The 56,589-nt window shown below is 55.8% G+C and carries 52 protein-coding genes, 1 pseudogene and 1 riboswitch (1 of these 54 running past the window's edge); of the genes and pseudogenes, 31 read left to right on the forward strand and 22 right to left on the reverse strand.

The annotated features are described in order from the left end of the window. The 4 genes from qseC to lysM all read left to right on the forward strand — a co-directional run. Nucleotides 1–189, forward strand: the 3' end of a protein-coding gene (gene qseC, locus ACMWKA_RS05665) for a quorum sensing histidine kinase QseC (protein ID WP_013098726.1). 1,149 nt of this gene lie to the left of the window's left edge; only the last 189 of its 1,338 coding nucleotides appear in the window; its start codon lies beyond the left edge, outside the window; the stop codon is at nucleotides 187–189. Nucleotides 190–294: 105 nt separating this feature from the next. Continuing rightward, on the forward strand, nucleotides 295–876 hold the full coding sequence (locus tag ACMWKA_RS05670; protein WP_013098727.1) for an NAD(P)H-dependent oxidoreductase: 582 nt from the start codon (nucleotides 295–297) through the stop codon (nucleotides 874–876). Nucleotides 877–906: 30 nt separating this feature from the next. Continuing rightward, a complete protein-coding gene (locus ACMWKA_RS05675; protein ID WP_013098728.1) occupies nucleotides 907–1,221 on the forward strand; it encodes a putative quinol monooxygenase in 315 nt (104 codons plus the stop codon). Between the two features lie 85 nt (nucleotides 1,222–1,306). Continuing rightward, entirely contained in the window at nucleotides 1,307–1,747 is a 441-nt protein-coding gene (lysM, locus tag ACMWKA_RS05680; protein WP_013098729.1) for a peptidoglycan-binding protein LysM, read from the forward strand. 30 nt (nucleotides 1,748–1,777) lie between these two features. Here the strand turns inward: lysM and ACMWKA_RS05685 are convergent, their stop codons facing one another. From ACMWKA_RS05685 to ACMWKA_RS05695, 3 genes are read right to left on the reverse strand one after another with little or no spacing between them, the layout of a single operon-like run. Continuing rightward, complete coding sequence (locus ACMWKA_RS05685) at nucleotides 1,778–2,965, reverse strand: glycoside hydrolase family 88 protein (RefSeq protein ID WP_414760044.1); 1,188 nt, start codon at nucleotides 2,963–2,965, stop codon at nucleotides 1,778–1,780. A gap of 17 nt (nucleotides 2,966–2,982) precedes the next feature. Continuing rightward, the gene (locus ACMWKA_RS05690; RefSeq protein WP_414760045.1) at nucleotides 2,983–4,248 is read right to left on the reverse strand and encodes an oligosaccharide MFS transporter; all 1,266 of its coding nucleotides are present in this window, start codon (nucleotides 4,246–4,248) and stop codon (nucleotides 2,983–2,985) included. A 32-nt stretch (nucleotides 4,249–4,280) separates the two neighbouring features. Continuing rightward, a complete protein-coding gene (locus ACMWKA_RS05695) occupies nucleotides 4,281–6,083 on the reverse strand; it encodes a DUF2264 domain-containing protein (RefSeq protein ID WP_414760046.1) in 1,803 nt (600 codons plus the stop codon). Between the two features lie 166 nt (nucleotides 6,084–6,249). Between ACMWKA_RS05695 and ACMWKA_RS05700 the strand changes: the two genes are divergently transcribed. Further along, complete coding sequence (locus ACMWKA_RS05700; RefSeq protein WP_058678713.1) at nucleotides 6,250–7,089, forward strand: helix-turn-helix transcriptional regulator; 840 nt, start codon at nucleotides 6,250–6,252, stop codon at nucleotides 7,087–7,089. A gap of 23 nt (nucleotides 7,090–7,112) precedes the next feature. On the opposite strand, the gene ACMWKA_RS05705 is transcribed toward ACMWKA_RS05700, so the two are convergent. Genes ACMWKA_RS05705 through ACMWKA_RS05725 form a run of 5 tightly spaced genes read right to left on the reverse strand, consistent with a single transcriptional unit; the run spans nucleotide 7,113 to nucleotide 11,786 of the window. After that, the gene (locus tag ACMWKA_RS05705; RefSeq protein ID WP_013098734.1) at nucleotides 7,113–8,000 is read right to left on the reverse strand and encodes a MurR/RpiR family transcriptional regulator; all 888 of its coding nucleotides are present in this window, start codon (nucleotides 7,998–8,000) and stop codon (nucleotides 7,113–7,115) included. Next, complete coding sequence (locus ACMWKA_RS05710; protein WP_129252119.1) at nucleotides 7,997–8,947, reverse strand: iron-siderophore ABC transporter substrate-binding protein; 951 nt, start codon at nucleotides 8,945–8,947, stop codon at nucleotides 7,997–7,999. The genes ACMWKA_RS05705 and ACMWKA_RS05710 overlap by 4 nt, the downstream gene beginning before the upstream one ends. A 9-nt stretch (nucleotides 8,948–8,956) precedes the next feature. Next, nucleotides 8,957–9,997 (reverse strand): FecCD family ABC transporter permease, encoded by a 1,041-nt coding sequence (locus tag ACMWKA_RS05715; protein WP_097534832.1) that lies wholly within the window; start codon nucleotides 9,995–9,997, stop codon nucleotides 8,957–8,959. Next, nucleotides 9,994–10,977, reverse strand: coding sequence for a FecCD family ABC transporter permease (locus ACMWKA_RS05720; protein ID WP_129252099.1), 984 nt, complete (start codon nucleotides 10,975–10,977; stop codon nucleotides 9,994–9,996). The genes ACMWKA_RS05715 and ACMWKA_RS05720 overlap by 4 nt, the downstream gene beginning before the upstream one ends. Next, nucleotides 10,974–11,786, reverse strand: coding sequence for an ABC transporter ATP-binding protein (locus ACMWKA_RS05725; RefSeq protein ID WP_129252097.1), 813 nt, complete (start codon nucleotides 11,784–11,786; stop codon nucleotides 10,974–10,976). The genes ACMWKA_RS05720 and ACMWKA_RS05725 overlap by 4 nt, the downstream gene beginning before the upstream one ends. Before the next feature lie 382 nt (nucleotides 11,787–12,168). On the opposite strand from ACMWKA_RS05725, the gene ACMWKA_RS05730 reads away from it, so the two are divergent. Continuing rightward, on the forward strand, nucleotides 12,169–14,310 hold the full coding sequence (locus ACMWKA_RS05730) for a TonB-dependent siderophore receptor (RefSeq protein ID WP_414760047.1): 2,142 nt from the start codon (nucleotides 12,169–12,171) through the stop codon (nucleotides 14,308–14,310). Between the two features lie 59 nt (nucleotides 14,311–14,369). Here ACMWKA_RS05730 and parE read toward each other — a convergent pair whose 3' ends face one another. Genes parE through nudF form a run of 5 tightly spaced genes read right to left on the reverse strand, consistent with a single transcriptional unit; the run spans nucleotide 14,370 to nucleotide 18,778 of the window. Next, entirely contained in the window at nucleotides 14,370–16,262 is a 1,893-nt protein-coding gene (parE, locus tag ACMWKA_RS05735; protein WP_013098740.1) for a DNA topoisomerase IV subunit B, read from the reverse strand. A 28-nt stretch (nucleotides 16,263–16,290) separates the two neighbouring features. Next, nucleotides 16,291–16,872, reverse strand: a complete 582-nt coding sequence (gene yqiA, locus ACMWKA_RS05740; RefSeq protein WP_014833291.1) for an esterase YqiA — start codon at nucleotides 16,870–16,872, stop codon at nucleotides 16,291–16,293. Beyond that, the gene (gene cpdA, locus ACMWKA_RS05745; protein WP_020689480.1) at nucleotides 16,872–17,699 is read right to left on the reverse strand and encodes a 3',5'-cyclic-AMP phosphodiesterase; all 828 of its coding nucleotides are present in this window, start codon (nucleotides 17,697–17,699) and stop codon (nucleotides 16,872–16,874) included. The genes yqiA and cpdA overlap by 1 nt, the downstream gene beginning before the upstream one ends. Nucleotides 17,700–17,726: 27 nt before the next feature. Next, on the reverse strand, nucleotides 17,727–18,149 hold the full coding sequence (locus ACMWKA_RS05750) for a DUF1249 family protein (RefSeq protein ID WP_003862516.1): 423 nt from the start codon (nucleotides 18,147–18,149) through the stop codon (nucleotides 17,727–17,729). Next, nucleotides 18,146–18,778 carry an ADP-ribose diphosphatase gene (gene nudF, locus ACMWKA_RS05755; protein ID WP_013098743.1) on the reverse strand — a complete coding sequence of 211 codons (633 nt, stop codon included), beginning with the start codon at nucleotides 18,776–18,778 and terminating at the stop codon, nucleotides 18,146–18,148. The genes ACMWKA_RS05750 and nudF overlap by 4 nt, the downstream gene beginning before the upstream one ends. A gap of 203 nt (nucleotides 18,779–18,981) precedes the next feature. Here nudF and tolC point away from each other — a divergent pair, with 203 nt between their 5' ends. The 3 genes from tolC to ACMWKA_RS05770 all read left to right on the forward strand — a co-directional run bounded on the left by tolC (nucleotide 18,982) and on the right by ACMWKA_RS05770 (nucleotide 22,467). Next, a complete protein-coding gene (gene tolC, locus ACMWKA_RS05760) occupies nucleotides 18,982–20,448 on the forward strand; it encodes an outer membrane channel protein TolC (RefSeq protein ID WP_048971854.1) in 1,467 nt (488 codons plus the stop codon). Between the two features lie 190 nt (nucleotides 20,449–20,638). Further along, nucleotides 20,639–21,304 (forward strand): DUF1190 family protein, encoded by a 666-nt coding sequence (locus ACMWKA_RS05765; protein WP_013098745.1) that lies wholly within the window; start codon nucleotides 20,639–20,641, stop codon nucleotides 21,302–21,304. A 2-nt stretch (nucleotides 21,305–21,306) separates the two neighbouring features. Continuing rightward, nucleotides 21,307–22,467: a glutathionylspermidine synthase family protein gene (locus ACMWKA_RS05770; protein WP_218656142.1), complete on the forward strand. Its 1,161-nt coding sequence runs from the start codon at nucleotides 21,307–21,309 to the stop codon at nucleotides 22,465–22,467. 79 nt (nucleotides 22,468–22,546) lie between these two features. Here ACMWKA_RS05770 and ygiD read toward each other — a convergent pair whose 3' ends face one another. Continuing rightward, complete coding sequence (ygiD, locus tag ACMWKA_RS05775; protein ID WP_348569402.1) at nucleotides 22,547–23,335, reverse strand: 4,5-DOPA dioxygenase extradiol; 789 nt, start codon at nucleotides 23,333–23,335, stop codon at nucleotides 22,547–22,549. A gap of 196 nt (nucleotides 23,336–23,531) precedes the next feature. Here ygiD and zupT point away from each other — a divergent pair, with 196 nt between their 5' ends. The 9 genes and pseudogenes from zupT to ACMWKA_RS05820 all read left to right on the forward strand — a co-directional run bounded on the left by zupT (nucleotide 23,532) and on the right by ACMWKA_RS05820 (nucleotide 34,807). Then, complete coding sequence (zupT, locus tag ACMWKA_RS05780; RefSeq protein WP_013098748.1) at nucleotides 23,532–24,305, forward strand: zinc transporter ZupT; 774 nt, start codon at nucleotides 23,532–23,534, stop codon at nucleotides 24,303–24,305. Nucleotides 24,306–24,729: 424 nt separating this feature from the next. Next, nucleotides 24,730–25,305: a fimbrial-like protein gene (locus tag ACMWKA_RS05785; protein WP_045293703.1), complete on the forward strand. Its 576-nt coding sequence runs from the start codon at nucleotides 24,730–24,732 to the stop codon at nucleotides 25,303–25,305. A 78-nt stretch (nucleotides 25,306–25,383) separates the two neighbouring features. Continuing rightward, nucleotides 25,384–27,906, forward strand: coding sequence for a fimbria/pilus outer membrane usher protein (locus ACMWKA_RS05790; RefSeq protein WP_414760048.1), 2,523 nt, complete (start codon nucleotides 25,384–25,386; stop codon nucleotides 27,904–27,906). Nucleotides 27,907–27,921: 15 nt separating this feature from the next. Next, nucleotides 27,922–28,656, forward strand: a complete 735-nt coding sequence (locus ACMWKA_RS05795) for a molecular chaperone (RefSeq protein ID WP_020689471.1) — start codon at nucleotides 27,922–27,924, stop codon at nucleotides 28,654–28,656. 2 nt (nucleotides 28,657–28,658) lie between these two features. After that, nucleotides 28,659–29,720 (forward strand): fimbrial protein, encoded by a 1,062-nt coding sequence (locus ACMWKA_RS05800; protein WP_080314648.1) that lies wholly within the window; start codon nucleotides 28,659–28,661, stop codon nucleotides 29,718–29,720. Nucleotides 29,721–29,934: 214 nt separating this feature from the next. After that, nucleotides 29,935–30,492: a fimbrial protein gene (locus ACMWKA_RS05805; protein ID WP_038983453.1), complete on the forward strand. Its 558-nt coding sequence runs from the start codon at nucleotides 29,935–29,937 to the stop codon at nucleotides 30,490–30,492. Nucleotides 30,493–30,568: 76 nt separating this feature from the next. Further along, on the forward strand, nucleotides 30,569–33,004 hold the full coding sequence (locus ACMWKA_RS05810) for a fimbria/pilus outer membrane usher protein (protein WP_414760096.1): 2,436 nt from the start codon (nucleotides 30,569–30,571) through the stop codon (nucleotides 33,002–33,004). 9 nt (nucleotides 33,005–33,013) lie between these two features. After that, the gene (locus ACMWKA_RS05815) at nucleotides 33,014–33,769 is read left to right on the forward strand and encodes a molecular chaperone (protein ID WP_414760049.1); all 756 of its coding nucleotides are present in this window, start codon (nucleotides 33,014–33,016) and stop codon (nucleotides 33,767–33,769) included. After that, a pseudogene (locus ACMWKA_RS05820) lies at nucleotides 33,753–34,807 on the forward strand (fimbrial protein). The gene ACMWKA_RS05815 and the pseudogene ACMWKA_RS05820 overlap by 17 nt, the downstream one beginning before the upstream one ends. Nucleotides 34,808–34,852: 45 nt before the next feature. Here the strand turns inward: ACMWKA_RS05820 and ribB are convergent. Then, on the reverse strand, nucleotides 34,853–35,506 hold the full coding sequence (ribB, locus tag ACMWKA_RS05825) for a 3,4-dihydroxy-2-butanone-4-phosphate synthase (RefSeq protein WP_008502964.1): 654 nt from the start codon (nucleotides 35,504–35,506) through the stop codon (nucleotides 34,853–34,855). Nucleotides 35,507–35,612: 106 nt separating this feature from the next. Next, nucleotides 35,613–35,763: riboswitch (FMN riboswitch) on the reverse strand. Nucleotides 35,764–35,884: 121 nt separating this feature from the next. On the opposite strand from ribB, the gene ubiK reads away from it, so the two are divergent. Continuing rightward, nucleotides 35,885–36,181 (forward strand): ubiquinone biosynthesis accessory factor UbiK, encoded by a 297-nt coding sequence (ubiK, locus tag ACMWKA_RS05830; RefSeq protein WP_013098757.1) that lies wholly within the window; start codon nucleotides 35,885–35,887, stop codon nucleotides 36,179–36,181. Between the two features lie 74 nt (nucleotides 36,182–36,255). On the opposite strand, the gene hldE is transcribed toward ubiK, so the two are convergent. The 3 genes from hldE to ACMWKA_RS05845 are packed head-to-tail and all read right to left on the reverse strand — an operon-like array spanning nucleotide 36,256 to nucleotide 41,905. Further along, a complete protein-coding gene (gene hldE / locus ACMWKA_RS05835; protein WP_013098758.1) occupies nucleotides 36,256–37,686 on the reverse strand; it encodes a bifunctional D-glycero-beta-D-manno-heptose-7-phosphate kinase/D-glycero-beta-D-manno-heptose 1-phosphate adenylyltransferase HldE in 1,431 nt (476 codons plus the stop codon). Nucleotides 37,687–37,726: 40 nt separating this feature from the next. Further along, complete coding sequence (glnE, locus tag ACMWKA_RS05840) at nucleotides 37,727–40,585, reverse strand: bifunctional [glutamate--ammonia ligase]-adenylyl-L-tyrosine phosphorylase/[glutamate--ammonia-ligase] adenylyltransferase (RefSeq protein WP_414760097.1); 2,859 nt, start codon at nucleotides 40,583–40,585, stop codon at nucleotides 37,727–37,729. Nucleotides 40,586–40,603: 18 nt separating this feature from the next. Then, nucleotides 40,604–41,905 carry an inorganic triphosphatase gene (locus ACMWKA_RS05845; RefSeq protein ID WP_414760050.1) on the reverse strand — a complete coding sequence of 434 codons (1,302 nt, stop codon included), beginning with the start codon at nucleotides 41,903–41,905 and terminating at the stop codon, nucleotides 40,604–40,606. A gap of 238 nt (nucleotides 41,906–42,143) precedes the next feature. On the opposite strand from ACMWKA_RS05845, the gene ACMWKA_RS05850 reads away from it, so the two are divergent. Then, nucleotides 42,144–42,764: a TIGR04211 family SH3 domain-containing protein gene (locus tag ACMWKA_RS05850; protein ID WP_013098761.1), complete on the forward strand. Its 621-nt coding sequence runs from the start codon at nucleotides 42,144–42,146 to the stop codon at nucleotides 42,762–42,764. A 61-nt stretch (nucleotides 42,765–42,825) separates the two neighbouring features. Further along, on the forward strand, nucleotides 42,826–44,067 hold the full coding sequence (locus ACMWKA_RS05855; protein ID WP_129328063.1) for a multifunctional CCA addition/repair protein: 1,242 nt from the start codon (nucleotides 42,826–42,828) through the stop codon (nucleotides 44,065–44,067). Nucleotides 44,068–44,077: 10 nt separating this feature from the next. Here the strand turns inward: ACMWKA_RS05855 and bacA are convergent, their stop codons facing one another. Together bacA and folB are read right to left on the reverse strand one after the other, a co-directional pair. Further along, entirely contained in the window at nucleotides 44,078–44,899 is an 822-nt protein-coding gene (gene bacA / locus ACMWKA_RS05860) for an undecaprenyl-diphosphate phosphatase (RefSeq protein WP_014833310.1), read from the reverse strand. A 105-nt stretch (nucleotides 44,900–45,004) separates the two neighbouring features. Further along, the gene (gene folB, locus ACMWKA_RS05865) at nucleotides 45,005–45,373 is read right to left on the reverse strand and encodes a bifunctional dihydroneopterin aldolase/7,8-dihydroneopterin epimerase (RefSeq protein ID WP_013098764.1); all 369 of its coding nucleotides are present in this window, start codon (nucleotides 45,371–45,373) and stop codon (nucleotides 45,005–45,007) included. A 107-nt stretch (nucleotides 45,374–45,480) separates the two neighbouring features. On the opposite strand from folB, the gene plsY reads away from it, so the two are divergent. The 9 genes from plsY to ureG all read left to right on the forward strand — a co-directional run bounded on the left by plsY (nucleotide 45,481) and on the right by ureG (nucleotide 52,271). Continuing rightward, nucleotides 45,481–46,095: a glycerol-3-phosphate 1-O-acyltransferase PlsY gene (gene plsY, locus ACMWKA_RS05870; protein ID WP_013098765.1), complete on the forward strand. Its 615-nt coding sequence runs from the start codon at nucleotides 45,481–45,483 to the stop codon at nucleotides 46,093–46,095. Between the two features lie 690 nt (nucleotides 46,096–46,785). Continuing rightward, nucleotides 46,786–47,613: an urease accessory protein UreD gene (locus ACMWKA_RS05875; protein WP_062934241.1), complete on the forward strand. Its 828-nt coding sequence runs from the start codon at nucleotides 46,786–46,788 to the stop codon at nucleotides 47,611–47,613. A gap of 10 nt (nucleotides 47,614–47,623) precedes the next feature. Beyond that, a complete protein-coding gene (locus ACMWKA_RS05880; RefSeq protein ID WP_003862556.1) occupies nucleotides 47,624–47,926 on the forward strand; it encodes an urease subunit gamma in 303 nt (100 codons plus the stop codon). A 10-nt stretch (nucleotides 47,927–47,936) separates the two neighbouring features. Further along, a complete protein-coding gene (locus ACMWKA_RS05885) occupies nucleotides 47,937–48,251 on the forward strand; it encodes an urease subunit beta (protein ID WP_040021813.1) in 315 nt (104 codons plus the stop codon). Then, on the forward strand, nucleotides 48,244–49,947 hold the full coding sequence (ureC, locus tag ACMWKA_RS05890) for an urease subunit alpha (protein WP_058651369.1): 1,704 nt from the start codon (nucleotides 48,244–48,246) through the stop codon (nucleotides 49,945–49,947). Before ACMWKA_RS05885 ends, ureC begins: the two co-directional genes overlap by 8 nt. Nucleotides 49,948–49,956: 9 nt before the next feature. Continuing rightward, the gene (gene ureE / locus ACMWKA_RS05895) at nucleotides 49,957–50,421 is read left to right on the forward strand and encodes an urease accessory protein UreE (protein ID WP_020689459.1); all 465 of its coding nucleotides are present in this window, start codon (nucleotides 49,957–49,959) and stop codon (nucleotides 50,419–50,421) included. Between the two features lie 9 nt (nucleotides 50,422–50,430). Further along, entirely contained in the window at nucleotides 50,431–50,970 is a 540-nt protein-coding gene (locus tag ACMWKA_RS05900) for a HupE/UreJ family protein (RefSeq protein ID WP_020689458.1), read from the forward strand. Next, on the forward strand, nucleotides 50,970–51,644 hold the full coding sequence (locus ACMWKA_RS05905) for an urease accessory protein UreF (RefSeq protein WP_414760051.1): 675 nt from the start codon (nucleotides 50,970–50,972) through the stop codon (nucleotides 51,642–51,644). The genes ACMWKA_RS05900 and ACMWKA_RS05905 overlap by 1 nt, the downstream gene beginning before the upstream one ends. A 9-nt stretch (nucleotides 51,645–51,653) precedes the next feature. After that, nucleotides 51,654–52,271, forward strand: coding sequence for an urease accessory protein UreG (gene ureG / locus ACMWKA_RS05910; RefSeq protein ID WP_013098772.1), 618 nt, complete (start codon nucleotides 51,654–51,656; stop codon nucleotides 52,269–52,271). Nucleotides 52,272–52,304: 33 nt separating this feature from the next. Here ureG and ACMWKA_RS05915 read toward each other — a convergent pair whose 3' ends face one another. After that, on the reverse strand, nucleotides 52,305–54,299 hold the full coding sequence (locus ACMWKA_RS05915) for a S8 family peptidase (protein ID WP_414760052.1): 1,995 nt from the start codon (nucleotides 54,297–54,299) through the stop codon (nucleotides 52,305–52,307). Between the two features lie 348 nt (nucleotides 54,300–54,647). Here ACMWKA_RS05915 and ACMWKA_RS05920 point away from each other — a divergent pair, with 348 nt between their 5' ends. Continuing rightward, on the forward strand, nucleotides 54,648–55,328 hold the full coding sequence (locus ACMWKA_RS05920; RefSeq protein ID WP_029883055.1) for a LuxR C-terminal-related transcriptional regulator: 681 nt from the start codon (nucleotides 54,648–54,650) through the stop codon (nucleotides 55,326–55,328). A gap of 31 nt (nucleotides 55,329–55,359) precedes the next feature. On the opposite strand, the gene tsaD is transcribed toward ACMWKA_RS05920, so the two are convergent. Continuing rightward, a complete protein-coding gene (tsaD, locus tag ACMWKA_RS05925; protein ID WP_040021821.1) occupies nucleotides 55,360–56,373 on the reverse strand; it encodes a tRNA (adenosine(37)-N6)-threonylcarbamoyltransferase complex transferase subunit TsaD in 1,014 nt (337 codons plus the stop codon). Nucleotides 56,374–56,589: the final 216 nt, after the last annotated feature.

Below are 56,589 nucleotides of genomic sequence, written 5' to 3' on the forward strand. Positions count from 1 at the left end.
AACGGACCAGGGATCGCCCCCGAGGCGTTGGCCCGTATTGGCGAGCGTTTTTATCGTCCACCCGGCCAGGATGCCACGGGCAGCGGGCTGGGATTATCGATTGTAAAACGCATTGCTGCCCTGCACGGTATGCATGTTTCACTGGATAATGCTGCGGAAGGCGGCGTTGACGTAAAGGTGTGCTGGTAAGGGATTATTGCATTTAACGCAAAAGACTTTGCACATTTTGCTCATTTTACCGTATCGCCCTCGCGCGTAGAATACTCGCCATACTCTCATCGACGAGGACAAATAATGAGCAACATTCTGATTATCAACGGTGCGAAAGAATTCGCCCACTCTAAAGGCCAGTTGAATGACACCCTGACCGAGGTCGCGGACGGCTTCCTGCGCGACGCCGGGCATGATGTTAAGGTTGTGCGCGCAGACAGCCATTACGACGTGAAAGCCGAAGTGCAGAACTTCCTGTGGGCTGACGTGGTTATCTGGCAGATGCCGGGCTGGTGGATGGGCGCACCGTGGACCGTGAAAAAATACATGGATGACGTGTTCACTGAGGGCCACGGTTCACTGTATGCCAGCGACGGCCGTACCCGTTCAGACGCGTCTAAAAAATATGGCTCAGGCGGCCTGATTCAGGGTAAGAAATATATGCTCTCCCTGACCTGGAACGCCCCGCTGGACGCGTTCACCGATAAAGATCAGTTCTTTGAAGGCGTAGGGGTAGACGGCGCATACCTGCCGTTCCACAAGGCTAACCAGTTCCTCGGCATGGACCCGCTGCCGACCTTTATCGTCAACGACGTGATTAAAATGCCTGACGTCCCGCGCTATATCGCAGAATATCGCAAGCATCTGGCTGAAATTTTTGCTTAACTGGTAACCTGGAATTAGAAGGAGTTAATTATGCTTACCGTTATTGCTGAAATCCGTACGCGTCCTGGCCAACATCACCGCCAGGCGGTGCTGGATCAGTTCGCGAAAATTATCCCAACCGTACTGCAAGAAGAAGGCTGCCACGGCTATGCGCCGATGGTTGACGCCGCAACCAACGCCAGCTTCCAGGCCACCGCGCCGGACTCCATCATCATGGTTGAGCAGTGGGAAACCGTGGCGCATCTCGAAGCGCACCTGCAGACAGCACACATGAAAGCGTGGAGCGATGCGGTAAAAGGTGACGTGCTGGAAACCCACATCCGTATTCTGGAGCAAGGGGTGTAAAACCTGCCTTCCCTCTCCTTTCGGAGAGGGAAATATCTCTGACCTGCTATGCTTATTCTGACTTCATGATTAACAGGAGGATGGAATGGGACTTTTTAACTTCGTAAAAGAAGCAGGCGAAAAGCTGTGGGACAACCTGACCGATCATAAAGGCCAGAGCGACAAAATCACCGAGCACCTCAAGAAACTCAACATTCCCGGCGCGGATAAAGTGCAGGTCAACGTTACCGACGGTAAAGCCAGCGTAACGGGCGACGGGCTGACCCAAGAGCAGAAAGAAAAAATCCAGGTCGCCGTCGGCAATATTGCGGGCGTCAGCGAGGTGGAAAACAACATCACCGCCACTGATGCCAAAGATGAAGCCACCTACTATACGGTGAAATCAGGCGACACCCTCAGCGCCATCTCCAAAACCGTTTACGGGGATGCCAACCAGTACAACAAGATTTTTGAAGCGAACCGCCCGATGCTCTCCAGCCCGGACAAGATTTATCCCGGCCAGACGCTGCGTATTCCTAAGGCGTAACCCACACGTCGGGGGCGCGCCCCCGACCTTTTACCAGTACGGCTTCCAGCTCTGGGTGAACCGCACCAGCGCCTCAACGTAGAAGTAATCGCCCCAGCTCGCACACTCATCCACGCCTTTGTTGCTCGCCAGGTGATAGACAGCGTGCTTAAGCAGCCCGTTCCCCTTCTCGTCTTTGCCCATCAGATAGTGCTTTGTCAGTGACGACATAATCCCTTTAGCCCAGTCCAGATAACGTTCACGATCCGGATCCGTGACCGGCAACTGTTTTACCAGCTCCAGCAGCCCGCAGACGGCAATGGCCGCCGAGGAGGAATCCCGCAGCGCATCTGTCCCCAGCAGCGCCAGATCCCAGTGGCAGACATAATCCTCCGGCAGACGATTAAGAAAGTAGTTTGCCAGGCGTTTTGACAGCGCAATCATCGTCTTATCGCCGGTATAGAGATAGCTCAGCATAAAACCGTAGATCCCCCACGCCTGCCCGCGGGACCAGCAGGAGTCGTCCGCGTATCCTTGCTGCGTGTTGCCGTAACGAGGCGCGCCGGTAACCACATCCATGTAGTAGGTGTGGAACGTCGAGGCATCTTCACGAATCAGGTACCTGGCGGCTTGCATCACGTGGGCTTTTGCGGCGTCAGCAAAGCGCGCGTCGCCGGTTTGTTCCGTCGCCCAGTAGAGCAGCGGCAGATTCATGTTGCAGTCGATAATCATCCGCCCGGCCTGCTCCGGGTCTGACAGATCGCCCCAGGCCTGAATAATCTTCGCCTTCGGGTGAAAGCGCTCCAGCAGGGCTTCAGCCGCCAGCAGGGCGAACCCGCGCGCCTCGCGGTTGCCGGTCAGTCGCCAGGCCGCCACGCAGGAGAGCGTATACAGGAACCCCAAATCATGAGTGTTGGTATCATTACGCCCGGCGATGCGCAGGCCAAACGAGCGCACGTGTTTTTCAGCCATCTCGCGGAACGTTGTCTCACCGCTCATCTCCCACGCCAGCCATAGCTGTCCGGTCCAGAAACTGGTGGTCCACTCCACATTCTCCGTCAGCGGATAAACCCCGTTCTGGCAGGTTTCTGCCGGGAATCGGTCACCGAACGCCACCAAATGACGGCTAATCAGCTCAAGCACGTGGCTGCGGGCAGAGCTGAGTTCATCACGTAATGTCCGCGATTCAACGTGGACAGGAATAGCCTGCAGGTGTTCCTCTTTGATACGACTTAACATGTTTCGGGTCCTTTAAATTATCGGGATGAGGGTTCTGCTGCGTTCAGCGAGCGGGTACCGCGCCATTTGCTCTGGCAGGCGGATAACGTAAAGGCAGAGATAAACGTAAAGGTCAGCGCCGTGGCTCCCATAATGATATAGGTGTGCTCAAAGCCGATGCGGTCATACAGATAGCCGGCAGGCGAAGAGACAACCACGTTGCCCACGTAGAGCATGGCCTGATAGCCCAGCAGATACATGGTGGCGTTAACGCGTTTATCGAAATGCTCAGCAATATATTTAAAGACCGATACCAGCAGCAGACATATTTCCAGGCCATACAGCGGTTTCAGTACGGAAATTAACAGATGGGAATCGCACAGGCCGGAAATAATCAGTCGCGCACCGACCACCAGCCCGACAATTAACAGCCCACGCTTGGCACCAATACTATTCACCAACAGCGGGATCACCATATACATCACAAATTCCATACCCGACTGTACGGTTCCCAGATAACCGAACACCGCGTTACCCTGGTGAATATCATCAAAGAACGTGACGAAATAGCGTGAGAACTGCTGCTCGGCAATAAACATCATCCACGCCACGCCCGCCACATACAGGCAGAACGCCCAGAACTTGCGGTTACGCAGCAGGGCATAGACATCCGCAGGGGCGATTTTCTCTTTGGTCAGCACCTCGCTGGCGTGAGCGGAGTTAGTGTTCACTTTCAGTCTCACAAGGACGATCAGCATGATGATGGATGCGACGCTGCCCAAAATAAAGTTATACGCCGGAGAGAGATTAAACAGCAGACCGGAGAACGAGGACGCCACGGCCCAGCCAAGCGATCCCCACATGCGAATTTGCCCGAACTCCATACCGTTTAAACGGCTAAAGCGGTCAGAATAGGATTCACACGCCGCCACGCCCGCGTACCAGGCAAAGCTTAAATAGAGCGCGCCAATGATGATCCCCACCAGAGTATTGGACATCAGCAGCGGCTGATAAACATAAATAAAGAACGGCGCCATCAGTGCGGACATGGCAACCACAAAATAGAGCAGGTATTTACTCATGCCGATCTTATCGAGAATATAGCCGTAGATCGGTTTAAGGATGACTGAGAAGATACCGTTGACCGCAAAGACAGTGCCAATTACCGAGCCGCTGAGATTGGCCTTTTGGCCGAGCCAGATGGCTAATAGCCCAATACTGGCGGACCAGGTAAAGAAATAGAGAAATATAAAGCTGCTGATTTTGTAATATTCGGTTCTGTTCGTTGTAGATGCACTTTTCATATCATCCTCGCCGACGTGTAGGGTCAGATTTTTTATAATGTGAACGACAGCTTACGTTCGCCTCCGGGTTCGCGGATCGCGACCTGGTCAGGGGTCATCTTCAGTTCAGGTGCCAATGCCGCGGGGGGGTTCTCGCTGGCCACGACGGCGCAACAGAGCCAGCTCTCTCCCTGAGGGAGATCGGTTTTTAACAGCGGAATGGATGCGCATTCCGGGAACATAATGCTGCTGTTCGGCGGCGTGACGATGCTGTCTGGCTCCCGGGCAATGGCCGGGGAAAGATCGACAATCACGCTGCTGCCGTTGCTGGCCGTCAGGTAACAGCCACGCTCATGAATGTGGCGTTCGGTTTTCATCACCGCAAAACCGCCCTCCACTGCCTGAAGGGTGCGAGCGCTGTTAATGCGGTGCAGACGCACGTGCCACTCGCCAAAGGGAATTTGCCAGGTTTCGACATGGACATCATGCCAGGGTGACCAGCGTGAATAGAGGTAGTTCTCATCCACCCGCACCTCCGCGCATTCACGACGCCCGCGGAAGTAGTTATCCCCCTCCGCCAGCAGTAACATCGAGTCGCAGGCGGCATGTTTCAGGCCAAAGCGCCCCCGCTCGAGGGTGAAGCCAAAGCGGCTTGAGTACGCAAATTTGGTGTATTTGGCTTCGGTGTTGACGTAGTTATTCAGCTCAAGCTGACCGGCAGTGAGCATCGTGACGTGCTGTGAGTTATCCGCATGCATCAGGATGTGCTGCGCTGGGTGGATCACACGTTTTTCCGCCAGCGAGGGGAGCGGCTGCTCTTCTGCCTGCCAGAACGGGTGTGACTCCGGCAAGGCCAGCATCAGGTACGTTTTCAGCGCCCAGTACGGCGAGCCGGGGGCGTTATAATCCTCGCACATCACCAGGTTGGGATAAGTAAAACCGAGGGTCAAAATACCGTCGCGATCGGTCATCGGCTGCCGCTGCCACCAGCGAAGATGGCGCAGCACAATGCCCTTCACGATGCCCGGCGAGAAGACATTCAGCCCGGAAAAGGCCACGGCGCTCCAGAAAGCGACCATCGCGAAGCGATAGGTAAGGCTCCGGCCAAACGGTACCGACGCGCCGTCGGCGGCAGACCAGTGAATAAAATCTTCGGCAAACTGACGGGCACGCTCACGTAACACCTCCGCCCTTTTTTCATCACCGCTGAGGGTGGCATAAATCAGGCCGTAGAAGTGGAACGCCATTGAGATGTAGTAATCCTTCGGGCGGCCCGGACCGTCAGAATACCAGCCGTCACCCAGATAATACGCCTCCATCATCGCAAACCGACGGTCGATGGCGCGCGGATCATGCGGCAGCCCGGCACATTTGAAGCCAAGCTGCACCATAATCGCGAAGTAGTTCCAGTTGCTGTCCGGCATCTGCGCATCGGTGATCTGGTTGAGCCACGCGTGCAGGTTCATTACCTCACGTTCGCTGAAGCGGCGGGTGAGCTTATCCCCCAGCAGCGCCAGCCCCAGGCCGTAAGCCGCCATCTCCACCAGACGCTGGTCGTACGGGCCGGTTTCCCCCCAATAGCCCGGGCTCTGCGGATCGGTGCCGAGCTTAATGGCGGTAAGGTACTTCTCACTAAACGGCTCGTCCCCGCCGCCCGCCATCAGCGGAAACAACCCCCACAGCGCGCGGGATAGCCCTTCCATCTGCGCAATCTCCGTGGGGTAGTGCGCACAGGTTTCTCCCAGCGAGAACCGGGAACAATCCTGCGGAAAGGACTTATCCAGCGCGCCCAGCAGGTCATGTAACGACGCCACCACCTCCTGGCGCGAAGACAATGGATTTGATTTTTTAGACATACGCTCGCCCTCGTCATCAACTGCGACGAAGGATAGTGAATCCGCAAGGGGGATAAATGTTAGCCACGTCACAGCCGTGAAGGCTAAATAAACCTCCAGTTGAGAAAATTTAAAAAGGTGGTTTATAACGAGAATATAACGGCAGAAAATTGAGTTTTATTGCACTATGCGCGACACGCCCACCTCCGACCGGCTGGAACTGATCACCTTAAATGACACCGTCGTGTCATTCAGCCGTCTGTTTGCCAATACCGTGCGTTATCATCACTGGCATCAGTGTCTGGAGATTCTGTATGTAGAAGAAGGATTTGGCGTCGCCATTGTCGATAACCGTCACTACACCATGCGCCCCGGGCGGCTGTTTTTCTTTCCGCCGTTTACCCTGCATAAAGTGAGGGTGGATGAGCAGGCAGAAGCGATTTACCGACGTACCATTATTCATCTCGACCCTCACGCGGTGCTTACAGCCCTGCGCGATTTTCCCCACACGCAGCAGCGGCTGCAGAAACTTTCTGCCCGCGGCGCCGGAGCGTGGGTTGCCGATCTGGCGCACTGCCATCACCATGTCGATCATCTGCTCGGCTGTTACCCGTCGCCTTTAACCCGCGAGGGAATAGCCGCGCTGTTGATTGGTTTATTCGCCATGCTCCCGGACGATAATGCCCGTGCGCCGGGCAGTAGCCTTGGGCTCGCCAGCCAGGTGATGTTCTGGCTGGACGAACATTACCAGGAGAAATTTCGCCTGGATGCACTGGCAGAAACGCTGGGGAAATCCCGCAGCTACGTATCGCGAAAATTCCATGCGGAAACAGGCGAGAAGATCCACAACTATCTGAATACGCTAAGGCTGCGCAAGGCCTGCGAGCGCCTGCTGCACAGCGAGGCGAGCGTACGCGAGATTGCCACCCAGGTGGGATTTTCCGACGTGACGTGGTTTATCAGCGCGTTTAAGAAGGGAATTGGCGAGACGCCGTTGCAGTACCGGAAGAACCATGCTGACCGATGAACGGCGTGAGCGCCCGGCATGCTTTAACCGCTCTTCTTCCCCGGCTTTAACCCACGATGAAACTCGTTGATGCGCTTCATGGATTTGATGGTGCGCTGCGGCTCGGTGGAGGCGACGGACAAAATAATCATCTCCAGGCACAGCAGCACCGTACCGTGCAGCGGGATTTTGCCCTTTTCTCCGCCGCGCGGCACATGGATCACCACGCTGGCCTCTTTGCTGAAACGTGAGTCCAGAGCGTTGGTCAGCAAAATCGTCGGGATCCCCAGACGTTTGGCTTCCCGCAACGTGGTTTGTCCTTCCCGGTGTGCAGATTTTTGCGCCATCATCACCAGCACATCGCCGCGCTGGAGCGCAATCAACTGTTCGGCAAGGCCTATCCCGGTGCGGTTGAGCGGCATGGCGGGGAGCCCCATCCGGCTGAATAATCTGGCGGTGTACTCGGCCAGAATACCGGAGGCACCAATGCCGAAGATCGCCACCTGCCTGGCCTGTGCCAGCAGCGACACCGCCTGCGCCATCGCATAGCGGTTGTGCGGTTGCGACAAGACCTCACAGGTGTGCTGATGCCCTTCCAGCACAAAATCGATGCTCGCGTTAACGTCGCTGGTGAGCGTGTTGACCGTTGAGGAGATCTTTTCGCTGGATGTCACCACCGGACCAAACCACTGCTCCAGCGTCTGCTTCAGATCGCGCAGCCCGGCAAAACCCAGCGCCTGGATCGCGCGGACCACGGTGGCGTCCGAGGTTTTTAGCAGCGTGGCGATTTCCATTGCCGTCTGCTCCATCACCGCTTCCCGGTTCTCGTTGATGTAGCGCGCCACCTGCAGCAGACGCGGCGTCAGATGATGTGCACGTGCGCGAAAGCGCTCCCCGTAAACATCCACACGCCCTTTCTCTTTACGGATCACGGTGATACCTCCGGCAATGGCCGCCCGGCAATCTGCGACTGTACCTGCGCGGCCATCAGCCCTAAAGAGGCGAAGGAGTTCGAAATGGCCTCTTCGCGTGAAATCAGCACGTAGTGGCCGGTCCGACAGGCGTTCAGGAACTGGCACCAGCCCGGCATCACCGCCTCCATCGCCGCCAGCTCGTCCTGCGGTTTACCCCCGGTGTCGCCGCGCCAGGTGGCAAAGACAAAATCGGCGTCCAGCTCCGGCAGACGTTCGGCGCTGACGTCAATCCGTCCCCCTTCCGGGATACTCTCAATCAGCGGCGGGAAGGTAAATCCGGCGTCACGCAGCACGCGGCCTAAAGAGTGGTAGCTGTGCATGGCATTGATTTTTCCCTGGTTAGCCTGAATCACCGACACGGTGATTTTGCGCGTATCGATGGTCGCCTTCAGCGCCTTGATTTGTTCCTGATAGCGGCGCTCCAGGATTTTCAGCCGCGCCTGCGTACCGGTGAGCTGCGCCAGCTTGCGGTAGATCTCCGGTGCACCGCCGTCGAGATGGTCGATACTCACCGTCGGGGCAATCTTCTCCAGCTGTTCCACCGGCGTGTTGCGGGTCGGCTCGGTGATGATCAGATCGGGTTTGGCGGCGGCAATGGCTTCAATGTCGATATCCGCCGTGCCGATGAATTTGATGTCGGAATTATCGAAATCCACCCCCGTCAGCATGCCGCTGGCGCGCAGAAAATGGCTGCCGTCCGGGCGCGTGCGGCCGTGGCTGGCGACGGGCGGTACGCCAAGCTCAATCAGTGGAATGGTGATATCCAGGTCGTGCAGCGAGACGATCCGCTTCGGGTGAAGCGGCACCTCCACCTTACGCCCGAGATCGTCAGTGAACGTCTGCGTCGGCTCTGCCGCACCCACCGCAAACCCTATCAGCAACAGCATCGAAACAAATACGCGCATCATAGTCCTCTAAAATCTGTCCCGACGCTGCCAGAGCAGCAGCAGGAAAAACGGTCCGCCAATCAGTGAAATCACAATCCCCGCCGGTAACTGCAACGGCAGGAATGCCAGCCGCCCGACGGTATCCGCCAGCAGCACCAGCAGCGCCCCCAGCACGGCACTGCCCATCAACAACGCGGTTTGCCCACCGCGCATCACCAGACGCGCCATATGCGGCGCAATCAGCCCCACAAAACCAATACTCCCCACGCAGGAGACACAGGCCGCCGTTAACACCACCGGCGCGAGAACGCGCAGTAGCGCTAATCGTGCGGTGCGAACCCCGAGCCCCGTTGCGGCGTGGTTACCCAGCAATGCCACGTCAGCCGCGCGGGCAGTAAAGAGCAGCAGCGCAAACGCCGGGGCCGCCCAGGCTGCGGCGATACCGACCAGCGTCCAGTTTGCCGCGTGCAGGCTCCCCGCCAGCCACAGCATCGCCGTCTGCACATCGCGCACGTCGGCGGTGGTCATAAAGATCCCCATTGCCGCAGAGAAAGCCCATGACACGCCAATCCCAATCAGAATAAAACGCGGACGCGAGATATCGCGGGCCAGCGCCACCACCAGCAGCGCGGTAATGAGACCACCGGCCATACCGACCAGCGGACGCCAGGCCAGCCCCAGCGCAGGGAACTGAAAAATCAGCAGCAGCACTGCCGCGCTGCAGCCCTCTTTCACGCCGATAAGCCCCGGATCGGCCAGGCCATTGCGGGTGATGGACTGCATCGCCGCCCCCGCCATGCCTAGCATCGCGCCGCTTAAAATGGCCATCAGCAACCGTGGCAGGCGGATATCCATCACGATATAACGCGCATCCGCCTCCAGGGGTTGCCCGGAGAACAGCGCGCGCCCGATGGCGGAAGTGGGAATGGGAAGCGAACCGTGCGTCAGGCCAAACCCCAGCAGGAGAATGCCCATTAGAGCGATAAGCGTAACGCGCGCCACTGCCGCCGGGCGTACCTGCCCGGAAAACGGCCCGACACGCCATGCACGCAATCCGGCCCGGCTCATTTGAACATCCTTGATGCCATCAGGATAAAGAGAGGAGCACCCACCAGCGCGGTCATGATCCCGGTCGCCAGCTCATACGGCGTAAACAGCGTACGGGCCGCGATATCCGCCAGCAGTAACACCAGTGCCCCGCACAGGGCAGAAAGCGGCACCATCACGCGTAAGTCCACCGACACCAGACGGCGGATAAGCTGCGGCACGACCAGGCCAATAAAACCAATCGGCCCAGCAATGGAGACGGCTGCGCCGCAAAGCAGCGCAATCGCCAGCAGAGCCAAAAGGCGAGTTTTGAGCAGCGACACGCCCAGCCCCTGCGCCATCCGGTCGCCCAGGGCCAGCATATTGAGCGATGGCGACAGCCAGAGCGCCAGAGCGACCCCCACAGCGGCAACCCAGGATGCGCTGCGAACGATCTCCGCGTTAAGCCCGGCAAGATCTCCCGCCAGCCAGGTGCGCATGGCAAGCAGCGTCTGTTCATCCAGAATCAGCACCGTGGCGGTAATCGACGACGCAAACGCCGACATCGCCACGCCGCATAAGGTAATTTTCATTGGCGTGAGGCCGGTTCGCCCTGAAGAGGAGAACGTCAGCACCAGCATAAACAGCGCGGCGGCACCGACAGCGGCAATCAGCGGGCGACCAAACGGCAAGATAAACCCAAGCGCGCTGGTCAGCACCACGGCCAGCGCCGCCCCCGCGTTAAGCCCCAGAATATGCGGCTCGCCCAGCGGGTTACGGATCACCGACTGTAACAACACGCCCGCCACGCCCAGCGCCGCCCCGGTGACCATGGCGGCAGCCAGCCGTATCAGGCGTAATCTGACAATCACGTTGTGATCGAAATTGCGCGGGTCGAAATGAAGCAAGGCCTGCACCACCGTCTGGGGAGCAATGACACGCGCACCGATACCCAGATGGGCAATCGCGCCCATCACCAGCAGCAAGGCAAACAGCAGGAAAGCCAGTGACGTTCGCATCATGATTTTTCCGCCGCCTGGCGGAATGGCATAAAGAACGGCTTACCGGTCAGGGGATTAACCGACATATGGACATCGACATTAAACACCGCTTTGATGAGTTCCGGCGTGCAGACGTCGCCTTCATGCAATACTCCCTCGACTTTGCCCTGGCGTAAAAAGACCAGGGAATCGCCATAGTTGACGGCGAAGTTGAGATCGTGGAGCACCACCACCACCGTACGGCCATGCTGGCGGGTCAGGGTATGCAGCAGCTCGAGGATCTCCACCTGATAGCGAAGATCGAGAAAGGTTGTCGGTTCATCCAGCAGGATATAGGGCGTTTGCTGCGCCAGGGCCATTGCGATCCAGCAGCGCTGGCGCTGGCCGCCGGAGAGGCTTTCGACGGGCTGATGTGCAAACTCTGCCGTACCGGTCAGGTGCAGAGCCTCTTCAACGGCCTGCTCGTCTTCATCGCTCCACTGGCGCATAAAATTTTGCCAGGGAAAACGGCCGCGTGATACCAGCTCAAACACGGTCAGCCCTTCCGGCAGCAGCGGAGATTGCGGCAGGATCCCCAGCTGGCGGGCTACCGCTCTGGTTGGTTGCTCGTGAATGGCTTTGCCATCAAGCAGCGCGGCCCCGCCAAGCGGTTGCAGCAGACGCGCGATAGTGCTCAGCAGCGTGGATTTTCCACAGCCGTTCGCCCCTACCAGCACGGTCATTTTCTGCCGGGGGATCGCAAGGGAGATATCATCGACGATGATTTTTTTCTGATAGCCCGCGGAGAGGTTCTCAAGAACCAGCCCCGGTTTATGGGTGTTGTGCGCCACGTGAATGCCAACTTAATAAAAAATCGAACAAATAAAAATAAAACTCATTCTCTTTTGAGAGTTTGCCGCTGCGCCATGTAGTAGTCAAGGGGATAAACACCCTGATAAAGCCAGGGTTAAATAACAGGTACTTCAGCGGCGGTGTTATTTTTTATTTAAGATTTTTCAATGAATTATATGGAATCTACTTATATCAGGACGGGAGGTTTCAGGCTGTAGCCGATTTTTGCTTTTTTCCATTTACTACTACATTGCCGCATGATTGAATGATTCTCAATTACATGTTCGATGCCACACGGCTAACGAGCAGACAATTAAGGGCAATGACTCATACATTCTTCCGCGCCCTTCATGCGCGGGATCTTTTGGGAAAACAGATGTAATGGCTACGTTCACACCTTCTCTCTCTGGGGTAAAAGGGCGCGCGCTCTTTTCACTGCTGTTTATGGCACCGCTGGTGCAGGCGGCCGACACCGCAACGGCTAACGACGGCGAAACGCTGACCGTCACCGCCGATCCCCATGCCGTGGCCGAGGCCACAAACGGCTATCAGCCGCTTAACACCTCCACCGCCACGCTAACCAACATGCCGATGCTGGATATTCCGCAGGTGGTGAATACCGTCAGTGATAAAGTGCTGGAAGATCAGCACGCTACTTCGCTTGATGACGCCCTTTATAACGTCAGCAACGTGGTGCAGACCAACACCCTGGGCGGTACGCAGGATGCGTTTGTGCGCCGGGGATTTGGTACGAACCGCGACGGGTCAATAATGACCAACGGCCTGCGCACCGTGCTGCCGCGCAGCTTTAATGCCGCGACCGAGCGCGTGGAGGTGCTGAAAGGGCCGGCCTCAACGCTGTATGGCATTCTCGATCCTGGCGGCCTGATCAACGTGGTTACCACACGCCCGGAAACCCGCTTCGGCGGCTCAATTTCCGCTACCTCCTCAAGCTTTGGCGGCGGCACCGGGCAGATTGATGTCACCGGCCCGATTGACGGCACGCGGCTGGCGTATCGCCTGACGGGCGAGTATCAGGATGAAGATTACTGGCGTAATTTTGGCAACGAGCGCAGCACCTTTATCGCCCCGTCGTTGACCTGGTTTGGTGATGATGCCACCGTGACCGTGCTCTATTCACATCGCGACTATAAGACGCCGTTCGATCGAGGAACCATTTTCGATCTCAGCACCAAACAACCGGTAAACGTAGATCGTAAAACCCGCTTTGACGAGCCGTTTAACGTTACCGACGGGCAGTCCGATCTGGCGCAGCTTAACGCCGAATACCGTCTTAACAGCCAGTGGACCGCGAAGTTTGACTACAGCTTTAGCCAGGATAAATACAGCGATAACCAGGCGCGCGTGATGGCCTATGACGCCAAAACGGGTAACCTGACCCGCCGCGTGGATGCAACCCAGGGCTCGACTCAGCGTATGCACAGTACGCGTGCGGATCTGCAGGGGAACGTGGATATCGCGGGCTTTTATAATGAGATCCTGACCGGTGTGTCGTATGAGAATTATGATCTGCTGCGTACGGACATGATGCGCTGTAAGAACGTTAAAGATTTCAATATCTACCATCCGACCTACGGCAATCTCAGCAAATGCACCACCGTCTCCGCCGCTGATAGCGACCAGACGCTCAAACAGGAAAGCTACTCCGCCTACGCGCAGGACGCCCTGTATCTCACCGATAAGTGGATTGCCGTTGCCGGGCTGCGTTACCAGTATTACACCCAGTATGCGGGCAAGGGCCGCCCGTTCAATGTGAATACCGACAGCCGCGATGAACAGTGGACACCGAAGCTGGGGCTGGTCTACAAGCTCACGCCATCCGTCTCGCTGTTTGCTAACTATTCCCAGACGTTTATGCCGCAATCATCCATTACGAGCTACATTGGTGACCTGCCGCCGGAAACGTCTAATGCTTACGAAGTGGGGGCTAAATTTGACCTGTTCGATGGCATTACCGCCAACATTGCGCTGTTTGATATTCACAAGCGCAACGTGCTGTACAACGAAAGCGTGGGGGGTGAAACCATCGCCAAAACCGCTGGCCGCGTACGCTCGCAGGGTGTGGAGGTGGATCTTGCCGGATCGCTGACTGAAAATACCAATATTATCGCCAGCTACGGCTACACCGATGCCAAAGTGCTGGAGGATCCAGACTACGCGGGTAAGCCCCTGCCGAACGTGCCGCGTCATACCGGTTCCCTGTTCCTGACTTACGACATTCATAACGCGATCGGCGGGAATACCCTGACGCTTGGCGGCGGTGGGCACGGCGTGAGCCGTCGTTCAGCGACCAACGGTGCGGATTATTATTTGCCGGGATACTTTGTTGCCGATGCCTTTATGGCCTACAAAATGAAGCTGCAGTATCCGGTGACGCTGCAGGTGAACGTGAAGAACCTGTTTGATAAAACCTACTACACCTCGTCCATTGCGACCAACAACCTGGGCAACCAGATTGGCGACCCGCGCGAAGTGCAGTTTACGGTGAAGATGGCGTTTTGATGTAAAAAAGCCCGGTGGCGCTAGCGCTTACCGGGCCTACGATTGCTATGGCTGAGGCATCAGGCCTCAATATCCGCCATATCGCCTTTCTCCTGCAGCCAGTTGCGTCGGTCTTCCGAACGTTTTTTGGCCAGCAGCATATCCATCATGGCGTTGGTTTGCTGTTCGTCTTCATCGCTGATGGTCAACTGAACCAGACGACGAGTGTTAGGATCCAGCGTGGTTTCGCGCAGTTGCATTGGGTTCATCTCGCCCAGCCCTTTAAAGCGCTGAACGTTTGGTTTGCCCTTCTTGCGCTTGAGCTGCTCCAGCACGCCCGCTTTCTCTTCTTCCGTCAGCGCGTAGTACACCTCTTTGCCGAGATCGATACGGTAGAGCGGCGGCAGCGCGACGTAGACGTGGCCGTTTTTCACCAGCGTGCGGAAGTGCTTCACGAAGAGTGCGCACAACAGCGTGGCGATGTGCAGACCATCGGAGTCCGCATCCGCGAGGATACAGATTTTGCCGTAGCGCAGCTGGCTAAGATCTTCGCTGTCCGGATCGATACCGATCGCAACAGAGATATCATGCACTTCCTGCGAGGCCAGCACTTCATCGGACGAGACTTCCCAGGTATTCAGGATTTTACCTTTAAGCGGCATGATCGCCTGGTATTCACGGTCGCGCGCCTGCTTGGCCGATCCGCCTGCCGAGTCCCCTTCCACCAGGAACAGCTCGGTACGGTTAAGATCCTGCGCGGTACAGTCCGCCAGCTTGCCCGGCAACGCAGGACCGCTGGTGAGCTTTTTACGCACCACTTTCTTCGCCGCACGCAGACGACGCTGCGCGCTGGAGATCGCCATTTCCGCCAGCATCTCTGCAGCCTGAACGTTCTGGTTCAGCCACAGGGTGAAGGCATCTTTGACCACGCCGGAAACAAAGGCCGCGCACTGACGCGAGGAGAGACGCTCTTTGGTTTGCCCGGCAAACTGCGGATCCTGCATCTTCACGGAAAGCACGTAGGCGCAGCGATCCCAGATATCTTCCGCCGACAGCTTCACGCCGCGCGGCAGAATGTTGCGGTATTCGCAGAATTCACGCATCGCATCCAGCAGACCCTGACGCAGCCCGTTAACGTGCGTACCGCCGAGCATGGTTGGGATCAGGTTGACGTAACTTTCGGTCAACAGCTCACCGCCTTCCGGCAGCCACAGCAGCGCCCAGTCCACCGCTTCGGTGTCACCGGTGAAATTACCGACGAACGGTTTTTCCGGCAGCGTCGGCAGGCCGTTTACCGCTTCGCACAGGTAGTCGTTCAGGCCGTCGGCATAGCACCAGCTCTGCTCGGTATTGTTGACGTTATCTTTAAACGTGATTTCCACGCCAGGGCACAGCACCGCTTTGGCTTTCAGCAGGTGCGTCAGGCGAGAAACGGAGAAACGTGGGCTGTCGAAGAAGCTTTCGTCAGGCCAGAAGTGGACGCTGGTGCCGGTGTTGCGTTTACCGCACGTGCCGACAACCTGCAGATCCTGCACTTTCTCGCCGTTTTCAAACGCGATGTTATACACCTGGCCGTCGCGGCGAACGTTCACTTCCACGCGCTTAGACAGGGCGTTAACCACGGAAATCCCCACACCGTGCAAACCACCGGAGAACTGGTAGTTCTTGTTGGAGAACTTACCGCCCGCATGCAGTCGGCAGAGGATCAGCTCAACGGCCGGTACGCCCTCTTCCGGGTGGATATCCACCGGCATGCCGCGACCGTCGTCGATAACTTCCAGCGACTGATCGGCATGCAGGATAACGTCGACGCGTTTGGCATGGCCTGCCAGCGCTTCGTCGACACTGTTATCAATAACTTCCTGGCCCAGATGGTTTGGGCGCGTCGTATCGGTGTACATCCCCGGGCGGCGGCGAACCGGCTCAAGCCCGGTGAGTACCTCAATGGCATCAGCGTTATAGGTTTGCGTCATGATTTAAACTAGCAATTCGCATTGATTGTCAGAGGCTGTGCAGTCCAAGAAAATCGACAATCTGGGTGAAATGATCTTCAAAGCCCGTGAAAGCATGGTTTCCGCCCTCTTCTATAGTCTGGCGGCAGGAGGCGTAATACGCCACTGCCTGGCGGTAATCCAGCACTTCATCACCCGTTTGTTGCAGCAGCCAGATCAGGTCCGGTGCTTCAAGCGGGTCGACCTGCATAACTTTGAGATCGTAAATATGGCGTGACTCTAGCACATATTGTTGGCCGGTGTAGGGGTTCTCGTTTTCGCCAAGAAAGTCCCGAAGCAGTTCAAACGGTCGAACCGCCGGGTTAACCACAACGGCGGGCAGCATAAAGCATTGCGAGAGCCATGTGGCGTAATACCCTCCCAGCGAGGAACCCACCACGCCGAAAGATTCGCCGCCGTGTTCCAGAACAATGGATTCCAGCATCTCCGCCGCCTCTGCCGGATAAGGCGGCAGCTGCGGGATAATCATCTCAACGTGCGGATGATGCTCGCTCAGCCACTGGCGTAACTGTGTCGCTTTGGCAGATCGCGGCGAGCTGTTGAACCCATGCAGGTAGAGGAGCGTAGACATCAATAGCCTTCTGAAGCGGTATCGGGGCGGAATTGCGCGCCTGCCAGACGGCAGACTTCCGTGGTCAGTGAACCATCCGCATGCAGTTCCAGCCAGCGCCAGCCCGGCGCGATGGTATCCAGGGTAAAGTTCGCGCAGTGCGGCTTAAACTGAACGCAGGTCGACGGCGTCGCCAGCAGACGGCGGCCATTCCAGTCGAGATCCTGTTCCTGATGAATGTGTCCGCACAGCAGATTCTTCACGCGCGGGAATTTCACCAGCACGCTATCCAGGGCGGCAGAATTGCGCAGGCTGTGTTGATCGAGCCAGCTACAGCCCGCCGGAAGCGGATGATGATGAAGCAAAAGCAGCGTATGTCGCGCCGGTTCGGCGGCCAGTTTGGTCTCCAGCCAGTCGAGCTGAAACTCGCTTAACTCACCGTGCGGGACGCCAAACACCTGGCTGTCGAGCAGCAGGATCTGCCACTGCTCACCGGCAAACACACACTTCGCCGGAGAGATCCCCGCCTCCTGAAGAGAGCTGTACATCGCAGGCTGAAAGTCGTGGTTGCCCGGAAGCCAGACGCACGGCACGCTAAAGCTCGCGATGCCTTCAGCAAAATGCTGGTAGGCCGCGGAGGATTGATCCTGCGCCAAATCGCCCGTTGCAACGATCAGATCGCAGGCACGATTTTCAGCGTGAATAGCGCTAAGTACAGCCTGATAACTCTCCCAGGTGTTCACCCCCAGCAGCGTTTCATGCTTTTCGGCAAAAAGGTGAGTATCGGTGATTTGTAATATCCTGACTGGTGCCCCACCAGCAACAGTCAGGTTCAACAGGCTTTCCAAATGGTGTCCTTAGGTAGGTTTATGACGCTAACAAACCGGAATCGCCATTGCTCCATGTGCTAAACAATATCTTAGCCAGTCGGCTAAAAACTGGTTAATTTGATGCTTTTCGTCGCGTTGATGCAACTTTTTATTCGGGTAATCATACCGCGCTTTAAAACGAAAGATCTGCTGACTTGAACACACTTCAGCGACCATCGCGTCGTGGTAGAGCCGCACCGTCATTGACGGCAGGCTCCAGTAGCTAATGCTGGGTGCCGTTTGTTCGATTTCCACCAGCGTAGTGTAGCGCGTTGATTCTGTTATCGTTAATCGATACTGCGCGTTGCTCACCTGATAGCTTACCGTTTCGCCGGGTGCGTCGTTTCTCGGCAGCAGGCGGCGCAATTGTGCGAAATTGGTTTCGCACAGGCGCATCATTTCTGGGAAGTCAGGTGTATAACGCTTCATTTTTTCCACTCGTTTCGTAATGTCTGATAATGCAGTTGCAGCCATTGCAGGGCGATGACAGACGCTGCGTTGTCGATTTTCCCCTCTTCTACCCACTGGTAAGCCTGCTCCCGACTCACCACATGAACCCGAATATCTTCGTTTTCATCTGCCAGACCGTGGATCCCATCCGCGGTCGTGGCGTCCACTTCGCCCACCATGATGGACAAGCGCTCGCTGGTGCCTCCCGGACTGGCCAGATAGCTGAGCACCGGTTTTGTGCGGCCAACGATCAGCCCCGCCTCTTCCAGCGCCTCGCGGCGGGCAACGTCTTCAACCGACTCGCCCTCTTCGATCATGCCGGCGACCATCTCCAGCAACCACGGGCTTTCACTGACGTCATACGCCGCAATGCGAATCTGCTCAACCAGTACGACTTCATCACGCACTGGGTCAAAGGGTAGCAAGACTGCTGCATGCCCGCGCTCAAAAATTTCGCGCCTGATTTCGCCGCTCATCTCACCGTTAAACAGGCGATGCCTGAAACGGTAAAGTTCCATTGAAAAAAAACCGCTATAAAGCGTTTCTCGTGCAATAATTTCTACATCGTTTTTGGCGAATGTCACGGGCAACTTATCTGGTTTTTGCATGAGTCGAGTCCTGGTAGCAATGGTGATGAAATTATGAATTTCAAGGCTGTTTGGCTGCCGTTTGTAAGGCTATATGGTAGATTGGTGCAAATTAACGCCACATGGCACATTACGCCAACCTTTTGGTGTGGATGATTCTGTTAGAATCGGCAATTATTTTTAATTAGATCAGCGCTAATACTGCTTCACAACAAGGAATGCAAATGAAGAAATTGCTCCCCATCCTTATCGGCCTGAGCCTGACGGGCTTCAGTGCAATGAGCCAGGCGGAAAACCTGTTACAGGTCTACCAGCAGGCACGTCTGGGCAACCCTGATTTACGTAAATCAGCGGCCGATCGTGATGCTGCGTTTGAAAAGATTAACGAAGCGCGTAGCCCACTGCTGCCGCAGTTAGGTTTAGGTGCAGATTATACCTACAGCAACGGTTTCCGCGACGCTAACGGCGTTAACTCCAATGCTACCAGCGCCTCACTGCAATTAACACAGACGCTGTTTGATATGTCCAAATGGCGCGCACTGACCCTGCAGGAAAAGAGCGCGGGTATCCAGGATGTGACCTATCAGACTGACCAGCAAACGCTGATCCTGAACACGGCGACTGCGTACTTCAACGTGCTGAGCGCGATTGACTCGCTCTCCTATACTGAAGCGCAGAAACAGGCAATTTACCGTCAGTTAGATCAAACCACCCAGCGTTTCAACGTGGGCCTGGTCGCCATCACTGACGTGCAGAACGCCCGTTCACAGTACGACAGCGTACTGGCCAACGAAGTGACCGCGCGTAACAACCTCGACAACGCGCTGGAATCTCTGCGTCAGGTCACCGGTAATTACTATCCAGAACTGGCTTCCCTGAACGTAGATAACTTCAAGACCGATAAGCCGCAGGCGGTGAATGCCCTGCTGAAAGAAGCGGAAAACCGCAACCTGACCTTACTGCAGGCGCGTCTGAGCCAGGACCTGGCCCGCGAGCAGATTCGACAGGCGCAGGATGGCCACCTGCCAACCCTGAGCCTGAGCGCCTCCACCGGCGTGTCTGATACCAGCTACAGCGGTTCTAAAACCAACACCGCCCAGTATGACGACAGCAACCAGGGCCAGAACAAAGTCGGCCTGAGCTTCTCACTGCCGCTGTATCAGGGCGGTTTGGTGAATTCTCAGGTGAAACAGGCGCAGTACAACTTCGTTGGCGCAAGCGAGCAGCTGGAAAGCGCCCACCGCAACGTGGTGCAGACCGTGCGCTCTTCGTTCAACAACGTGAACGCTTCTATCAGCAGCATCAACGCGTATAAACAAGCCGTTGTGTCTGCCCAAAGCTCCCTGGATGCAATGGAAGCCGGTTACTCCGTCGGTACCCGTACCATTGTTGACGTGCTGGACGCGACCACCACGCTGTATAACGCGAAACAGCAGCTCTCCAGCGCACGTTACCAGTACCTGATTAACCAGCTGAACATCAAGCAGGCGCTGGGTACGCTGAACGAGCAGGACCTGCTGGCGCTGAACAATGCGCTGGGTAAACCGGTCTCAACCTCGCCGGACAGCGTGGCACCGGAGAATCCGGAGCAGGTTGCTGCGGTTGATAACTTCAACGCTAACAGCAGCGCGCCTGCTGCACAGCCAGCCGCTGCGCGTACCAACACCGGCAGCAATCCGTTCCGTAACTAAGAGTGTCATCAGGCCCACTGCGGCCTGATGCCCTCACCCCAGCCCTCTCCCACAGGGAGAGGGAGCATCTGAATCACATCCGAACGTAAGCCAACGTAAAGATCCCCCTGATTCCGACCCTCTTCGCTTCATTTTCAACCACTCATCCTCTATCCTGAGCGTTATAACCACTGGGTCCTGGAAGACAAATATGAAACGGACAAAATCCATAAATCACGCTTCGTTCCGCAAAAGCTGGAACGCGCGTCACCTCACCCCTGTTGCGCTGGCGGTTACCGCTGTATTTATGCTGGCAGGCTGTGAGAAAAGCGATGAAACGGTCTCTCTGTATCAAAATGCGGAAGACTGCTCAGCCGCAACCGGTAACGCGGCAGAATGTAAGACCGCCTATAACAACGCCCTGAAAGAAGCGGAACGTACCGCACCGAAATATGCCACACGCGAAGACTGCGTGGCAGAGTTCGGTGAAGGCCAGTGTCAGCAGACACCGGCTCAGGCGGGAACGGCGCCAGAAAATCAGGCGCAGGCTCAGTCCAGCGGCAGCTTCTGGATGCCACTGATGGCCGGCTATATGATGGGCCGCCTGATGGGCGGCGGGGCGGGTTACCAGCAGCAGCCGCTGTTTAGCTCGAAAAACCCGGCCAGCCCGGCCTACGGCCAATACACCGATGCCAGCGGCAAAGGCTATGGCGCAGCAACGCCTGGCCGCACCGTGACCGTACCGAAAACGGCGATGGCTCCGAAACCGGCTACCACCAGCACCATCACCCGCGGCGGGTTCGGTGAATCTGTGGCGAAACAGACCAGCATGCAGCGCAGCGCGACGGGCACGTCAACTCGCTCAATGGGCGGCTGATCATGGAACGAGTCAGTATCACCGAGCGCCCGGACTGGCGCGAAAAAGCGACCGAATACGGTTTTAACTTCCACACCATGTATGGCGAGCCGTACTGGTGTGAAGACGCTTATTACAAACTGACACTCGCCCAGGTGGAAAAACTGGAGGCGGTGACGGCAGAGCTCCATCAGATGTGCCTGAAGGTTGTCGAGAAAGTGATCGACAGCGACGAGCTGATGGCTAAATTCCGCATTCCGAAGCACACCTGGGGCTTTGTGCGCCAGTCGTGGAAAACCAGCCAGCCCTCGCTCTATTCTCGCCTTGATCTGGCGTGGGATGGCGTGGGTGAACCTAAGCTTCTGGAAAATAACGCCGATACACCAACCTCTCTGTATGAAGCGGCCTTCTTCCAGTGGATCTGGCTGGAAGACCAGATGAACGCCGGAAACTTGCCGGAAGAGAGCGACCAGTTCAACAGCCTGCAGGAAAAGTTGATTGAGCGTTTCGCCGAGCTGCGTGAACAGCACGGCTTTAACCTGCTGCATCTCGCCTGCTGCCGTGACACGGAAGAAGATCGTGGAACGGTTCAGTATCTGCAGGATTGTGCTGCCGAAGCGGAAGTCGCCACCGAGTTTCTCTATATAGAGGATATCGGTCTGGGCGAGAAAGGTCAGTTTACTGACCTGCAGGATCAGGTGATCAGTAACCTGTTCAAGCTCTACCCTTGGGAATATATGCTGCGTGAGATGTTCTCCACCAAGCTGGAAGACGCTGGCGTGCGCTGGCTGGAACCGGCATGGAAGAGCATCATCTCCAACAAAGCCCTGCTGCCGATGCTGTGGGAAATGTTCCCGAACCACCCGAACCTGCTGCCGGCATACTTTGCGGAAGATGATTACCCGCAAATGGAAAAATATGTCGTGAAGCCAATTTTCTCCCGCGAGGGGGCAAACGTCTCCATTATCGAAAACGGTAAAACGCTGGAAGCGGTTGAAGGGCCTTACGGCGAAGAAGGAATGATCGTCCAGGCGTTTTATCAGCTGCCGAAATTTGACGACAGCTATACGCTGATTGGCAGCTGGCTCATCAACGATCAGCCTGCCGGGATTGGCATCCGCGAAGATCGCGCGCTGATCACGCAGGATCTGTCACGGTTCTATCCGCATATTTTTGTTGAGTAGAGTGCGGCCTGATGCCCTCTCCCACGGGAGAGGGTATAAACACTAAAAACGGCAACCGCAGGTTGCCGCTTTGCTTTTATTACCCCACCTGCACCGACAGCATACTCAAACTCCCCATCTCAATACCGTCGACCGGGATCGTCACCGGTTCCTGACCATCCCACGCGCCAAGAACGTACAGCAGCGGCAGGAAGTGTTCCGGCGTTGGGTTAGAGAGCGAACCGCCTTCGTGATCCAGATAGTTCACCAGCGGATGCTGCTCAACCGGGCCCTGCCAGGTCAGATTGTCTTTAACGTAATCGTTAAAGGACGTTGCCCATGGGTAAGGTGTATTTTCACCGTGCCAGCGCGCCGTGCGCAGGTTGTGTACCACGTTACCGCTTGCCACCAGCATAATGCCTTCATCACGAAGCGTAGCCAGCTTGCGGCCCATCTCCATGTGCCAGGCTGCCGGTTTAGTGCTGTCGATACTCAACTGCACCATCGAGATGTCGGCGTCCGGGTACATTTTTATCAGCACGCCCCATGAGCCGTGGTCAAAGCCCCAGGCCTCTTTATCCAGCGCGACCGGGACAGGTGCCAGCAAATCCACCAGCTTCTGTGCCAGCTCGGGCGAGCCGGGGGCCGGATAATGCGTGTCGTACAACGCCTGCGGGAAACCGCCAAAATCATGGATTGTTTTTGGCGCCTCCATGGCAGTTACGCCAGTGCCACGAGTGAACCAGTGTGCAGACACCACCACAATCGCCTTCGGACGCGGCAACGTCTCACCCAGGTGACGCCATGTGCGGGTGTAGACATTGTCTTCCAGAACGTTCATTGGGCTACCGTGGCCTAAAAACAGTGCTGGCATACGTGAAGAAGTCATGGTGATATCCTTACAGAAGGTGTCAATTTGATGGTGCTACATTACGCTTAACACGATGAAGATGAACGCAGATAAGCGTGAAGATCATCATCAGGAAATTTGAATGTAAGGAATATGTAAAACAGAGGTTCCCCTCTCGCTTTGGCCAACGTGAATTATTAGTATTAATGAGAATCATTATCACAAGGAGCATTGCATGTCCGTCCCCTTGATCCTGACCATCCTGGCGGGTGCCGCCACCTTTATCGGTGCGATCCTCGGTGTGCTTGGTCAAAAGCCGTCTAACCGCGTGCTGGCCTTTTCACTGGGATTTGCTGCCGGCATTATGCTGCTCATCTCTCTGATGGAGATGCTGCCTGCCGCACTGGGCACAGAAGGTATGTCTCCGGTACTGGGTTACGGCATGTTTGTTTTTGGTCTGCTGGGTTATTTTGCCCTCGATCGCATGTTGCCCCATGCACATCCGCAGGATTTAATGCAAAAAAGCGTCGCACCGGTGCCGCAAAAGATTAAACGTACTGCTATCCTCCTGACGCTCGGCATCAGCCTGCACAACTTCCCGGAGGGTGTCGCGACCTATGTCACCGCCAGCAGCAATCTGGAGATGGGTCTGGGTATCGCCCTGGCGGTGGCCTTACACAATATTCCTGAAGGGCTGGCCGTTGCCGGGCCGGTTTATGCCGCCACGGGATCAAAACGCACCGCCGTGTTCTGGGCCGGGATATCGGGAATGGCAGAAATTCTCGGGGGCGTACTGGCGTGGCTGATACTGGGAAGCCTGGTTTCACCGGTGGTGATGGCCGCCATTATGGCCGCAGTTGCGGGGATTATGGTGGCGCTGTCGGTTGATGAACTGATGCCGCTGGCGAAAGAGATCGATCCTAACAACAATCCGAGTTATGGGGTGTTGTGCGGAATGTCTGTAATGGGATTAAGCCTGGTGTTGTTACAAACGGCGGGTATTGGTTGAACGGTTGCGCTTCCTTATTTGAGGGAGCGCAATTTCTTTTCATGTCAGTGAATACCAACTATCAGTATTAATGATATAAAGTCCGGCACCATACTTTCTAATCGCCATAGAATTCACTTAATAAATATTATTTATAACTATTCCCCGTAAAATAATTACCGCTTCGTGTATTTAAAAAATCTCAAAAGATTGATGTCAATCACTATTTAAACCGAGCATTCTGGCTGTAGAGCAACAGCATTTTTCCCATTTATAACTTCAAATGATTTATTAATAGCCTCTAAATTCCCCATTTAGAAATACTCACGAGATGAACCATATTGCGACTGGTATATTTCGACCGCTTTAATGAAATAAAAGTGTTGCAATATTAATTCATTAAAATTATTGCGCCATCCACTCTTAGATAAAGGATTATATCTTCATGTTTAACAAGACTATTCTGGCAGTTGCGACAACTGCATTGCTTTCTGGTCTGTCATTTACTGCTATGGCAGCAGATAACCAGGGCTCGGGGAAGATCACGTTCACCGGTGAAGTTATCAGTGCGCCTTGCTCTATCACCCCGGGAGATGAAAATCAGACGATTGAATTAGGAGAAGTCGCGGATAGCGTGCTGAACAGCGGTAAAAACTCGCTGCCGGTTGACGTGAATATCCACCTGCAGGATTGCATTCTCTCTTCTACCACCGGACAAACCACCACTACGATCGACAAAGTGAAGGTCACCTTTGCCTCCGCAAGTACCGATTCGACCGACACCAGCCTGATGAAAAACACGCTTGATGGCAACATCGGCGGTGCAACAGGTGTGGGCGTTCGCTTGCTGGATAGCGGCAGCAATAAAGTCACGCTGGGTACGCCGATTGAAGTGTCCTTCCCTACCACAAATGCCTATCAGGAACTGAACTTTAAAGCCCGAATGGAACCAGTATCTGGCAGCCAGGCTACCCCGGGTAACGTTCAGGCCCAGGCGAACTATATCCTTGAATATAAGTAATTTGATTGCCGTCTGAAAACGTAGCCGATGAAGGACTCATCGGCTTTTATGCCTTCTTTTTAAAAGCGAAACGGATTTATGCTAAAACACTCAGCGCATCAACTCTCCCGCCTCTCTGCTTTTATAAAGTATTCGCTGAGTGTCACACTTTACTCAGCTTTATTCGTGTTGCCTGTCTCCGCGGTTGAATTCAACACAGATATGATTGACGTTGAAGACCGAAGTAATATTGATATTTCCCAGTTTGAGAAAAAAGGCCACATCGCGCCGGGTAGCTATCTCGTCCGCATTCAGGTCAATAAAAACACGTTGCCTCAATCCGCAACAATGGAGTGGATCGCAACGGAAAACGAAAGCGGTTCGCAAATTTGTGTGAATGCCGGGCAGTTATCCGCTTTCGGGCTGAGCACCGATTTTATTTCGCGGCTCCATTATTCTCAGGGCGGACGTTGCCTTGATCTTTCGGCTGTTCCTGAGCTGGGCTTTTCCCTTAATAAAGGGACAATGGTGCTTTCCGTCACCGTTCCCCAGGCATGGATGAAATATCAGGCGAAGAACTGGACACCGCCGGAATATTGGGATGAAGGCATTGCGGGTGTTTTACTTGATTATAATCTCTATGGCAGCCAGTACGATCCGCATGGGGGCGACGACAGCCAGAATTTCAGCGCCTACGGCACGCTCGGGTTTAACCTCGGCGCGTGGCGTCTGCGTTCAGATTATCAGTATAACCAAAACTTTCGTCACGGTGAGTCTACAGGCAGCGACAGCAGTCTGGCACGGACATATCTCTACCGCCCTATCCCTTCGCTGTCATCAAAAGTGACGCTGGGGCAATATGATTTAAGCTCAGATATTTTTGATACCTTCCACTTTACCGGTGCATCACTGGAAAGTGATGAAAGTATGCTGCCGCCTGATTTACAGGGTTATGCACCACAAATTAACGGCATCGCGCAGACCAATGCCAAAGTGACCGTCTCCCAGTCTGGCCGCGTTCTTTATCAAACAACCGTCGCGCCGGGCCCGTTCACCATTTCAGACCTGGGTGAAACCTACCAGGGACAGCTGGATGTGGTGGTCGAAGAGGAAGATGGGCGCAAAACCACCTTCCAGGTGGGTTCATCCTCAATCCCCTTCCTGACCCGAAAAGGCCAGGTGCGCTATAAAACATCCATCGGTAAGCCCACCGCTACGGGCCATAACGACATCAATAACCCGCTTTTCTGGACAGGTGAACTCTCGTGGGGCTGGCTGAGTAATGTGTCACTGTATGGCGGCACCCTGCTGACGGCGGATGATTATCAGGCCATGACCACCGGTATCGGCTTCAACCTGGATTCGTTCGGCTCGATCTCTTTTGATGTTACGGGCGCCGAGGCCACGCTCCATCAGGGAAAAAATGAGACACAGCGTGGGTACAGCTATCGCGCCAACCACGCAAAACGTTTTGAGGCGACCGGCAGCCAGATCACCTTCGCAGGTTATCGATTCTCGGATAAAGAATATGTCTCAATGAGTGAATATCTCGCCTCCCGGGACGGAGATACCTCAACGACAAACGAAAAAGAGAGTTACGTTATCTCCTTCAACCAGTACCTTGATTCGCTGGCATTAAATACCTATCTCAACGTCACCCGTAACACCTACTGGGACAACAGCAGCAACACAAACTACTCCTTTTCGCTGAGCCGCAATTTTGATATCGGCAACTTAAGAGGTTTATCCGCATCGCTGGCGCTAAGCCGCGTGCGCTGGGACGACAGCGACGAAAACCAGGTCTATTTCGCCTTCACCCTCCCGCTGGAGCAAAGTCGTAGCATTATGTACAGCTACCAGCGTTCAGGCGGCGACAGCGCGTCTCATATGGCTTCTTACTATGACGCCTCCGATCGCAACAATACGTGGAATCTCTCGGCCTCTACGACGGAAGACGATTTGCACGAAGGCGAACCGTCATTGCGCGGCGGATACCAGCACTATTCTCCTTACGGACGCCTGAATCTTTCAGGAAGCGTTCAGCCCAACCAATACCGTTCGATCAGCGCGGGCTGGAACGGCTCGATCACCGCCACGCGACATGGCGTAGCCCTGCATGATTACAGCCCGGCCAATAACGCCCGCATGATGATCGATGCCGATGGCGTTGACGGAATTGAGGTCAACAGTTCGCGCACGCGCACTAACGCATTCGGTATTGCTGTCGTCCCCTCACTCAGCAACTACACCACCTCCACGGTGCGCGTTAACAGCAACACGCTGCCTGATGGCGTGGATATAGCAACCTCCGTTATTCGCACCACGCTGACGGAAGGTGCCATTGGTTACAGCAAGCTGAACGCCACCACGGGCTACCAGATTGTCGGCATTATTCGACAGGAAAACGGTCAGTTCCCTCCTTTGGGCGTCAGTATCGTCGACAGCGCTACGGGTAAAGAGGTCGGTCTGGTTGCCGAAGAAGGGTTCGTTTATCTCAGCGGGATTCAGGAAAACAGTACATTACGTCTCACCTGGTCTGACAAAGCGTGTGAAATCACGCCGCCGAACCAAAGTAACCTTAGCGGTGATGCTATATTTTTACCTTGTAAAACAGTGCATTAATTCAGGATGAATAAAATGAACATCACGATGATTTCAAAAGGACTTATCTGTTTCCTTGGCACGTGCAGCTTTGCCTGGGCCACCGTATCGCCCGACAGAACACGCATCATTTTCAACGCCTCAGCAAAAAGCGTGTCGGTCAGACTGATAAACCAGAGTAAAACCGATCCTTATCTGGCTCAGTCGTGGATTGAGGATAAAGAGGGTAAAAAAACGCGCGAGTTTATCTCTCCTGTTCCGCCACTGCTGCGTATCGAGCCGGAGGAACAGGCGCAGGTTCGCCTGATGGCGCAGCAAAACCTCAGCCGACTTCCAGCCGATCGAGAGTCGCTGTTTTATTACAACATGCGGGAAATCCCACCCAAAGCCGAGCAGAAGAACGTGATGCAAATTGCCATGCAAAGCCGCCTTAAACTGTTCTGGCGACCAAAAGCCATTGAGCTTAAGGAGGGCCAGTTTGTTCCGCTGGATAAAGTGGTTATATCCCGCGCTTCGGGTACGCTGCAGTTTAAAAACAGCAGCCCCTATTACATCACCGTGGGCTATATCGGACTGAACGGTAAAACCTTATTGCCGGGCGCAGAGAGCGTAATGATTGAGCCGTTTGGTCAGGCCAGCCAGTCACTGGCTAAGCTGCCCGCTGAATTTCAAGTCGGGTATATCAGCGATTATGGCGGTCTGGAAATGTTTAAGGTGAGTTGTAACGCGGTGCAACCTGCCTGCCAGAGCAAACCGGTGAATAAGGGATAATGATGAAAAAAATACATCTCGCGGTGATTGCCCTTTTATGTTTGTTCTCATCCTCCGCATGGGCGATGGACTGTTACAAAGATTCAAAAGGCGGCAAAAGTCTGGTCACAACAACGCTCCCGACGTTCACGGTACCAGCCAACGCTCCAGCCGGACAAAAAATTTGGGAAAGCGGCGATTTGCTGGTGACGGTATATTGCGATAACGCCACCCGCGACAGTACAAAACCTGTCTCGCAGGATCCCTGGAGTGAAAACGTTTATGCCTATATCCTGGACAGTTTCCATAACACCGATAGCCTGATGACCAACAATCCCTATCTGGCGTTTGGCGTAACCTATAACGGTATTGACTATGACATCCCCGATATCAAAATTGATACGGGAGCCTGCCTTGATAAGCAGGATGACAAATGGAAACAGTATCAAGAAGCAGCCTGCAATGGCGTCACAATTCAGAAAAACGTCACGTTTACCGTGCGTTTTCGTCTCTACGTGAAGCTAAAAGCGATACCAAAAGAGCAGTTTGACTATACCTTTCCCTCCGTCACCGTGCTGACGTTTGACGGTTCAGGCGGAATCAACACGCTTTCGAAAGCAAAAAACCTGCATTACGACATTACCGGGCTTTCAAATATTCACTTCCTGGACTGCGGTGTGGATATCCGGATCTACCCTGAAAATCAGATTGTGAATTTTGGCCAGTTTACGGAGAGCGCAGTCAACGCCAACGCCGTCACCTCACCGTTTAGCATTTCGACAATCCGGGATGCCACTGCTGGCTGTTCAGAACAATTTGACGTGACGACCAGCTTTTACACCACCGATACGCTCTACGATAATACGCATCTGGACATGGGAAATGGTTTACTCATGCGTCTCATTGATAAAACCAATGGCGACGTGACGTACAACCAGTATCTTCCTTTTGCAACCTATCACCCTGATGATACGGAGACGACGCTGACGCATGACTATACGGCGGAGCTAACCCGTAAACCTGGTGAAGCCGTTATTCCTGGACCATTCAGTAAAGACATTATTGTCAAAATCAATTATCAATAATTGATCAAAAAGCAGACCAGCATCTCCTGTTGGTCAGCTTATTTAGCCCCTCGCCCTCTTTTTTCTATGTAAGCCATTCACTTCAATAATTAATAAACGCACACTTAAAGAGTCTTTAATTATTTTTTAATCACGCATTGTTACAATTAGCTTTAGAATACAACCGCCTCAAACATCAGTATCTCTTAAATATTATTCATAACAAGGATATTTCATGCGAAATATTTCAAAAACACTTTTGGCGGTTGCTTTAGGCTCTTTTATCTCTGGCAATGCACTGGCAAGCGATCAGGGCTCCGGTAAAATCACCTTTAAGGGCGTTATTATTGACGCACCATGCAATATTGCACCAGACAGTATTGATAAAGAGATTGAACTTGGCCAGTTCACCACGGCGGTGATGAATGTGAATAAAAAATCCACGGCGGTACCGGTTGATATCAACCTGGAAAACTGCCAGCTTGACGCTGCAGATGAAACCGCAACACCCGTCACCAAAGTGGACGTAACCTTCAGCAGCACCGCTACCGACGCAACCGATACCAGCCTGATGAGCAACACCTATGCGGGCGGCGCGCAGAACGTGGGCGTTCGTTTACTGGATAATGCAGAGACCCCTATCACGCTTGGTACGGCTCAAACTGTCGATCTTTCTGCGGGTTCAGCGACCCAGACGCTGCACTTCAAAGCGCAGATGGAAGTGGTCGATGGTAAAACAGCAACGGCAGGCCAGGTCGAATCTACCGCGAATTACGTCCTGTTGTATAAATAAGCCCATACCGTTAATTATATTTCGGCTGGCAATATATTTGCCAGCCATTGCCGTAATTTTATTTGAGAGCTGAATGATGAAATACAGTGCATTTTCGATCATCATTGCTGGCTTTCTTACGCCTCTTCCACTGGCCGCCGTTGAATTTAATATTAACGCTATCGATAAAGATCAGCGCGGCAATGTTGATTTATCCCAGTTCAAAGATAAGAACCACGTTGCGCCGGGTCATTATTTCGTTAACGTTGCAATTAATAATACGTCACTCACTAACGGCTGGCAGTTAGCCTGGTATAAAAAAGACGATACAACGGAAGTCTGCATTCCGTCCGATCTGGCGGACACTTTTGGTCTGGACGATAAATACCGCAGCATGCTGACGGTTAACGCGGGCTGTGTCGACTTTTCCCCGCTACCGCAGGTTCGTTTCGAGTTGATTCAGGCGACGCAAACGCTGGAAGTCACCCTACCTCAGGCCTGGCTACAGTACCGTTCCACCAACTGGATGCCGCCCGCGACCTGGGACAACGGTGTCTCAGGCGTGCTGCTGGATTACAATCTGTTTGCCAGCCGCTATCAGCCAGATGAGGGATCAAGCAGCGATAACGTCAATACCTACGGGACCGCTGGCGCCAACCTGGGCGCCTGGCGACTGCGGGGAGATTATCAGTACGCCCTTAACCGTACGGATGGGAGGTCGCAGAGCGACGGCCGCCTTTCTCGCGCCTACCTTTTTCGTCCTCTGCCTGCACTTGGCTCAAAGTTCACGCTGGGTGAGTCAGATTTTCAGTCGGATATTTTCGACGGATTTTCCTACACCGGAGCCTCACTTATCAGCGACGAGCGTATGCTTCCCTGGTCTCTGCGCGGCTACGCGCCACAAATTTCTGGTATTGCGCAGACGAATGCCACCGTGACCGTCAGCCAGGCAGACAGAATTATCTATCAAACCAAAGTCCCACCGGGCCCTTTCGTCATCCAGGATATCAACCAGTCCGTACAGGGAACGTTGGACGTCACCGTCGCCGAAGAAGACGGTCATACCAGCACCTTTCAGGTTTCTGCTGCCTCTGTGCCTTTCCTGACGCGACAAGGCCAGGTTCGCTATAAGCTGGCGGGCGGTAAACCCCGTCAGGACAGCTCGCATCAGGTCGAAAACGAGGCCTTTTTAAGCAGCGAATTCTCCTGGGGCGTACTCTCCCGGACCTCCCTGTACGGTGGGATCCTGAACAGCGGTAATGATTACCGCGCGCTGGCGGCTGGTATCGGGCAGAACATGGATATGCTGGGCGCGCTGTCATTTGATGTCACCCAGGCCAGCAGCCATCACGAGGGGGAAGCAAAGCAGACGGGATACAGTTACCGCATCAACTACAGCAAGCGTTTCGACACCACCGGGAGTCAGCTCACGCTTGCCAGCTACCGCTACTCCGACAGCCGCTTTCTCAGCTATGCCCGCTTTCTTGAAAAAGACCAGGATAACGCGGAAACGGAAAAACAGACGCTAAGCATCACTGCCAGCCAGTACATCCCCGCCCTGTCGCTAAACCTTTACCTTGGTCTGCTGCGCCAGACCTGGTGGGACAGAGCCCCCTCTACCACCGGCACGCTCACGGCAGGATACAACTTCGACCTTGGCCGCTGGAAAAATCTTGGCGTGACGGCCTCATGGAGCAAAACACATTATCAGGATCAAGGCGATGACACGCAGGTTTACTTCTCTTTAAGCCTCCCCCTCGATCCGGATCATCGCCTCAATTACGATCTGAGAAACAGCGACACGACGCGTCAAACGCTCTCCTGGTATGACTCTTCAGACAGTAACAATACCTGGGGGATATCCGCTGGTACCGAGAGCGAAAAAACTGACGCCGGGGCGCAAGTCAGCGCCAATTATCAGCACTATGCCGGGACGGGAGATCTGAACCTGTCCGGAAGCTACAAGGCCCATGACTACCGTTCCGTCAGCGCGAGCTGGAACGGCTCGTTTACCGCAACCGCCCACGGGGCGTCGCTTCATCGCCGGAGCTACGGCAACGAACCGCGCGTGATGGTCAGCACGGAAGGAATCGGCAATATACCGCTGAATATGTCCCGCGATGCCACCAACATGTTTGGTATTGGCGTCCTGCCCGCCTTTTCGAGCTATATGCCCGCCAGCGTACAGGTCAATCTGAATAACCTGCCAGAGGGTGTCGATGTCGATAACCACGTCATTCGCTCCACCTGGACCGAGGGTGCAATCGGTTATCGGCTGATTGCCTCCCGTCAGGGTCAGGATGTTGCCGGGATCGTGCGTACCGCCAGCGGCACGCCGCCTCTCGGCGCCCAGGTGCGCGAGCAGGATTCAGGCAAAGAGGTGGGCATTATCGCCCAGGACGGACATATCTGGCTGGGGGCGGTAAAAGCTGAACAGCACTTTATCGTCACCTGGGGAGACGATCAGCAGTGTCATTTCTCCCTGCCAGCCTCTCTCGACAACACCACGCAGCTGATGCTGCCCTGCCAGTAACTTATCACTATGAAATCATACGTTTATTTAGCAGCACTCCTGTTTTGTGGCTCCGGCGTCTCGCAGGCGGCAATTAACCTGGACAGGACGCGCATCGTCTTTGCCGAAAGCGATAAAGCCAGCAGCCTGACCATTGAAAACCAGAGCAAATCGCTTCCCTACCTTGCCCTCGCCTGGGTGGAGGATCGGGACGGGCGCAAAGAGGACACCCATTTTATGGTCCTGCCGCCTATTCAGCGCATTGAACCCGGCGCCTCGTCACAGGTGCGGATCGTGAAACAGGGCGCGACGCAACAGCTGCCGGAGGATCGGGAAACGCTGTTTTATTTCAATCTGCGTGAAGTGCCGCCCAAAAGCGGGAGCCTGAAAGAGGAGCGCAGCGTCATGCAGGTGGCTATGCAGAGCCGCATAAAGTTGTTCTGGCGGCCGGAAAGCATTCGTAAAAAAGCAGGTGAAGAGACGGAGATGCAGCTGTCGGTGACGCTGTCGGGCAAAACCATGCGCCTGAAAAACCCAACGCCCTATTTCATTACGCTGGCATGGCTGAGCAATAACGGAAAAACCATGATGCCAGGCTTCGACAGTCTGATGATTAGCCCGTTTGCGACCAGTACGCTGACGCTAAGTGAAACAGAAGGAACGGGCTACAGCATAGGTTATATTGATGATTATGGTGCGCTACGCAAGGTCAATTTAACCTGTACCGGGTCAACACCATGCACGCTAACGCCGCGCAAGGTAGGGCAAAATGCGACATCGCGCTAAGCTTTTCCTTTTAATGCTGGTGATGTGCCCCCTTAAGCAGGCGCTGGCGCTGAACTGCTACCTTGGCACACAAAATGGCCCGGTGGAGCAAACCAAAACGGTGTCAGAATTCTCAATCCCCAGCACAGCCAGGGTTGGGCAAAAGATTTGGGAATCCAGCGATATCAAAATCCCCGTGTATTGCGACAGAAATACCGCGTCAAATCATGAGAACGAAGACGTCTTCGCCTGGGTGAACCCTTATCCGTCGGTGTCGGATCCTTACTACGAGCTCGGTGTAACCTACGAGGGTGCAGATTACGATGCCATCGGGCAAACCTACGGCGTGGATACCCGTCAGTGTCTGGACAACAACAGCCTGAGCAAATACACGGCCGAACAGTTAAAAGCAATGGGCTGGGAGAAATACATCTGTTCGGGGAATGCGTGGGATGTACATACCTCACGAACCTTTGCGGCACGCTTCAGGCTGTATGTTAAGCTCAAAGCGATACCGCCTCAGGGCTACGTCAGCACGCTTGGTGATTACATCGTCGTGCAGTTTGACGGCAAAGGCGGCGTAAATGCGCTTCCTGATGCCAAAAACCTCAAATACCACATTAACGGGCTGGAAAACATCAGGGTACTGGACTGCGGAGCGACGTTCAGTATTTACCCTGAAAATCAGGAGATCGACTTTGGCACCTTCAGCGCACGTGACATCGTCAATCAGGGCACGCGTACGCGAACGTTCTCGGTTAAAACCAGTAAAGTACAGGATGCGCAGTGTTCAGACGGATTTAAGATCGACTCGTCGTTCTATACCGATAGCGAGCTGACGGCCAGTGATACGGCGTTGCTGATTGGTAATGGCCTGAAGCTGCGCATTCTTAACGGCAGCCCTACACCTTCAATCAGTATGACGAGTACGCTGATTTTACCGGTTCGGTGCTGCATTTCGAGACCACGTACACCGCTGAGCTTTCACGTGCAGAGGGAAAGGGTATCGATTCTGGCCCTTTTGAAACGGTCGTGCTGTTTAAAATTAACTACCACTAGAGACAAAAAAGCCGGGTTTCCCCGGCTTTTTCATTCGTGCACCGTTCAGCTGGCTTTGCGCTCGTGCGCCTGACGGTACTCGATCAGATCTTCAATTGTCACGACCGGCATGTTGTGCAGGCGTGCAAAGGTAATGCACTCTGGTGCGCGCGCCATGGTGCCGTCATCGTTGGTCAGTTCACACAGTACGCCCGCAGGTTTGAAGCCTGCCAGCGTCACCAGATCGATGGTCGCTTCAGTGTGGCCACCACGGGTCAGCACACCGCCCGCCTGCGCACGCAGCGGGAAGACGTGGCCAGGACGGTGCAGGTCGGATGGCTTGGCGTCATCGGCAATTGCTGCACGGACAGTAGTCAGACGGTCAGCCGCGGAGACACCGGTAGTCACACCATGCGCGGCTTCGATGGTCACGGTAAAGCCGGTACCAAAGGCGCTGGTGTTGTTTTCGACCATCATCGGCAGCTCGAGCTGCTTACGGCGGTCTTCGGTAATACACAGGCATACGATGCCGCTGCCGTGACGGATGGTCAGTGCCATCTGCTCAACGGTCATGTTTTCGGCGGCGAAAATCATGTCGCCTTCGTTTTCACGGTTTTCATCGTCAAGCACCATCACGCCGCGGCCTTCGCGCAGGGCATCCAGTGCATGTTCAACACGTTGAGTTGAAGTGCCAAAAGAGGAAAGTAGCGTCTGATTCATGGTAAAAAAACCTCATTAACATTATGGTTACCAGAATCAGGGCAGTCTTAGGAGCGCCGTATAAGCGGCAAAAAGATAACGTGAGCGGGCCCATGCCCGACTGGATCGTTACTCTCTCCCATCCGGACTTTAACCGTCGGCCCCGGAATTACACCGGATCTGCTGACCTTTGAGAGTTCACCCAAAGCGCTCGCGGGCTTTCAGCATGACGCTGATTTACCGCCGGTGGGGAATTTCGCCCCGCCCTGAGAATAAGCGAGATAACTATAACGCTATTGATTAACCTGGGCAATGCATAAGCTTCAAACAAATCTGCTTTATCCTGGAGCATGACGCGCTACAATGTTCATCAACACCGTCTTATCAAGGGAAGCCACTATGATTGACCCGAAGAAAATTGAGCAAATTGCGCGTCAGGTTCATGAGTCCATGCCAAAAGGTATTCGTGAATTTGGTGATGACGTTGAGAAGAAAATCCGCCAGACGCTGCAGGCGCAGTTGGTTCGCCTTGATTTAGTGAGCCGCGAAGAGTTTGACGTGCAGACACAGGTTCTGCTGCGCACCCGTGAAAAGCTGGCGCTGCTGGAACAGCGTCTTACCGAGCTGGAAAACCGCAATACCCCGGAAGAAGTGAAGCCGGCACCAGCGATACCGCCGGTGGATGACCAGGCCTAAGTGCGGCCTGATGCCCTCACCCCAGCCCTCTCCCACGGGGAGAGGGTGAAATAACGGGCCAACTGGCCCGTTTTTTACTGACTGTCTTTCTGGATCTTTTTGATGATGTTGGTGGTTGAACACCCGTCCTCAAAGTTGAGCACCATCACTTCGCCGCCGTTGGCCCAGACCTCTTCGCTGCCCGCGATTTGCTCCGGTTTGTAATCGCCGCCTTTTACCAGCAGGTCAGGCAGAATGCCTGCAATCAGGCGCTGAGGCGTGTCTTCTTCAAACGGCACAACCCAGTCCACCGCTTCCAGCGCGCCGAGCACAATCATACGCTGCTCCAGTGGGTTCACCGGACGCGTTTCGCCCTTCAGACGTTTGGTCGAGGCATCGCTGTTCACCGCCACAATCAGACGATCGCCCAGCTTGCGTGCATTCGCCAGATAAGAGACATGGCCCGCGTGCAGAATGTCGAATACGCCGTTGGTCATCACCACTTTCTCACCGCGTTTACGCGCGGCGGCAACGGCCACTTTCAGCTCTTCTTCCGTCATGACGCCAAAACCGGTATCGGCGCGGCCGCGCACAGCGTTTTCCAGTTCGATTGGCGAAACGGTAGAGGTCCCGAGTTTACCGACAACCACGCCCGCCGCGGCGTTCGCAAAGTAGCACGCTTCTTCGAGGGAGTTACCCGCCGCCAGCGTTGCCGCCAGCACGCCAATCACCGTATCACCGGCACCGGTCACGTCATAGACTTCCTGCGCCTGGGTTGGCATATGCAGCGGCGCCTTGCCCGGCTGCAGCAGCGTCATTCCCTGCTCGGAGCGGGTCACCAGCAGTGCAGACAGCTCGAAGTCAGCGATGATCTTCATGCCGCGCTCGACGATCTCCGCTTCCGACTTACACTTGCCCGCCACCGCTTCAAACTCAGAAAGATTAGGCGTCAGCAGCGTTGCGCCGCGATAGCGCTCAAAGTCAGTGCCTTTCGGATCGATCAGTACCGGCACATTGGCTTTACGCGCCAGCTGGATCATCTGCTGTACGCTTGCCAGTGCCCCTTTGGCATAATCAGACAGTACCAGCGCGCCGATATTGCCCAGCGCCTGATTAATGCGCTCGTGCAGCGGCTCAGGATCCACACCCTCAAACCCTTCTTCAAAGTCGAGGCGGATCAGCTGCTGGTTACGCGACAACACGCGCAGCTTGGTAATGGTCGGGTGCGTCGGAACAGAAACGAAATCGCACTTCACGTTCACGTCCGCCAGCGACTTGCTCAGCGCGCGCGCCGCATCGTCGATACCGGTGAGGCCCACCAGACGCGAATGCGCGCCCAGAGAAGCAATGTTCATCGCCACGTTTGCCGCGCCGCCAGGACGCTCTTCAATGGTATCGACCTTAACGACCGGTACCGGTGCTTCCGGGGAGATACGGCTGGTCGGCCCATACCAGTAGCGATCCAGCATCACATCGCCGACAACCATAACTCCAGCACGTTCAAACTCTGGCAGTGTTACTTTCATTCCTGACTCCAGAAAGATTCACAATTTGCGCGCGATGATATCACACTTGTTTTGTTACGCACGGTTCCACCAGCCACTTCTGCCAGCTCGCTTTCACCTGGTCGCGTTCACGGGTAAAGCAGTCGAGCGCCACGTGGCCCGGCTGTTCCTGCAAGGCGAGGTGGTGCAACTCATCGCGCAGCGTGGTGTAGGCGCGGGTTAAGGCCTGCGCCTCCTGCTCATCCATGATGTCGTTTTGCGCTAGCAGCTCCAGAATGCGCACATTATCCGACCAGCGGGTCAGCTTCGGCTTGTCATGCGCGTGCAGGAGCACCAGATACTGGGTGATAAACTCAATGTCGGTAATGCCACCCTCATCGGCTTTAATATCAAACCGATCGCGGTGTTTATTGCCCAGATGCGCGCGCATTTTTTCACGCATTTCGCGCACTTCGGTCTGCAACTTACTGCCTTCACGCGGGGTGGTCATCACCGCTTTACGAATGGCATCAAACTGCGTTTTTAACTGCGGATCGCCATACACCACGCGGGCGCGCACCAGCGCCTGATGCTCCCACGTCCAGGCTTCGTTTTTCTGATAATCGGCGAAGGATTCCGTTGAGGTCACCAGCATACCAGCCGCGCCGGACGGGCGCAGACGGGCATCCACTTCGTACAGAATGCCCGATGACGTGCGGGTGCTGAACAGGTGCATAATGCGCTGGGCCAGACGCAGATAGAACTGGCGCCCGTCAATTTCACGCTCGGCGTCGGTCATCACGTCTGCCGGGCAGTCGTGCAGGAAGATTAAATCCAGATCGGAGCTGTATCCCAGCTCCCACCCGCCGAGCTTACCGTAGCCCACCACGGCAAAACCGCGGCCTTCTCGTTCAGCAAGATGTTTTGGCTGGCCGTAACGCGCCACCATCTGGATCCACGCCTGATGCACCACCGCATCGATGATCGCTTCCGCCAGCCAGGTTAAGTGATCGCTCACTTTCATCACCGGCAGCGTTTCGGCAATATCTGCCGCCGCGACGCGCAGCATCTGGGCCTGTTTGAACTGGCGCAGCGCCTCCAGCTGCTGTTCTTCATCTTCCTCCGGCACGCGCAGCAGATACTGGCGCAGCTCATCGCGGTAGGCATCGGTCGCCGTCGGCTGATAGAGGGTATTGGGATCGAGCAGTTCATCCAGCAGCAGCGGGTAACGCGCCAGCTTGTTGGCCACCATCGGTGACGCCGCGCAGAGCGTGATCAGGTGCTTCAGCGCCCCCGGGAATTCGCTCAGCAGTTCAAGATAGGTGGTACGCGTAATAATGCCGCTCAGCAGCGGCATCATGCGGGAAAGCGGCACCGGGGCGTCGGCACGGGAACAGACATCGCTCAGCAGGTGCGGCATCAGGTGATCCAGCACCTGGCGACCGCGCGGACCAATGGCACGCTTGTTGAGTTCGAGGCGGAAATCGGCAATCAGCGCCACCACCCGATGGCGATCGTCGTCGCTCAGGTGCGCCAGCACGGGCGTGGTGTCATCTTCCTGCAGGGCATCCTGCCACAGTTCACGCCAGTGTTCAGAGAGCGTATCGTCCTGCGATTCGCTTTCATCATCGCCAATCAGCTCGTTAAAGATACGGCGCACGCCTGCCATATGCGCCTCCAGCCGTTCGGTCAATGCGGCCCAGTCGTCCACGCGCATGCCCCACGCCAGACGCGCCCGGTTCAGGTCATCCCCCGGCAGGGTCTGGGTTTGCTCGTCATTGATGCTTTGCAGCAGGTTTTCCAGACGACGCAGGAACAGGTATGCCTCACGCAGGGTTTGCGCGTCCCCCTCTGGCAGAAGATGGAGTTGCTCAATCGCCGACAGCGTCGGAAGCAACGAGCGGGATTGCAGCGACGGCTCGCGACCACCGCGGATAAGCTGGAAGACCTGGACAATAAACTCGATTTCACGAATGCCACCCGCGCCGAGCTTAATGTTATCTTTCAGCCCACGACGGCGTACCTCACGGGCGATCATCCCTTTCATGTTACGCAGGGACTGGATCACGCTGAAGTCGATGTAGCGACGGAACACAAACGGGCGCAGCATGGCGCGTAGCTCGTTGGCGTAAGCGTCGTCGCTGTCACCCATGATCCGCGCTTTGACCATCGCGTAACGCTCCCAGTCGCGCCCCTGCTCCTGGTAGTAATCTTCCAGCGCCGCAAAGCTCAGCACCAGCGGGCCGCTGTCGCCAAACGGACGCAGACGCATATCCACGCGATAGACAAAACCGTCCTGCGTCGGCTGATCCAGCGCCTTGATCAGACGCTGGCCAAGACGGGTGAAGAACTGGGCATTGTCCAGTTCACGACGGCCTCCGCGCGTGGAGCCGTTCTCCGGCCAGGCAAAAATCAGGTCGATATCGGAGGAGAAGTTCAGCTCGCAGCCACCCAGCTTGCCCATCCCCAGAATCAACAGCGGCTGAGGAACCCCTTCCTCGCTGCACGGCGTGCCCCACTCTTTACAGCAGGCGGCGTAAAGCCAGTCTCGCGCAGCGACAATCAGCGTCTGCGCCAGCTCGCTCAACTGCTGGAGCGTGCTCTCTTCGCTGACCAGCTCAAGCGCCTGCGCCCAGGCAATGCGAACCATCACCCGGCGGCGAAACTGGCGCAAAACGCGCATCAGCGTGGCTTCATCCGCCACCTCAGCCAGCGCGCTTTGCAGCCAGCCGGCATAATGCCGCCACTCGTCATCCTGCGGCGGGGCGTTTTCAAGCTCCACCAGCCAGTCCGGGTTAGCAGTAATACTTTCCTGCACAAAATCACTGAACGTGAGCACGCACTTTGCCTGCTCGCTTAACGATGACGCCGGTAATGACTCAGGCAGACGTTCGCAAACGGTCTGCCACTGCTGCTGTAACTGCGAAGAAAGCGGCATTATAGGGGTTCCTTGCCAGAGTTAACGTTTTCCGCTGTGCAGCCAGAATGGCTCCTGCGAAATGGCCTCGTTGCGGAAATGCTCAATCTCAATATGCTGACGGGTTTCGATGGCATGTTTCAGCCCCTGCCAGTTTTCCAGCCATGCCTGCGTTTTGACGTCATCATAGGCACCCGACAGCAGTAGCATGCAGTCGATGTTGCGCGTCAGACGGATCAGCTGGTCGCCGTACTGGTCACCCAGCGGATAAGCAAAGGTGGTTTTCAGCTCTGCGGCATGGCGGGAGAGGTGGATATCCGCGAAACGTTTAAAGTTTTCTGCGATTTTTGTCTGGGCTTTCGCGTCCAGGAAAGTGCGCCAGCCGCGCGTCACCAGAAACTCGGTCAGCGCCAGTTTGGCGGCCGCGGTTTGCGGGCTGTAGATCGCCGTTTGCGCAGACACATCAGAGAGCATCAGCGTTTCAGTTTGCGTCAGCAGATCGCGTAAGTGAGCACTTGCTTTGCGAGGCACGATGCCACCAAACAGCATCAGAGTATGACGAACCAGACCGATGGCGGCCAGGACGTGCGCTTTTGCGTTTTTCACATTACGCACCCAGAGCTCTTCGTGGTACTGCCACTGCGAAAGCGCCAGCTCCAGAGCCGCCTCCATGCCCTGCTCAACGCTGGCTTTTGGGGCTACGCACAACACAGGGGTCTCTTTCAGCGCCCGTGGCGCATTCCCGGCGGCCAGATGATAGCCGCGGGCGGCTTTGCTGAGGCTGCCCTGACGCAAGCCTGACTGACTCACTAGCTTACGCGCCAGCTTCAGCACATCGTTCGTCTCGCCTTCCAGCAGTTCAAGCTCCAGTTCGCAAATTGGCTCCTGGTATTCCCCCGCTTTCACCTCGCCCAAATCAAGGGCGATTTCAATGCGGCTTTTGCCTTCCGTTACCAGCCATTTCTCGCGCCAGAAATCGGTGCTGAACAGCGGCTGCACCTCTGCTGCCAGGGTGGATGGCAGTTCGCCGTTTGGCCACACTTCTGCCGGAAAACGTTCCAGCTCAAGTTCTGGCTGATTGATGTCGATATTGTATTCGGGGCGCTGATGCAAACCGCCCACAACGCGACCGGCGATTTTCATCGTCATCTCGTAGCGCCCGTTCGCGCCGCGGATGCGCAAGCCCATATCATGACGACGCAGCCAGTTGTCCGGCGTTTCGTAATAGATATTGAGCAGCTGTACGGGTTCATGGTGTTCGCCGGACAGCGTTTGCAGATGCTGGCGGAGCGCGTCAACGCTGTCTTTTTCGACGATAAACTTTAATTCGATCTCTTGTGCCATAGCCTTGTACTTTTGCGTGCGTCACAGACGCGTCGATGAAGGCGAACTTCCTCGCCATTTGTTTGTCAGTACATAGTATTTTGCGCCAAATTGCCACGCAATGAGCAATTTGACGGGCGTAAAAAGTTTGCAGCGGCGGCGATCGGGACACAGATGATTCTGATTGATGACGAATCCTTTGCGTAGAGACACTGATGCCACTACTATCGTTCCACTATTTATGAAAATAACGACTGATATGCTTAAATTACGCCTGATTGGACTTACTTTACTCGCTTTTAGCGCCGCGACTGCGGTCCACGCTGAAGAAAAGCGTTACGTTTCTGACGAACTGAACACCTGGGTACGTAGCGGCCCCGGAGATAATTATCGCCTCGTGGGTACGGTAAATGCCGGCGAGGAAGTCACCCTGTTACAGACCAACACCGAGACCAATTATGGTCAGGTTCGCGACAGTTCCGGCCGTACCTCCTGGATCCCCCTGAAAGAGCTGAGCACCGTGCCAAGCCTGCGCACCCGCGTGCCGGATCTGGAAAACCAGGTGAAAACCCTCACCGACAAGCTGAACAACATTGACGGTACCTGGAACCAGCGCACCGCTGAAATGCAGCAGAAAGTCGCGCAGAGCGACAGCGTGATTAACGGTCTGAAAGAAGAGAACCAGAAACTGAAAAATGAGCTGATTGTGGCGCAGAAGAAGGTGAATGCCGCTAATCTGCAGCTCGATGACAAACAGCGCACCATCATCATGCAGTGGTTTATGTATGGCGGCGGCGTGCTGGGCGTCGGCCTGGTGCTGGGTCTTGTTCTGCCACACCTGATCCCAAGCCGTAAACGTAAAGACCGCTGGATGAACTAATTCGTCTTCTCTGCCAGACTTACGTATTATCTTGCCAAAAGAGAAAACGGGAGTGTAGGGCGTGAAGAGTTATCTGGTCGGTGGTGCGGTACGTGATGCGTTGTTAGGTCTGCCGGTCAAAGATAAAGACTGGGTGGTGGTAGGCGCCACCCCCGAAGAGATGCTTAACGCGGGCTACCAGCAGGTAGGCCGCGATTTTCCCGTGTTTCTCCATCCGCAAAGCCGGGAAGAGTACGCCCTGGCGCGTACGGAGCGTAAATCCGGTTCCGGCTATACTGGCTTCACTTGCTATGCCGCGCCCGACGTCACGCTGGAGCAGGATCTCCTGCGTCGCGATCTCACCATCAACGCGCTGGCGCAGGACGAGAACGGCCAGATCGTTGATGCTTATGGCGGCCAGGACGATCTGCGCAACCGTCTTTTACGTCACATCTCCCCGGCGTTTTCGGAAGATCCGCTCCGGGTGCTGCGCGTGGCGCGCTTTGCCGCACGTTACGCCCATCTCAGTTTCCGTATTGCCGATGAGACGATGGCGCTGATGACCGCCATGACCAAGGCGGGTGAGCTTGAACACCTGACGCCAGAACGCGTCTGGAAAGAGACGGAGAACGCCCTCACCACCCGCAATCCACAGGTCTTTTTCCAGGTGCTGCGCGACTGCGGCGCCCTGAAGGTGCTGTTCCCGGAGATAGACACGTTGTTTGGTGTACCCGCCCCGGCGAAATGGCACCCGGAAATCGACACTGGCGTGCACACCCTGATGACGCTCAGTATGGCGGCCATGCTCAGCCCGGAGGTGGACGTGCGCTTCTCAACGCTGTGCCACGATCTAGGCAAAGGCTTAACGCCAAAAGAGTTCTGGCCTCGTCACCACGGGCACGGCCCGGCTGGGGTGAAGCTGGTCGAGGGGTTGTGCCAGCGCCTGCGGGTGCCGAACGAGATCCGCGATCTGGCGAAACTGGTGGCCGAATTCCACGACCTTATCCACACCTTCCCGATCCTGAAACCGGCCACCATCGTTAAGCTGTTCGATAACATCGATGCCTGGCGTAAACCCCAGCGTGTCGAGCAGATCGCGCTCACCAGCGAGGCTGACGTGCGCGGGCGCACCGGGTTCGAAGCGTGCGACTATCCGCAGGGGCGCTTGCTGCGCGCCGCGTGGGAGGTGGCCAAAGCCGTGCCAACCAAAGAGGTCGTCGAAGCAGGATTTAAAGGCCCGGAAATTCGCGAAGAGCTGACGAAACGGCGGATTCAGGCGGTATCAGAGTGGAAGGAAAAGCATTGCCCTCAGCCAAAAGACTGAGGGCAGCAGGTCAGAAGAAGACCACGTAAACCGCAGCCGCGACGATAAAGCGGTAGATCGCGAACGGGATAAACGAGATACGCTTAATCAGTTGCAGGAAGGTTTTAATGGCAATCAGCGCCACGATAAAGGCGGTGATAAAGCCCACGGCGAACATCGGAATATCGCCCGTGGTGAGAAAACCAATGCTTTTGTAGAGGTCCAGCGCGGTGGCGCCCATCATCATCGGCACCGCCAGCAGGAACGAGAACTCAGATGCCGCGTAACGGCTTACCCCCATCAGCATCCCGCCGGAAATCGTTGCTCCTGAACGGGAGAAGCCCGGCCACAGCGCCAGACACTGGAAGCAGCCAATGATAAAGGCCTGGCGATACGTCATATCGTCCAGACCTTCTGCGCGCGGCGTTTTTGGCTTCAGCACTTCCGCCGCAATCAGCAAGAAACCACCGACCACCAGCGCGTACATCACGTTAATCGGGTTAAACAGCGATTTGATGGTGTCGTGGAAAACCAGCCCCAGCACCACCGCCGGGATCATCCCGAGCAGGATATGAATCAGCGTCAGGCGGCCCTTGCTCTCTCCTTCACGCTGTGGCAAACGCCCGAAGTGGATGCCGATCAGCCCAAACAGACGACGCCAGAACATCACGACCACAGCCAGAATGGAACCCAACTGAATGACCACCTCGAACGTCTTTGCGGTATCGCCTTCAAAGCCCAGCAGGTGGCCAACAATAATCATATGGCCCGTACTGGAAACCGGCAAAAACTCCGTCAATCCTTCGACCACACCCAGAATTGCCGCCACCAGCAGCGAGTGCATATCGCTCATCTATAAACCCCTAAAAAAATATAAAAAAACGGTCGCCCCAACAGCTACCGTGAAAGATACAGCTTTAAGACCGATATAACCTAAAATGGTTTAGCTATTATGACGTTAAATCTTTCCTTTCAGATTTGTGCCACGCTCGATGATGACTCCCACATTGGCGGCACGCGCCACCGCGCCCGGCTTACTCAGCTTAATGCGCACCCACGGCGAGTTGAATTTGGTCAGCAGTAACTCTGCCACCTCTTCCGCCACGCGCTCCACCAGCGCAAAACGCTGCCCTTCAACGTGGGCGATGACCGTTTCACTGATGTCGGCATAGCTCAGACAGTCATTCACGTCATCACTTTTTGCCGACTTGCGGTTATCCCAGCCCATTTCGATATCGAACACCAGCTTCTGCTCGATGGTCTGTTCCCAGTCGTAAACACCAATAGTGGTGATTACCGAAAGTTGCTCTATAAATACAATATCCATCACGACCTGCCTGCTTTTTGGCTAAACCGGATACCACTTCCGGTGAATTATGCGTATTATCCACAGATGCTGAGAATACAGATACATTTTCAAAACGGAACAGCGTTATGAGTGCAATCGCGCCTGGAATGATTCTCCTCGCCTACCTTTGCGGCTCAATCTCCAGCGCCATTCTGGTCTGCCGCATTGCCGGGTTACCTGACCCGCGCGAAAGTGGCTCCGGGAATCCGGGAGCGACCAATGTACTACGAATTGGCGGCAAGGGAGCAGCCGTAGCGGTTTTGATTTTTGACGTTCTGAAAGGGATGTTACCCGTCTGGGGCGCGTATGCGCTGGGCGTGACCCCGTTCTGGCTGGGGCTTATTGCCATCGCCGCCTGTGTCGGCCACATCTGGCCCGTATTCTTCGGTTTTAAAGGTGGCAAAGGCGTCGCGACGGCCTTTGGTGCCATCGCGCCCATCGGCTGGGATCTCACCGGCGTGATGGCAGGCACCTGGCTGCTGACTATTCTTCTGAGCGGCTATTCGTCGCTGGGCGCCATCGTCAGCGCGCTGATCGCCCCGTTCTATGTCTGGTGGTTTAAACCCCAGTTCACCTTCCCGGTGTCGATGCTCTCCTGCCTTATCCTGCTGCGTCATCACGATAATATTCAGCGTCTGTGGCGACGTCAGGAGACGAAAATCTGGGCGCGGTTAAAGCGGAAGAAGAGAGAGACGCGGTAGGGTTTTATTTACTTTTAGTGGAATTGTTCCGTTCACTTTATGACCAACAGAATATGACGTTCCGGCACCCGTGAACGTGATAAGGGGGCCACCGCGGCCCCCTTATCAATCCCCGCGGCCCCGCGACGAAATCGGTGCTTCGCACTGCGCTCACCTCACGACCCGCTGCCTGCGGTCGGCTCAACTCGACATCCTGTCTCGATTCGCCTCTGGCCGCCATCCCTGGCGTCCAGCCCTTGTCATCCGGTCTCCGGTTCGCCGATTTCAGCGGGGACTCAACACCCGTGCCACATTCAAACTGCTGAGAAGGTTGAGGAAACGCCTGATCCGGCTGAAAATCGCTGAGGCGTTGACCGAAGGCCGGGGCGAGGCGCATGGATGCGCCAAGAGGGCGTGACCTACATGGATGTAGGATCACGCCCGACCCGATAGCCGGAAGGAATAAGCCGAAGGCACCGCGCAGCGGCGATTTTCTTTGCCGGGAGCCGGGATTGTTAAGGGGGCGGCGGGAGCCCCCTTAACACGTTCACCGCAGCGGGATACCCATAAAGCAGAAAAGCTATAGTGAACGGAACCCTTCCACCGCAGCCCCAAAATACAGGCCTCCATCCATAAGCGACTCATATGACAGCCTTCATTTCCGCCAGGGCATACTGAAACGTATCTCCCGGGCGCGCGAATGGAAGCACCATGTTAGCAACTCAGGTCACTGATAGTTCGTACAAAGGCTGGCAGGCCTCGCTTGACCTGCGGTTTTGCCACACGCCTGAGAAAACCCTCCTCCATGCCGCGCACCACGTCGGGCCGCTCACGGTACAGCGTCCGTTCTACCCCGAAGGGGAGACATGCCACCTTTATCTGCTGCACCCGCCGGGCGGTGTGGTGGGTGGTGACAGGCTGGATATTACCGTAAGTCTGGACGCCAATAGCCACGCGCTTATCACCATGCCCGGCGCCAGTAAGTTCTATCGCAGCAGCGGCCCACAGGCCCGCCTTAACCAGCACTTTTATCTCGATGAGGCGTCCACGCTGGAGTGGCTGCCGCAGGACACCATTATCTTTCCCGGCGCCAATGCCGCGCTGCGCTCCGTCTTCCACCTGAAGGCCTCCAGCACGCTGCTGGCGTGGGAGCTGTACTGTCTGGGTCGCCCGGTGATCGGCGAGACCTTCAGCCACGGCACGCTGGAGAGCCGCCTTGAGGTCTGGGTGGATGACGAACCACGTCTGATTGAGCGTCAGCATCTCAGCGACGGCGATCTTACCCCTGTTGCCGGGCTGCCGTGGCTCGGCACGCTGCTGTTCTATCCGGCCGGAGAAACGCACCTCGACACGGCGCGTGAGCTGCTCGCACCACTGAATACCTTTGCCGGGGCGACGCTCACTGACGATCTGCTGTCGGTGCGTTTTCTCTCCCATGACAACCTGATTTGCCAGCGGGTGATGCGCGATATCTGGCAGTCGCTTCGCCCGCTTCTCACCACCAAAACCGCCTGTTCGCCGCGTATCTGGCAGACATAAGAGAAACGTTATGGAACTGACCCCCAGAGAAAAAGACAAGCTGTTGCTGTTCACCGCCGCGCTGGTTGCCGAACGCCGCCTTGCGCGCGGGGTAAAGCTCAATTACCCGGAATCGGTCGCGCTGATCAGCGCCTTCATTATGGAAGGCGCGCGCGATGGCGAAACCGTCGCCTCGCTGATGGAAGCGGGCCGTCACGTCCTGACGCGTGACCAGGTGATGGAAGGCGTACCGGAGATGATCCCGGATATTCAGGTGGAAGCCACCTTCCCGGACGGGTCAAAACTCGTCACCGTGCATAACCCGATCGTGTAAGGAGCGCGTGATGATCCCAGGCGAATACCAGATCCAGTCCGGCAATATTGCCCTCAACGTCGGGCGAGAAACCCGGCATATCATCGTCGAAAACCACGGCGACCGACCTATCCAGGTAGGGTCGCACTATCACTTTTACGAGGTGAATCCGGCGCTGAAATTTGACCGGGAAGCCACCCGGGGCTTTCGACTGAATATCCCGGCAGGCACCGCGGTGCGGTTCGAACCCGGCCAGAAGCGCGAAGTGACGCTGGTGAAGGTCACCGGGGCGCAGCGCATTTTCGGTTTCCGGGGTGACGTGATGGGAGAAGTGAAAAATGGCTGAGATTTCGCGCCAGGCTTATGCCGATATGTTCGGCCCCACCACCGGCGATAAAGTGCGTTTAGCCGACAGCGAGCTGTGGATCGAAGTCGAAAACGATCTCACCGTCTACGGCGAAGAGGTCAAATTCGGCGGCGGGAAAGTGATCCGCGACGGTATGGGCCAGGGGCAGATGACCGCGGATGACTGCGTGGATCTGGTGCTGACTAACGCGTTGATTGTCGATCACTGGGGGATCGTGAAAGCGGATATCGGCGTGAAGAACGGGCGGATCTTTGCCGTTGGCAAAGCCGGTAACCCGGACATTCAGCCCGGGGTGACGATCCCGATCGGTGCCGCCACGGAAGCGATCGCCGCCGAAGGGAAGATCGTTACCGCTGGCGGGATCGACACTCATATCCACTGGATCTGCCCGCAGCAGGCCGAAGAGGCGCTGGTTTCCGGCGTCACGACGATGATCGGCGGCGGTACAGGTCCCGCGGCAGGGACCAACGCCACCACCTGCACGCCGGGGCCGTGGTATATCGCCCGCATGCTGCAGGCTGCCGATACCCTGCCAGTGAATATTGGCCTGCTGGGTAAAGGCAACGGTTCTAACCCGGATGCCCTGCGCGAGCAGATAGCCGCCGGGGCCATCGGGCTGAAGATCCACGAAGACTGGGGCGCAACGCCTGCAGCCATCAACTGCTCGCTGGAGGTGGCGGAAGAGATGGATATTCAGGTGGCGCTGCACAGCGACACGCTGAACGAATCCGGTTTCGTCGAAGACACGCTGGCGGCCATCGGCGGGCGCACCATCCATACCTTCCACACGGAAGGGGCCGGTGGCGGCCACGCGCCGGATATTATTACCGCCTGTGCGCACCCGAATATTCTGCCCTCCTCCACCAACCCGACCCTGCCCTATACGGTCAATACCATCGATGAACATCTCGATATGCTGATGGTCTGCCACCACCTCGACCCGGATATCGCCGAGGATGTGGCTTTTGCCGAATCGCGTATTCGCCGGGAAACCATCGCTGCGGAAGATGTGCTGCACGATATCGGCGCATTCTCGCTGACCTCCTCTGATTCCCAGGCGATGGGCCGCGTGGGCGAAGTGATTCTCCGCACCTGGCAGGTGGCGCACCGCATGAAGGTGCAGCGCGGCGCACTGCCGGAAGAGACTGGCGATAACGACAACTTTCGCGTGAAGCGCTACATCGCCAAATACACCATTAACCCGGCGCTGACGCACGGTATCGCCCATGAAGTGGGCTCCATCGAAGCGGGCAAGCTGGCGGATTTAGTGGTCTGGTCCCCGGCGTTCTTTGGCGTGAAACCCGCCACCATCGTCAAGGGTGGGATGATCGCCTGCGCCCCGATGGGCGATATCAACGCCTCGATTCCCACGCCGCAACCGGTCCATTATCGTCCGATGTTTGGCGCACTGGGTGCCGCACGTCACGCCACCCGGCTGACGTTTGTCTCGCAGGCTGCGGCCGCGCAGGGGATAGCGCAACAGCTCAACCTGCAGAGCGCCACGGCGGTGGTCAAAGGCTGCCGCACGGTGAAAAAGGCCGACATGATCCACAACGGCCTGCAGCCAAATATCACCGTCGATTCGCAAACCTATGAAGTGCGCGTCGACGGTGAACTGATAACCAGCGAACCGGCTGACGTACTGCCGATGGCGCAACGCTATTTCCTGTTTTGAGGAGTGATGATGATCTATTTAACCCAACGCCTGGACCATGCGCATCCGATTACCGCCAGCGTCACGCTGCCGATTGACGTGCGGGTGAAAAGCCGTGCCCGCGTGGCGCTGAATGACGGGCGCGAAGCCGGGCTCATGCTGCCGCGCGGTTTACTGTTGCGCGGCGGCGACCTGCTCTGTAACGAAGACGGCAGCGAAGTCATCGAAGTGATTGCCGCCCCGGAGTCCGTCTCCGTGGTGCGCTGCGACGATCCGTTCCTCCTCGCCCGCGCCTGCTATCACCTGGGCAACCGCCACGTGCCGCTGCAAATCATGCCCGGCGAGTTGCGCTATCACCACGATCACGTCCTCGACGACATGCTGCGCCAGTTTGGGCTGGCGGTCACCTTCGCCAGCCTGCCGTTTGAACCTGAAGCGGGGGCCTACACCAGCGAGGCCCACAGCCATAGCCACTCTCACGCTCATTCACATTAAGGATTAATCATGCGTAAGTACTTACCCCTGTTACTGCTGGCCTTTTCCCTGCCTGCACTGGCACATCCGGGACACGGTGCCGACAGCTTCCATGCTGGTTTTTTCCACCCGCTGACCGGACTTGATCACCTGCTGATGCTCGCCGGTGCGGGCGTCCTCTCCGCGCTGAGCGGCCGCAAGCTGCTGCTGCCTTTTGCCACCCTCGGGATGATGCTTGTCGGTGCCATTGCGGGCAGCCTGCTCGGCGGCTTTAGCGGCATGGAGATGCTGATTATCGCCTCGCTGGGCGTCTGCGGCGTGATGATGTTTAAAACCGAAAATCGTCTGTTGCTGGCGGTGCCTGCCCTGGCGATGTTCCACGGCTGGGCGCATGGGGTGGAGATGTCCGGCCACAGCTTCTGGCTCTTCACCAGCGGCTTTATGCTGGCCAGCGCCACGGTGCTGTGCGCCAGCTTCGCCGCCGGGTTACTGCTGCGCCGTCACGACGGACTGCGTAAAACCTTTGGCGGTGGGCTTATCGTCTCTGCCCTGCTGGCGCTGATGAGCTGATGGAACTCGCCCGCCAGCGGCTGCGTCTGATGCAGCTCTCCAGTAGCAGCCTGCCGGTCGGGTCGTTTACCTGGTCGCAGGGGCTGGAGTGGGCCGTCGAGACAGGCTGGGTTACCGACGCAGAGGCGTTCAAAAACTGGCAAACCCTGCAGATGGAGCAGAGCTTTTTCTGCGTTGACCTGCCGCTTTTTGCCCGGCTCTACCGGGCCTGTGAAGAGGGCGATCTGGCGGCAGCAAAACGCTGGACGTCATACCTGCTCGCCTGCCGGGAAACCCGTGAACTGCGGGAAGAAGAACGCAATCGCGGCGCCGCCTTTACGCGGCTCATCAAAAGCTGGGAGCCGGACTGCCCGCCCCTCTGGCAGCCGCTGTTTATGCAAAGCCAGCTCAGCGGCATGGCGTGGCTCGGCGTGCGTTGGCGTATTAGCGCGCACGAGCTGGCCCTGAGTCTGGGCTACAGCTGGATTGAGAGCGCGGTAATGGCTGGCGTCAAGCTGGTACCGTTTGGGCAACAGGCCGCACAACCGCTGATTATCGAACTCAGCGACCATTTTGCCGCCGGGTTTGAACAGGCATTTTTACGTGACGATGAGGCACTGGGCGCGGCGACGCCGCTTTCCGCCATCGCCTCTGCCCGCCACGAAACACAATATTCACGATTATTCCGTTCCTGAGGATGCAACATGGCTGATTACAAACATCCCCTGCGCGTTGGCGTGGGCGGCCCGGTCGGTTCGGGCAAAACCGCGCTGCTGGAAGCGCTCTGCAAGGCGATGCGCGACACGTATCATCTGGCGGTAGTGACGAACGATATCTACACCAAAGAGGATCAACGCATTCTGACCGAAGCGGGCGCGCTTGAGCCGGAGCGCATTGTGGGCGTAGAGACGGGCGGCTGCCCGCACACCGCCATTCGCGAAGATGCCTCGATGAACCTGGCCGCGGTGGAAGCGCTCAGCGAGAAGTTCGGCAATCTGGATCTGATCTTCGTCGAAAGCGGCGGCGATAACCTGAGCGCGACCTTCAGCCCGGAGCTGGCGGATCTGACGATCTACGTGATCGACGTCGCCGAAGGGGAGAAGATCCCGCGCAAAGGCGGGCCGGGGATCACCAAATCCGATTTTCTGGTGATCAACAAAACCGATCTCGCGCCGTACGTGGGTGCCTCGCTGGAGGTGATGGCGCGCGACACCAACCGCATGCGCGGCGAGCGTCCGTGGACCTTTACCAACCTGAAGGCAGGTGACGGCCTGGCAACGATTATTGCGTTTCTGGAAGAGAAAGGGATGCTGAGGATCTGAAAAAAGGCCTGGCGCAATGCCAGGCCGTGAGGGTTATTTACAGCTGTTACTGGAAGAACCCTGCTCGCGCCACGCGCCCCACTGGCCGCCGGTTCCCGGGGTTTCCTGACCCGGGTTGACATACCACTGGTTGAACCAAATTTTACCGTTATAGGAGACTTTGGTGCATTTGGTCGGATAAGCGATTTTGGCGTTATAGGCCGGTGCGGCAGGTTTTACCGGCGTGTCATCTTTTTCCGTGGTGTCGTCTTTCGCGGGTACCGCAGGCTTAGTGACCTTAATGGTCATGCTGTCCGTCGCGGTCCGGCCATCTGCGCCGGTTGTGGTCAGCGTGAAGACCGCTTCTCCCTCGCTGTTGGCAGGAATAACGGCATAGGCATGCGCGCTATCCACGCTCTTCACCAGCGTGCCGTTCAGGTTCGCCTCCAGCGAGAAGGTTTCCGCCCCTTTTGTCACGCTCCAGTTATAGGATTTGGCATTCAGGCTCTTGCTGCCATCCAGCGGATAGGTGCTCACGCCAGTGGTCGGGGAGACCATGGTGTAATCCGCGCCTGCCGCAGCGGTTGGGGCCGGAGCGACAGGGGTGTTACCGTCTTTCAGCGCCATAATACGGGCTACCGCGCGCTCCATGTCAGGCTGTGTCCCCACTTTTGCCGAATCCCCGTTCGCCAGCGGCGTACCGGTCTCCGCCAGAATCTGACGCATCTGACGCGGTGTCACGGTAATACCGTTGGCTTTGGCGATGCCTGACAGGCTTGCTACCACACCCGCAATAATCGGGTTCGCGGAAGAGGTTCCGGCAAAAGTCGCGGTATAGGAATCGTTAGCGCCAGCGTTTTTATACAGATCGCCATAACCGGTGGTCACCACATCCCAGCAGCCCCAGGCAGAACTGGTAATGCGCGAGCCATAGGAGCTGAACGACGCTTTTTTACCGTCTTTCGCACAAAACGCACCCGCCAGAATAGCCCCGGAGTCCCGGACATTCACGTCATACTCCCCCCGGAACCCTGGGCTGTCCATGTTGATATTCCCGTTACCTGCTGCCTCAATAACGTGAACACCTTTGTCGGTCAGCGCCTTAATAATATCGTAATAGGCGGTCTGGGATTCCATTGCGACCCAGCAATCCTTCTGACAACCCGATGGATAACCACCCGCAACTTGTATCCCGATCTGCACCACATCACCCGCTTTTAGCTGGGGGATTAAATTATAGAGGTTATTACTCGCGGAGGCCGCATACCCCATCCGGCTTTTCCAGGCTAAACCGCGAATACCGGTGCCCATATCTTTCGCCGCCATAATCCCCACTGAAGCGGTGTCGTGATCATGGCTTGCAACATACGTCGTCTTACCTGAGCTGAGGCTCATCGGCGGTAAGTTGGCATGGCTGGTATTCCAGGCATCAATCTCCGCCGAAATAATCGTTACCCCTTCACCCGCACTGCCTGCATAGCGATCAACACTGTCGCGGTTGACGCCCCCCATATAATAACCGGTGCGCTTAACATCCGGCGCTTTGAGATAATCCTGCTTATTGCGGAAATCCGGAACGGCAGCAGACGTTAAATTATCATTCAGTGAGGACTTTAACTGTGGCGTAAGGGCCGTGTCATCCAGCGATACCGGCTCGGCTTCCGGGTACACAAACTCTACGTTCTGATTTTGCTCAAGCTCGGTGATAATATGGTTAATATATGTTTTATCCTGACTTTTATCTTTCGGTAACTCGATGCGCAGATAACGGTCAAAACCATAGCGTTTATTAAGCTCCGTCAATTCAGAGGATTGAGTAGAACTACGCAAGTTGGTCGGACGGAACATATTTGTTGTTGTCAGGGAAGCGTCGCTCAAGGTAATTTTATTGTTTGTGGCTTTTAACAGACCTGTCGTCGGTTTTAGCTTGAGCACAATTGCGGTGTAGGTGGCATTATCCTGTGCAAATTCATTTTGCACCAGAGTTTCAGCCGCAGCAGAGAATGAAATTGCTGCACAAATAAAAAGAGATAAAGCGCTTTTTTTCATGATAATCACGGTTCCTGTGTGAATTGAAATTTTTCCTTTTTCAGTATCACTGACACACGGACCGCGAAGAATAAGAGTGGCCTACTCTGATGAACAGAGTTTTCTCTAAATAATTAAGAAAACTCCATACTGCGTTAATTTATATTTCGCAATGCAACGATACACTTAGATACAAAAAACGTAAAGCTTAATCATTATGAAATAATCAAGAGCCGTCGGCGTTAAAAATATTCTCGTTGCTGCTGCGACTTTACCGCAAAATGAATTTTAATAACATTATATCTTGCGAGGTGCTCCAACCGCCGTTGGCCCCGCCATTTCATGAAAGGGTTAATACGACGCATCATTATGGACATTAAAATCGTTATCGCTGAAGAATCCTCGTTAATTCGACGCGGCTTATCCTCCATGATGCAGTCCCTCTCGTTACCCGCCGTTGGCATGGATCAGAGGTGCGTTCTGATCGGTGAGGCAGCGGCCTCCGCTGAACTTCAGTCGCTTCTTGGCCAGCATAATCCGGATATCGCTATACTTGGCTATTCGCTGACAACCAGCCTCAGCCGCCCTCCGCTCGGGGGAATGGACGGGCTGAAGCTCTTGAGATGGCTTAAACAGACCTATCCTGCGCTTAACATTATCCTGCTCTCGCCCTATGCAAACGCCACGCTTATCCGTCAGGCGCTAAAGGAAGGAGTCAGAGCGTACTTATCACGTGATATCAACGAGAAAACCTTAAGCCAGGCGATTACCACTGTCCTGAAAGGCGAGATTTATATCGAAAACCAGCTGGTGAATATGCTTTTCCGTCATGAAAAGACGGACGTGGAGAAACTCTCTCCGCGGGAAATTGACGTGCTGCGCCTGATTTGTAAGGGATTAAATTTGAAGGAGATTGCACAGTTTATGCATTTAAGCATCAAAACGGTCAGCGCACATAAGGTCCGGGCGATGGAAAAGCTGGACGTACAAAACGACTGCCAGCTTTACTCTTTGATCATCAAGAACCAGATGTTTGAGATCGGAATGTAAACGTCTCCCGCCGCTAAGACGGGAGCGTCGGTCAAGCTTCCGGCAGCTCCGCCAGCGGCCAGCGTGGACGTACGGAGACGCTCAGATCCGCCGTTGCGCCAGCGTTCAGGCGCACCATCCCGGCGTAGGCGATCATCGCCCCGTTATCGGTACAGAATTCCGGGCGCGCATAAAATACTTCCCCGCGACGCTTTTGCATCATTTCCGCCAGCTTCGCACGCAGCGTACGGTTAGCGCTGACGCCCCCCGCCATCACCAGGCGCTTAAAGCCGGTCTGATCCAGCGCGCGTTTACACTTGATCATCAGCGTATCGACCACCGCATCTTCGAACGCGCGAGCGATGTCAGCACGGGTCTGCTCGCTGTCATCGTTATTGCGGATGGTATTGGCGGCGAAGGTTTTCAGGCCGGAGAAGCTGAAATCCAGCCCCGGACGGTCGGTCATTGGACGCGGGAAGACAAAACGCCCTTCCGTGCCCTGCGAGGCCATTTTCGAGAGCATCGGGCCGCCCGGGTAATCCAGACCCAGCAGCTTAGCGGTTTTGTCGAAGGCTTCTCCGGCAGCGTCATCAATCGACTCGCCCAGCAGCTCATACTTACCAATACCCGTCACGCTAATCAGCTGGGTATGGCCGCCAGAGACCAGCAGCGCCACAAACGGGAATTCGGGCGGATTCTCTTCCAGCATCGGTGCCAGAAGATGCCCTTCCATATGGTGAACCGGAATAGCCGGAACATCCCACGCGAAGGCCAGGGAACGGCCCACCGTCGCACCGACCAGCAGCGCGCCGACCAGACCCGGGCCTGCCGTGTAGGCGACGGCATCAATATCAGTTGAGCTCAATCCGGCCTCTTTCAGCGCCGCCTGAATCAGGGGAACCGTTTTACGTACGTGGTCACGAGAGGCCAGTTCAGGCACGACGCCGCCGTAGTCAGCATGCAATTTCACCTGACTATACAGTTGGTTGGCAAGAAGCCCTTTTTCGTCGTCGTAAATGGCGATGCCGGTTTCATCGCAGGATGTTTCAATACCCAGTACACGCATGACTTGTTTTACCTCGTTTCAGTACCGCGCAGTGTAGAGCCTGGGCGGGTTGATGTAAAACTTTGTTCGCCCCAGGACATCCGCTCGTGTATACTCTTCCCCCTTATAAAAGTCCCTTTCAAAAACGCGTCGGTGCTTTACAAAGCAGCAGCATTTGCAGTAAAATTCCGCACCATTTTGAAATAAGCTGGCGTTGATGCCAGCGGCAAACCGAAT

Origin of the sequence: Enterobacter sp. 03-F-07-AD-ECC (assembly GCF_047530935.1) — a bacterium.
GTDB classification, from domain to species: Bacteria; Pseudomonadota; Gammaproteobacteria; order Enterobacterales; family Enterobacteriaceae; genus Enterobacter; species Enterobacter cloacae.

What these genes read in the sequence shown, in the direction of transcription:
- ACMWKA_RS05915 (WP_414760052.1), bottom strand. Translation starts at nt 54,299, where the DNA reads ATGAAAAAAAGCGCTTTATCTCTTTTTATTTGTGCAGCAATTTCATTC.
- ygiD (WP_348569402.1), bottom strand. Translation starts at nt 23,335, where the DNA reads ATGACTTCTTCACGTATGCCAGCACTGTTTTTAGGCCACGGTAGCCCA.
- lysM (WP_013098729.1), top strand. Translation starts at nt 1,307, where the DNA reads ATGGGACTTTTTAACTTCGTAAAAGAAGCAGGCGAAAAGCTGTGGGAC.
- ACMWKA_RS05795 (WP_020689471.1), top strand. Translation starts at nt 27,922, where the DNA reads ATGAACATCACGATGATTTCAAAAGGACTTATCTGTTTCCTTGGCACG.
- ACMWKA_RS05810 (WP_414760096.1), top strand. Translation starts at nt 30,569, where the DNA reads ATGAAATACAGTGCATTTTCGATCATCATTGCTGGCTTTCTTACGCCT.
- ACMWKA_RS05750 (WP_003862516.1), bottom strand. Translation starts at nt 18,149, where the DNA reads ATGAAGCGTTATACACCTGACTTCCCAGAAATGATGCGCCTGTGCGAA.
- ACMWKA_RS05905 (WP_414760051.1), top strand. Translation starts at nt 50,970, where the DNA reads ATGGAACTCGCCCGCCAGCGGCTGCGTCTGATGCAGCTCTCCAGTAGC.
- ACMWKA_RS05805 (WP_038983453.1), top strand. Translation starts at nt 29,935, where the DNA reads ATGCGAAATATTTCAAAAACACTTTTGGCGGTTGCTTTAGGCTCTTTT.
- tolC (WP_048971854.1), top strand. Translation starts at nt 18,982, where the DNA reads ATGAAGAAATTGCTCCCCATCCTTATCGGCCTGAGCCTGACGGGCTTC.
- ACMWKA_RS05900 (WP_020689458.1), top strand. Translation starts at nt 50,431, where the DNA reads ATGCGTAAGTACTTACCCCTGTTACTGCTGGCCTTTTCCCTGCCTGCA.
- ACMWKA_RS05720 (WP_129252099.1), bottom strand. Translation starts at nt 10,977, where the DNA reads ATGATGCGAACGTCACTGGCTTTCCTGCTGTTTGCCTTGCTGCTGGTG.
- ureC (WP_058651369.1), top strand. Translation starts at nt 48,244, where the DNA reads ATGGCTGAGATTTCGCGCCAGGCTTATGCCGATATGTTCGGCCCCACC.
- folB (WP_013098764.1), bottom strand. Translation starts at nt 45,373, where the DNA reads ATGGATATTGTATTTATAGAGCAACTTTCGGTAATCACCACTATTGGT.
- ACMWKA_RS05875 (WP_062934241.1), top strand. Translation starts at nt 46,786, where the DNA reads ATGTTAGCAACTCAGGTCACTGATAGTTCGTACAAAGGCTGGCAGGCC.
- ACMWKA_RS05845 (WP_414760050.1), bottom strand. Translation starts at nt 41,905, where the DNA reads ATGGCACAAGAGATCGAATTAAAGTTTATCGTCGAAAAAGACAGCGTT.
- ubiK (WP_013098757.1), top strand. Translation starts at nt 35,885, where the DNA reads ATGATTGACCCGAAGAAAATTGAGCAAATTGCGCGTCAGGTTCATGAG.
- ACMWKA_RS05880 (WP_003862556.1), top strand. Translation starts at nt 47,624, where the DNA reads ATGGAACTGACCCCCAGAGAAAAAGACAAGCTGTTGCTGTTCACCGCC.
- hldE (WP_013098758.1), bottom strand. Translation starts at nt 37,686, where the DNA reads ATGAAAGTAACACTGCCAGAGTTTGAACGTGCTGGAGTTATGGTTGTC.
- ureG (WP_013098772.1), top strand. Translation starts at nt 51,654, where the DNA reads ATGGCTGATTACAAACATCCCCTGCGCGTTGGCGTGGGCGGCCCGGTC.
- ACMWKA_RS05765 (WP_013098745.1), top strand. Translation starts at nt 20,639, where the DNA reads ATGAAACGGACAAAATCCATAAATCACGCTTCGTTCCGCAAAAGCTGG.
- plsY (WP_013098765.1), top strand. Translation starts at nt 45,481, where the DNA reads ATGAGTGCAATCGCGCCTGGAATGATTCTCCTCGCCTACCTTTGCGGC.
- ACMWKA_RS05695 (WP_414760046.1), bottom strand. Translation starts at nt 6,083, where the DNA reads ATGTCTAAAAAATCAAATCCATTGTCTTCGCGCCAGGAGGTGGTGGCG.
- ACMWKA_RS05815 (WP_414760049.1), top strand. Translation starts at nt 33,014, where the DNA reads ATGAAATCATACGTTTATTTAGCAGCACTCCTGTTTTGTGGCTCCGGC.
- ACMWKA_RS05690 (WP_414760045.1), bottom strand. Translation starts at nt 4,248, where the DNA reads ATGAAAAGTGCATCTACAACGAACAGAACCGAATATTACAAAATCAGC.
- ACMWKA_RS05790 (WP_414760048.1), top strand. Translation starts at nt 25,384, where the DNA reads ATGCTAAAACACTCAGCGCATCAACTCTCCCGCCTCTCTGCTTTTATA.
- ACMWKA_RS05800 (WP_080314648.1), top strand. Translation starts at nt 28,659, where the DNA reads ATGAAAAAAATACATCTCGCGGTGATTGCCCTTTTATGTTTGTTCTCA.
- ACMWKA_RS05920 (WP_029883055.1), top strand. Translation starts at nt 54,648, where the DNA reads ATGGACATTAAAATCGTTATCGCTGAAGAATCCTCGTTAATTCGACGC.
- ACMWKA_RS05785 (WP_045293703.1), top strand. Translation starts at nt 24,730, where the DNA reads ATGTTTAACAAGACTATTCTGGCAGTTGCGACAACTGCATTGCTTTCT.
- ACMWKA_RS05770 (WP_218656142.1), top strand. Translation starts at nt 21,307, where the DNA reads ATGGAACGAGTCAGTATCACCGAGCGCCCGGACTGGCGCGAAAAAGCG.
- ACMWKA_RS05670 (WP_013098727.1), top strand. Translation starts at nt 295, where the DNA reads ATGAGCAACATTCTGATTATCAACGGTGCGAAAGAATTCGCCCACTCT.
- ureE (WP_020689459.1), top strand. Translation starts at nt 49,957, where the DNA reads ATGATCTATTTAACCCAACGCCTGGACCATGCGCATCCGATTACCGCC.
- yqiA (WP_014833291.1), bottom strand. Translation starts at nt 16,872, where the DNA reads ATGTCTACGCTCCTCTACCTGCATGGGTTCAACAGCTCGCCGCGATCT.
- ACMWKA_RS05700 (WP_058678713.1), top strand. Translation starts at nt 6,250, where the DNA reads ATGCGCGACACGCCCACCTCCGACCGGCTGGAACTGATCACCTTAAAT.
- ACMWKA_RS05675 (WP_013098728.1), top strand. Translation starts at nt 907, where the DNA reads ATGCTTACCGTTATTGCTGAAATCCGTACGCGTCCTGGCCAACATCAC.
- nudF (WP_013098743.1), bottom strand. Translation starts at nt 18,778, where the DNA reads ATGCAAAAACCAGATAAGTTGCCCGTGACATTCGCCAAAAACGATGTA.
- ACMWKA_RS05685 (WP_414760044.1), bottom strand. Translation starts at nt 2,965, where the DNA reads ATGTTAAGTCGTATCAAAGAGGAACACCTGCAGGCTATTCCTGTCCAC.
- zupT (WP_013098748.1), top strand. Translation starts at nt 23,532, where the DNA reads ATGTCCGTCCCCTTGATCCTGACCATCCTGGCGGGTGCCGCCACCTTT.
- ribB (WP_008502964.1), bottom strand. Translation starts at nt 35,506, where the DNA reads ATGAATCAGACGCTACTTTCCTCTTTTGGCACTTCAACTCAACGTGTT.
- ACMWKA_RS05715 (WP_097534832.1), bottom strand. Translation starts at nt 9,997, where the DNA reads ATGAGCCGGGCCGGATTGCGTGCATGGCGTGTCGGGCCGTTTTCCGGG.
- parE (WP_013098740.1), bottom strand. Translation starts at nt 16,262, where the DNA reads ATGACGCAAACCTATAACGCTGATGCCATTGAGGTACTCACCGGGCTT.
- ACMWKA_RS05730 (WP_414760047.1), top strand. Translation starts at nt 12,169, where the DNA reads ATGGCTACGTTCACACCTTCTCTCTCTGGGGTAAAAGGGCGCGCGCTC.
- ACMWKA_RS05885 (WP_040021813.1), top strand. Translation starts at nt 47,937, where the DNA reads ATGATCCCAGGCGAATACCAGATCCAGTCCGGCAATATTGCCCTCAAC.
- ACMWKA_RS05710 (WP_129252119.1), bottom strand. Translation starts at nt 8,947, where the DNA reads ATGCGCGTATTTGTTTCGATGCTGTTGCTGATAGGGTTTGCGGTGGGT.
- bacA (WP_014833310.1), bottom strand. Translation starts at nt 44,899, where the DNA reads ATGAGCGATATGCACTCGCTGCTGGTGGCGGCAATTCTGGGTGTGGTC.
- ACMWKA_RS05850 (WP_013098761.1), top strand. Translation starts at nt 42,144, where the DNA reads ATGCTTAAATTACGCCTGATTGGACTTACTTTACTCGCTTTTAGCGCC.
- tsaD (WP_040021821.1), bottom strand. Translation starts at nt 56,373, where the DNA reads ATGCGTGTACTGGGTATTGAAACATCCTGCGATGAAACCGGCATCGCC.